The following is a 57,671-nucleotide window of genomic DNA, read 5'->3' on the forward strand; positions in this document are numbered from 1 at the left end:
ACACACAAAATCAAATACAATTGTTCTTGTAAAAAACAGACAATTGTGTGCAAGTGGCACTGGACAAACAAGTAGAGTTGATGCCTTAAACCAGGCGATACACAAAGCGCAATCATTTAAATTTGATTTAAAAGGTTCTGTTATGGCAAGTGATGCTTTTTTCCCTTTTCCAGATTGTGTAGAAATTGCTGATAACGCAGGTATTACTGCTGTAATTCAACCAGGAGGTTCTATAAAAGACCAATTAAGTATTGATTATTGTAATGAAAACAATATAGCTATGGTAATGACAGGCACACGTCATTTTAAGCATTAAAAACTTCATTTTAGAACCCAAAATTGAGATAAAAATCATCTTAATTTTGGGTTCTTTTTTTTTACCACAGCCCTTAACTCATTTCTAGTTTTAAAAAAGTGTAAGAAAAAACAAAAAAAATTGAGCAATAAACATCTATAATCATTTAAATAGCGTATATTTTACTACTTTTACAGATAGTCTTATAAAAGAAGACAAGAATAACCCAAATAATTAAGAATAGCACATGGGATTTTTTGATTTCCTAACGGAAGAAATAGCCATAGATTTAGGAACCGCAAATACACTGATAATCCACAATGACAAAGTTGTTGTTGACAATCCATCTATAGTAGCAAGAGACCGCATTAGCGGAAAAATCATAGCAGTTGGTAAAGAAGCCAACATGATGCAAGGAAAAACGCACGAAAACATTAAAACAATTCGTCCATTAAAAGATGGTGTAATTGCAGATTTTGATGCATCCGAGCAAATGATAAGCATGTTTATTAAAAACATTCCTGCTTTAAAGAAGAAATTCTTTAATCCTGCTTTGCGTATGGTTGTTTGTATTCCTTCTGGAATTACGGAAGTAGAAATGCGAGCTGTAAAAGAATCTTGTGAACGTGTTAACGGAAAAGAAGTTTATTTAATACACGAGCCAATGGCAGCTGCGATTGGTATTGGTGTAGATATTATGCAACCAAAAGGAAATATGATTGTTGATATAGGTGGTGGAACTACCGAAATCGCAGTAATTGCTCTTGGTGGCATTGTTTGTGATAAATCTGTAAAAGTTGCAGGTGATGTTTTTACAAACGATATTATCTATTACATGAGAACACAGCATAACTTATATGTTGGTGATAGAACAGCTGAAAAAATTAAAATACAAATTGGCGCAGCCACTGAAGATTTAGAATTACCTCCAGAAGACATGAGTGTTCAAGGTCGTGATTTATTAACAGGAAAGCCAAAACAAGTTCAGATTTCATTCCGTGAAATTGCTAAAGCATTAGATAAATCTATTTTACGAATTGAAGATTCTGTAATGGAAACTTTATCTCAAACACCTCCAGAATTAGCTGCAGATATTTATAACACTGGTATTTATTTAGCAGGTGGTGGATCTATGCTTAGAGGCTTAGACAAACGTCTTTCTCAAAAAACAGATTTACCTGTTTATATTGCAGAAGACCCTTTAAGAGCTGTTGTAAGAGGTACAGGTATTGTGCTTAAAAACTTACCAAAATACAAAAGCGTATTGATTAAATAAGCCCTAAATAATGCAACAAATTTTCAATTTTGTTATAAGAAACAAAACCTTTCTGTTGTTTTTATTGCTTTTTAGTATTGCCTTAGCTTTAACGATTCAATCGCATTCTTATCATAGGAGTAAATTCATAAATTCAGCCAATTTTTTAACTGGTGGTGTTTATGGTACTATGAATTCTGTGGATCAATATTTTAATTTAAAGGTAGAAAATGAAATTCTCGCAAAGGAGAACAAACTACTAAGAGAACAAATTTTTAATAAACTATCACAAACTGACTCTTCTTACATTGATAGTACATATTCAAAAGGACAATATAGAGTAACCATTGCTGACGTTTATAAAAATAGTTATTCAGCATCAAATAATATTCTTACTTTAAACAAAGGACAAAAGCACAATATAAAAGAAGACTTTGGTGTAATGACATCAAATGGAATTGTTGGTATCATCGATAATACATCTAATAATTACTCTACAGTAATATCTATTTTAAACACAAAAAATAGTATTAATGCTAAATTAAAATCATCCAATCACATTGGCTCTCTAACTTGGAATGCGCAATCACCAAATATTGTGCAATTAGAAGATGTTTCACAGTATGCACCTGTAAAAATTGGTGACACCATTGAAACTGGTGGTGAATCTTCAATTTTCCCAAAAGGAATTGGTATTGGTACAATTTCTGATTTTGAAAGTGATATTAGTGGTGACACATACACCATTCAGGTTAAATTGTTTAATGACATGACCAACCTTGGTACGGTTTATATTATAGAAAATTTAAACCGAACTGAAGTACTTAACCTAGAAAACAGTAGTAATGAATAACGTTATAGGCTTAAATACAATTCGGTTTATCATATTGCTTTTATTACAAGTGATGATTTGTAATCATATAGACCTTTTTGGTTATATCAATCCTTACATATATATCATATTCATTTTTCTTTTCCCTATAAAGGACGAGCGACTAGTTTTACTATTAACAAGTTTCCTATTAGGTATGCTAGTTGATTTATTCTCAGATTCTGGAGGCGTACATGCAGCTGCAGCTGTATCATTAGCTTATGCAAGACCTGTACTATTAAAAAGTTCTTTTGGAATGTTATACGAACATCACAGTATAAAATTTAGCACAACAGATTTAGGAAGTCTCATTGGCTATATAACCATCGGTACTTTCATTCATCACTTCATATTATTTTCACTCGAAATATTTAACATTTCCAACATACTTTTAATCCTCAAGAAGACGTTATTTTCTAGTATTTTTACAATAATACTTAGTGTATTAATTATAATTCTATTTAGCCGAAATAAAAAATGAGAAAACTATTACTTCTAACAACTGTTATTCTTGTTGGTCTTGTTTTTATTGCGCGTCTATTTTATCTTCAAGTTTACAACAGTGATGCCTACGATATTTTTGAAGATACTGCAATAAGAAAAGAGTATAACTATCCTAAAAGAGGTTACGTTTATGACAGAAACGGAAAACTTTTAGTTGCTAATCAGCCTTCTTATGATGTCATGGTTATTCCCAGAGAAGTTTCACCTTTAGACTCCATAGAGCTTGAAGAGTTTTGTAGTTTATTAAAAATAACTAAAGAAGATTACGAAAATAAATTAAGTAAAGCCAAAAATTACTCTTACAGATTACCATCACCTTTTGTGCCGCAACTTTCAAAAAAAGATTATGCTGTACTTCAAGAAAAAATGCGAAAATTTGAAGGCTTTTATATTCAGAAACGTTCACTTAGATCTTACCAAACTAATATTGGCGCAAATGTACTTGGTGACCTTGGAGAGGTGAACCGAAGAATAATTAAACGTCAACCCTATTACAAATTGGGTGATTTAATTGGTAAACAAGGTATAGAATTATCTTATGAAGATGTTTTACGCGGTGTAAAAGGTATTAAGTTTATACAGAAAGACAGACATAATAAAAATATTGGACCATATAAAGATGGAATTTTTGACACTTTACCTAAACCAGGAAAAGACATTACAATTACTATCGACTCCGAATTACAAGCTTATGGTGAATTATTAATGAAACATAAGCGTGGCGGAATTGTTGCCATTGACCCTCAAACTGGAGAAATATTAGCGATGGTAACTGGACCTAGTTATAATCCTAATTTGTTAGTTGGTAGAGAACGTAACAAAAATTTCAGCAGACTATTTAGAGACACTATTAACATGCCTACTTTTGACCGAGGTTTACAAGCTCAATATCCTCCTGGTTCACCTTTTAAAGTTATAAATGCATTGATTGGTTTACAAGAAGAAGTTGTTGATGTCGATGATAAATTCACATGTCGAATGGGCTATTATTATGGCAGCAGAAGACTTACAGGTTGTCACCATCATAGAAGTCCTGTTGATATGAATGCAGGAATCGCCCAATCATGTAATGCTTATTTTGTAAATGTATATCGTCGTATCGTAGATAAATATGATGATGCAGGAAAAGGCATGAACATATGGGCAGATCATGCTAAAAGTTTTGGATTAGGTAATTACCTCAATAATGATTTATCAGTAGGTAGAAAAGGACGAATTCCTGATGGAAATTATTATGATGGACAATATGGAGATAATCGTTGGGGATCTACTTACATTGTATCTAATGCTATTGGACAAGGTGAAGTTGAGGCGACACCTATACAGTTAGCAAATATGGCTGCAGCTATTGGTAATCGTGGTTATTATTACACACCTCACATTATAAAAAATATAGAAGGTGATTCAATTCCAAAAAAATTCAAAACACCTAATTATACCACAATAGACAAACGTCATTTTGAACCTGTAGTACAAGGTATGTTTGATGTATTTAACAAAGGAACTGCGCAATCTTTAAGAGTGCCTGGTATAGAAATTTGTGGAAAAACGGGAACCGCAGAAAACTTCGTAAAAATAGATAGCATAAAAACACAACTTACAGATCATTCTATATTCGTAGCTTTTGCTCCAAAAGATAACCCAAAAATTGCCATCGCTGTTTTTGTAGAAAATGGATATTGGGGAAGTCGTTTTGCAGGAAGAATGGCAAGTTTAATGATTGAAAAATATATTAAAGGTCATATTACAAGAACAGATTTAGAAGATTGGATTTTAACGCATAGTCTCGAAAACGAATACAAAAAACCTTATTCTGGAGAACCTTTTAAAATTAATGGGGAAACAACACTTCAGGTCATTGATAAAAATGCAGTTGAAGTTATTAATGGAAATCAAAATTTTAAAGATTAATGCTGAGAGAAAATCATAGAGGTTTTAAATTCGATTGGATAACTATAGTATTATTTCTACTTCTTGTTGTTTTTGGGTACCTTAATATTTTGTCAGCTTCGCATGTTGGTGAGATTACAAGTTATTTTGATGCTTCTCAATTATATGGTAAACATTTAATTTTTGTTGGATTAACCTTTGTACTTATCGTTCTCATTCTTTCTGTTGAAGCTAAGTTCTATGAACGGTTTGCAAGTGTCATTTACATTATTGCAATGATAGCATTAGTTGGTCTGTTTATTTTTGGTAAAGATGTAAATGGCGCACGCTCTTGGTATGGTATTGGTAGCATGACTTTACAACCAAGTGAATTTGCAAAATTCGCAACAGCTTTAGCAGTAGCTAAATTTATTAGTGATCTTGAAACTAATATGAAAACAGTAAAAGATCAACTGAAGGTAACAGCTATTATTGTAATACCTGCTTTGCTTATTTTACTACAGAATGATGCTGGTAGCACCATTGTTTATCTCGCCTTTTTCTTTGTGTTTTATCGTGAAGGTTTACAACAAGTTTATCTAATAATAGCCTTATCATTAATAGTGCTAGCAGTACTTGGTCTAAAATTTGGAGTATTAATTACGGCTATAATTGCAACACTAGTACTTATAAGTGTTTATTTTTTTAAGAGGAAAAATAAAGGTTCAATATTTCAATATATAATTGCACTAATTATTTGTATAGGCTTTTCGTATGGTGTGAAATTATTCTATGAACATGGACTAAAACCTCACCAACAAAACAGAATTAGCCTTTGGTTACGATTAGAAAAAGATCCGGTGAAATTAGAACGCATGAAAAAAGCAGAAGCCTACAATCTTATTCAGTCTGAACAAGCTATTAGCTCGGGAGGTGTCTCAGGAAAAGGCTTTTTACAAGGCACAAGAACCACTGGTAAATTTGTACCAGAACAACACACAGATTATATTTTTAGTACAGTTGGGGAAGAATGGGGATTTTTAGGAACAAGCCTCGTTGTTTTAACCTTTGTACTTTTAATAATTAGAATTCTTTATTTAGCTGAAGCTCAAAAATCGCAATTTAGCCGTGTGTATGGTTATGGTGTGGCTTCTATTCTATTTGTTCACTTTACCATTAATATTGGTATGGTTATGGGATTAATACCAACCGTTGGTATTCCACTACCCTTTTTTAGTTATGGTGGCTCCGGACTTTGGGGTTTTACCATTCTACTCTTTATTTTTGTTAAGTTAGATAGTAATAAGATTAATGAGTGGTAAATAAAAAAGACCGCTTTATCAGCAGTCTTTTTTATTTTAAATTCTAAAATGAAATCTATTACTTCAAACTAGCTAAACTCGCTTTTATCGTTTCAATCTTAGCCAAAGCATCCGCTTCTTTCTTTTTCTCAGAAGCGACTACTTGTTCTGGTGCACCTGCAACAAAACGCTCGTTCGATAATTTCTTTTGAACAGATTTTAAAAAGCCTTCCGTATATTTTAATTCTTCCGTTAGCTTTTCAATTTCAGCTTCAATATCAATACTTCCTTCCATAGGAATAAAGTATTCGTTAGATTTTACTCTGTAAGTTAAAGCACCTTCGACAGCTTCTGTTACGTATTCAAAACTCTCCAAATTTCCTAATTTAGAAATAACAGCATCAAACGTCGTATTTACGCTTTCGTTATTTACTACTGAAAATCCAATGGCATCTTTAAAGGCTATATTCTTTTGTTTTCTTATGTTTCTTACTCCTGAAATTACTTCTGAAGCAAATTCAAATTCTGAAATCAAAGTTTCATTAATTGGTTTTGCTTCTGGCCATTTAGAAACAATTAAAGCCTCTTCTGGTGTTCTATCACTTATAGTTTGCCAGATTTCTTCTGTGATAAATGGCATAAATGGATGAGCAACTTTTAAAATATCTTCAAAAATTGCCATAACAGCATTGTACGTTTTTGAATCTATAGGCTGTTGGTAAGCTGGTTTTACAACCTCTAACAACCAAGATGCAAAATCATCATTTATTAACTTATAGATTGCCATTATTGCATCAGACAATCTGTATTTACTAAAGTGATCTTCTATTTCTAAAAGTACTTTCTGAAATTTAGACTCAAACCATTCTAAAGCTATTTTACTAGATTGTGGTTGTTCAATATCTACAACTTCCCATAAATTAGTTAAATAGAACGCAGACCAAATTTTATTACCTAAGCTTTTTCCTTGTTGACAAAGGGCTTCATCAAACATTAAATCGTTTCCGGCAGCCGAGCTTAATAACAAACCAACACGTACACCATCTGCACTATAATCTTCAATTAATTTTAAAGCATCTGGAGAGTTCCCTAAAGACTTAGACATTTTTCGTCTTTGCTTATCTCTAACTAAACCTGTTAAGTAAACATTTTCAAAAGGTTTTTCGTCTCTATACTCGTAACCTGCAACAATCATTCGTGCAACCCAGAAGAATAAAATATCTGGACCTGTCACCAAATCATTAGTTGGGTAGTAATATTTGATTTCTTCGTTTTCAGGGTTTCTAATACCATCAAAAACACTCATTGGCCACAACCATGAACTAAACCAAGTATCTAGTGCATCTGTATCTTGTTTTAAGTCTTCTAATTTTAAAGCTGAATTGTTAGTCTTCTCTTGAGCTAATTTTAAAGCGGCTTCAATAGTTTCTGCAACTACAAAATCTTCTTTTCCGTCGCCATAGAAATAGGCCGGAATTTGTTGTCCCCAAAGTAACTGACGTGAGATATTCCAATCGCGAATATTCTCCATCCAGTGACGATAAGTGTTTTCAAATTTCTTCGGAAACAGTTTTACATCACCTGTTTTTAAAACGGCATCAATAGCAGGTTTTGCTAAATCTTCCATTTTTAAGAACCATTGGTCACTTAATCTTGGTTCAATAACAGCTTTAGTTCGTTCTGAAGTTCCTACTTTATTAATATGATTTTCAGTTTTAACTAAAATTCCTGCTTCTTCTAATTCTTTAGTAATTGCTTTTCTTACGACAAAACGATCTTGACCTTCGTAATGCATCCCAAAGCTATTTAAACTAGCATCTTCATTAAAAATATCTATAACTTCTAATTGATGCTTATCTCCTAAAACCTTGTCATTCTCATCGTGTGCTGGTGTAACTTTCAAACATCCTGTACCAAACTCTACATCTACATATTCATCTTCTATAATAGGAATAACACGTCCACAAATAGGAACAATCGCTTTCTTACCTTTTAAATGTGTAAATCGTTCGTCATTAGGATTAATGCAAATAGCGGTATCACCAAAAATGGTTTCTGGTCTTGTAGTTGCAATGGTTAATTTCTCATCGCTACCTTCAACTTTATATTCTAAATAATAAAGTAAACCTTGCTTTTCAACATGGATTACTTCTTCATCAGATAACGTTGTTTTAGCTTCCGGATCCCAATTCACCATACGGTATCCTCTGTAAATTAAACCTTTGCTGTATAAATCAACAAATACTTTAATTACAGATTCAGACATATCATCGTCCATGGTGAACTTCGTTCTGTCCCAATCACAAGAACAACCCAATTTTTTCAGCTGCTCTAAGATTACGCCTCCATACTCTTCTGTCCATTCCCAAGCGTGCTCTAAAAACTCTTCGCGTGTTAAGTCATTTTTATCAATCCCTTGTGCTTTCAATTTAGCAACAACCTTAGCTTCTGTAGCAATAGAAGCATGATCCGTACCGGGTACCCAACAAGCATTTTTACCCAATAAACGTGCTCTTCTTATTAACACATCTTGAATAGTATTGTTTAACATATGACCCATATGCAAAATTCCTGTAACATTTGGTGGCGGAATTACAATGGTATAAGGTTCTCTATCATCTGGTGTAGAATGAAAGTATTTATGTTCCATCCAGTAGTCGTACCACTTATTCTCTACTGATAATGCATTATATTTTAATGGGATGTCCATGTTTGGTATTGTTTTTGTAATATAACTGACAAAAGTACTTATAATTCCTATTTCGAAAAATTATTAGAGTAACAATATATATACAGAAACCATAAATTCTGTTAAATACAAGGTATTACGTCTAATAAATTTTGTTTGGAATGAAAAAGTAACTAGTTTTGAATAATCAATTTTAAAATAAAAATGATGAAAAATTTATTTGCAGTATTATTTGTAGGTCTAATGACTATAGGAGCTTTTGCACAAGAAACAAAAGCAAAAATAGAATTTAAGACTGATGTGATCGATTACGGTACTATTGAAAAAGGTGCTGATGGAAAAAGAACATTTGAGTTTACTAACACTGGTGATGCTCCTTTAGTTATTACTAATGCAAAGTCAACTTGCGGTTGTACAGTTCCTAGCTGGCCAAAAGAAGCAATCTTACCAGGAGAATCTGGTACGATCGTTGTAAAATATAACACAAGCAGATTAAACAAAATCGCAAAAACGATAACAGTTTATTCTAATGCAGAAACGCCAACTGTAGCTCTTAGAATTAAGGGTATGGTTGTAGACCCTAATAAGACAAGTGTTTTAGAAAAGAAAAGTAAAAGTTTGATTGAAGAATAATCAATACATACTTAAAAAAAATCAAAGAGTCCTCAAATTTGAGGACTCTTTTTTTTGTGATTTTATTTCATATTTACATTAGAATTTTCAGACCTTAGCATTTTAAAACCGATACCAAATGCCAAAAATATCAAACAAAGGCATCAGCATGCCAGAATCACCAATTAGAAAATTGGTGCCATATGCCGAAGCAGCTCATAAAGAAGGTAAAAATGTTTACTATCTTAATATTGGTCAGCCAGATATAAAAACACCAAAAATAGCTTTAGATGCAGTTAAAGTTAGTAATATAGATATCCTCGCTTATTCAAGATCTGAAGGTTCTGAAACTTACAGAATTAAGATTGCTGAATATTATAAACGTAACAATATCAATGTTACTCACAATGATATAATTGTAACAACAGGAGGAAGTGAAGCGTTATTATTTGCTTTTGGTAGTATAATGGATGAGGATGATGAAATTATAATTCCGGAGCCATTTTACGCTAACTATAATGGATTTTCAACAGCTTCTGGTGTTAATGTTGTACCTGTAATTTCAAAAATTGAAGATAATTTTGCATTGCCTCCAATTGAAGAATTTGAAAAATTAATCACACCAAAAACCAAAGCTATTCTAATCTGTAATCCAGGAAACCCTACAGGTTATTTATATTCTAAGGAAGAAATAAAACAATTAGCTGCCATAGTTAAAAAACACGATTTGTTTTTAATTGCTGATGAAGTATATAGAGAATTTGTATACGATGGCATTGAACATTATTCCATTTTACAAGAACCTGGCTTAGAAGAACACGCGATAGTTATTGATTCTGTTTCTAAACGCTACAGTATGTGTGGCGCTCGTATTGGTTATTTAGTTTCTAAGAACAAAGACCTTATAAAAACATCTTTAAAATTTGCTCAGGCAAGGCTGAGTCCTCCTACTTTAGCTCAAATAGCAAGTGAAGCAGCATTAGACACGCCTCAAAGCTATTTTGATGATGTAAAGGAAGAATACGTAAAACGTAGAAATATTTTAATTGAAGAATTAGAAAAAATTGAGGGTGTAAAAGTAGCCAAACCAAATGGTGCATTTTATTGTATTGCGGAGTTGCCAGTAAAAAACTCTGACGACTTTGCTAAGTGGTTATTAGAATCTTTCGATTATAACAATGACACAGTAATGGTTGCTCCTGCAGCAGGCTTCTACTCTACTCCTGGAGTTGGTTTAAATCAAATAAGAATCGCATACGTTTTAAACGAAGAAAGTTTAAGAACTTCAGTTAAAATTTTAAAAGAGGCTCTAAAAGTATACAAGGACTAATGAACATAATTAAAAATGCTTCTTTAAAACAGTTTAACACTTTTGGCATAGATGCCAAGGCACAATCGTATTGTGATGTTAGCTCTATTAAGGAACTCCATAATGTTTTAAAAGAATATCATTCAAATCCTTTATTCATTTTAGGTGGCGGAAGTAATATGTTGCTTACTAAAGATATTGAAGCTTTGGTCCTACATATTAATTTAAAAGGCATCGAAGTCGTTAGCTCTACAGAAAACACAGTGGTAATAAAAGCTATGGCTGGAGAAAACTGGCACAATTTTGTACTTTGGTGTTTAGAATATAATTATGGAGGCATAGAAAATTTATCCCTTATCCCTGGTAATATTGGTACAGCTCCTATTCAGAATATTGGTGCGTATGGTGTAGAATTAAAAGATGTGTTTTTAAGTTGCGAAGCCATAAATATTGACGATCAAACGAAGAGAACTTTCACAAAGTCAGACTGTAATTTTGGTTATAGAGAATCGATTTTTAAACAAGAATTAAAAGGGCAATATATAATTACTAGTGTAAATATTGAATTAACTAAAAACAATCATCAATTACACACAGGTTATGGTGTAATTACCAATGAATTAGAAGTAAACGGAATTAAAACGCCAACAATTCAAAATATATCTGATGCAGTTATTGCCATAAGGCAAAGCAAATTACCAGACCCAAAAGAAATTGGTAACAGTGGTAGTTTTTTTAAAAACCCAATTATTACAGCGGAAGCATTTGCTGATTTAGAACTTAATTTTCCGGAAGTACCTTCTTATAAAATATCTGAAAGTGCTGTAAAAATTCCTGCTGGCTGGCTCATTGAAAAAGCAGGTTTTAAAGGCAAACGCATAAATAATTATGGTGTGCATAATAAACAAGCCTTAGTTTTAGTTAATTATGGTAATGCAACAGGAAAAGAAATTTTTGAACTAGCACAACTGATTCAACTCACTGTTAAAAGGATTTTTAATATTGAGATTGAAATGGAAGTTAATACTATATAAAACAAAAGTCCCAATTTGAGATTGGGACTTTTGATTTTAGAATAATTTTGTTTGAAAATGCTATTAATCAACCTCCTGTGAAGTAAAAACCATTCTAAAACTATATTGAGGGCACCTATATATGGTGTATTTAATTATATTTACGTTCATAAACCCTTTTTGGACTTCTAAAACAGAAAAAAAATAAAATTTAACACTTTGAGTATAACACCAATAGAGAAAAAAATAATCAACTTACTCCAGAAAGGAGATAAGCGTGCATTAAATCTACTTTACGAAAATTACTCTAATAGCCTTTATGGTGTTATTTTAAAAATCACTATTAATGAAGAAATTGCGCAAGACGCCTTGCAAGAAACATTCATTAAGGTATGGAAAAATGCTTCAAAATACGATGCTTCAAAAGCAAAACTATTTACTTGGTTATTTCGTATTGCCAGAAACACAGCTATTGATAAACTAAGAAGTTTTAATAATCGTTACCATAAAGAAGTCCAAATTGATAATTCTGACGTATATATCTTACCAACATCTAATTTAAACCAAGATGTTATGGACATCAAAGAACATGTTGGGAGACTAGAAGAAAAATACCAAATAGTGTTAGACGCTCTATTTTTTCAAGGAATGACACAGCAAGAAGCTAGTGACGAATTAGAGATTCCGCTTGGTACAATTAAATCTAGATTAAAAATAGGACTACGCGAACTTAAAAAGGTTTACGATCCTGAAAATAGTTAATCATGGAAAAAAAATTACATACTTTTTTAAACTCTAACCTACTTAAAAAGTATTTGGTTGGAGATACTTCTTTAGAAGAAACTAAGGAGGTGGAACATTTTATTTCAAATTATCCTGAAGCAGAAGAAGCTTTTGAAAAACTTCAAGATAACTTAGAAATTATAGCGAAAGCAGGTGCGGTTGATATACCTAACTATATTTTAGATGACATTTTAGAATCTTTAGATGAAACTAATGATACCAAAGTAATTCAATTGGTACAAAGCAGAAAAACATCTTGGTTGAGTATTGCTGCTAGTGCAGCTGCCATTTTATTTGCTACAACATCATTTATGCTTTATCAGAAAAACATGCAATTAAACAACGAAAACAATGTTGTTGTTGAAGAAATTTATGATCTACGTAGTGATATCGAAACTAACAACTCTAAATTAGATGAATTATCTAGAGAGTTATTAAAACTTAATAATCCTGACGCAAAAAAATACGTCATCAACGGTAACGAGCGTGCTAAAAACTTAAAAACAGTAGCATACATAAATCCCATTGAAAAAACGTCAATGATTGATGTAATTACGTTACCTCAATTGCCAGAAGAACAACATTATGAAATCTGGGCTGAAATGCAAGACAAAATGGTTAATTTAGGAATACTAGATGAATCTGACCGTAAGCTTAAGCAAATACCATACATGGAAGATGCATTAGCATTGAGCATCAAAATAAAATCTAAAGATAGCACAACAGAAAATGATACTGCAGTTGCTGAAATTTCGTTAAAAGATGAAAATTAGAATTTTGTTTTAAAACATATAATTATAAAAAAAAGAGGCGCAATATTAATATTGCGCCTCTTTTTTATTTAGATATAAAACCTATTCTTTTTCGAATAAAGTTTTGTGAACTATACCACCAATAATAGCACCTAATATTGGAGCAACCCAAAACAACCAAACTTGGGATAAATAAGCACCATCAGCAAAAATCGCTTGACTTAAAGACCTAGCAGGATTTACGGATGTATTTGTAATTGGAATACTAATTAAGTGAATTAAAGTTAATGCTAAACCTATAGCAATTGGAGCGAAACCTTTAGGAGCTCTAAAGTTTGTGCTTCCAAGAATTACCATTAAAAAGAAAGCAGTTAAAACAACCTCAGCGACTAGAGCAGAAACCATACTATAACCACCTGGAGATAAAGAATCATATCCATTAGCTGCAAAACCACCAACGGTTTCAAAATCAGATTTCCCTGAAACGATTAAATACAACACTCCTGCTGCTGCAATAGCGCCAACAACTTGAGCTATAATATAGCCAGGTAAATCTTTAGCATCAAATTTTCCACCAGCCCAAAGACCAATAGACACAGCAGGATTAAAATGACCTCCCGAAATATGCCCAACAGCAAAAGCCATAGTTAATACTGTAAGACCAAATGCCAAAGCAACGCCTGCAAAGCCGATTCCTAATTCTGGGAACCCAGCAGCGAAAATCGCACTACCACAACCGCCAAATACAAGCCAAAATGTTCCGAAGAATTCTGCAAATAATTTTTTCATAATTGATATATTAATTAGTTAATAATAGTAATAAGACACGTAACCAAAGACTTAAGTCACAACAAAAAATCAAGTGGATAATAAATGGAAAAGCATTATCTTTGCATTGTACTTAAGAATTAAAATGAAACATTATTAACATAATAATCATTTATAGTAGAAATGATTGTTGCAGATGTTCCATTTGAAAACAAAAAAAGACATCAGTAAATGAAATTATTATTACTTACAATAGGTTTATTAGCTTTAGCAGTAGGAGGTATTGCAATAAAAATATGGGCTAAAAAAGATGGAAAATTTGCTGGTACTTGCGCAAGCCAAAACCCAATGCTTAACAAAACTGGTGAATCTTGTGGTTTTTGTGGAAAAACACCAGAGCAATATAAAGACTGTAGTGAACCTCAACATTCTTAAGCCTTAATGACACTTATCACAATACTGTTCTATGCATTTATTGCAGTAGTGGCAATACAACTTATTTTTTATATTAGTTTTTTATTTTCTTTTTCTATAAAACGAGCAGAGACACGATTAAGAAAACAAATTCCCGTTTCTATAATTATATGTGCTAAAAATGAAGCAAAAAATTTAGCTAAAAATTTACCTTCAATATTAAACCAAGACTACTCTAATTTCGAAATCGTACTTGTTAACGATAGTTCTAGTGATAATACATTAGAAATAATGCAGACTTTTGCTTCAGAAAACAAAAACATAAAACTTGTTGATGTAAAAAGTAATGAAGCATTTTGGGGAAATAAAAAATACGCATTAGCATTAGGTATAAAAGCCTCTAGCAACGATTTTTTAGTCTTTACAGACGCAGATTGCATACCTGCTTCTAACCATTGGCTAATACAAATGAGTGGTCATTTTTCTAATAAAGAATCCATTGTTTTAGGTTATGGTGGTTACGCAAAGAAGAAATATTCATTCTTAAATAAGCTCATACGATTTGAAACCGTAATGACTGCACTTCAGTATTTTTCTTATGCAGAACTAGGATTGCCATATATGGGAGTTGGCCGTAATATGGCTTACAGAAAAGAATTATTCTTTAATAATTGTGGTTTTAATAACCATATGTCAATTAAATCTGGTGACGATGATTTATTTATAAACGAAGTCGCAAACTCTTCAAACACTGCATTATGTTTTTCTAAAGAAAGCTTTACAATTTCTGAACCGAAAACGTCATATAGAGCTTGGATACTTCAAAAAAGAAGACATATTAGTACTGCCAGACTATACAAATTTAAACATCAATTTCTGTTAGGACTTTTCTATGTGAGTCAATTATTATTTTGGACGTTAAGTATTATATTACTATCAATTGGCTTTTCTTGGCAATGGATGGTTGGTCTAATTGGTATACGATTTGTTATTCAATCGCTTTGTTTTGGATTTACAGCCAAAAAATTTGAAGAAACAGACCTTGTTTTCCTTGCTCCTATTTTAGAATTATTTTTAATTACTACACAATTAAGTATCTTTATTGCTAATAAGATATCTAAGCCAAAACATTGGAAGTAAAAGAAGCCATTAACAAAGCCAAAAACAAAGAACAAATTGCATTTAAATTTCTCCTAGATAAGTTTTGGAATGATGTTTATGCCTTTCAATTGCAACGAACTCTGAACGAAAACGATGCTGAAGACATAACAATTCAAACTTTTTCAAAAGCTTTTGATAAGATTGATACTTATAACGAAGAGTATAAGTTTAAAACATGGCTTATTACCATTTCTAAAAATATTCATATTGATTTAGTAAGAAAGCAAAAAAGAACTATCAACAATACATCCAAGGATGATGATGATAATTACTTTCAAATTGTTGATGATTCTCCTACACCAGAGGATAAAATTATCACAGAACAAAATTTAGCCAAACTACTTAGAGATATTAAAAAGCTAAAACCACATTATCAAGAAGTGATTAATTTGAGATATTTTCAAGAATTAAGTTATAAGGAAATTTCAGAAGAGCTTAAAGAACCAATTAATAATGTGAAGGTTAAACTACTAAGAGCTAAAAAGCTATTGGCTGCAATTATCACAAAAGCCTAATCATGGCGCTATTAAAACATAGCATCTAACTTATTTTCAAAAGAGAAACTACTTCAATTTCTTATTTGTCTTCCATCAATTCAATCTATTATTTTTATTATTTACTTCGTATCTTTGCCTTGAGAAATTGAAAACCGCATGGAAACCAAAGTCGCATCAAATATTTTACCAGAACGCAAGCCAAAATGGTTAAGAGTAAAATTACCGACAGGCAAAAAATATACAGAACTTAGATCTCTTGTAGACAAATACAAGTTAAACACAATTTGTACGTCTGGAAGTTGCCCAAATATGGGTGAATGTTGGGGAGAAGGTACTGCAACATTTATGATTTTAGGAAATGTTTGTACACGTTCTTGTGGGTTCTGTGGTGTAAAAACGGGCAGACCAGAGAGTGTTGATTGGGACGAACCAGAAAAAGTATCACGTTCTATAAAATTGATGCAAATTAAACATGCCGTATTAACGAGTGTTGATCGCGATGACCTTAAAGATATGGGAAGCATTATGTGGGCAGAAACTGTTAAGGCTGTTCGTCGTATGAATCCTGAAACAACTTTAGAAACACTTATTCCAGATTTTCAAGGCGTTGAAAAACACATAGACAGAATCATAGATGTAGCACCAGAAGTGGTTTCGCATAACATTGAAACGGTTAGGCGTTTAACACGAGATGTAAGAATACAAGCGCAATATGATCGTAGTTTAGGTGTTTTAAAATATTTAAAATCACAAGGACAACGCAGAACTAAATCTGGTATTATGTTAGGTCTTGGTGAAAAACGCGAAGAAGTTATTCAAACCCTTCACGATTTAAAGGCGAATGATGTGGATGTTGTTACCATTGGTCAATACTTACAACCAAGTAAAAAGCATTTACCTGTGCAACAATTTATAAACCCTGATCAATTTAGAGAATATGAAGAAATTGGTTTAGAATTAGGCTTTAGACATGTTGAAAGTAGTGCATTAGTAAGATCATCTTACAAAGCTCAAAAACACATTAATTAATGATTACGGTTGCCATTAATGGATTCGGAAGAATTGGTCGTCGTGTTTTAAGACTTACTTTGCAAAACCCAAACATCCAAGTCGTTGCTATAAATGATTTAGCAGATTCTAGAACATTAAGTCATTTATTAAAATACGATAGCATACATGGTGTATTAAATGAAACGGTTTCTCATGATGACAATAATATCGTAATTAATAATGTTTCTATTCCTCTATATAGAGGGTCTCACCCAAAAAATATAGATTGGTCTCAAGTAAAACCAGATTTTGTTATAGAATCTACTGGTAAATTCAAAACGAAACAAGAACTCCAACAACATATTAATAATGGTGCAAAACGTGTTATCTTATCAGTTCCTGCTTTAGAAGATGATATAAAAACTATTGTTTTAGGAGTTAATGACAAAGCATTAGATGGCACAGAAACTATTATCTCTAATGCTTCTTGTACTACAAATAATGCAGCACCAATGATTGCTTTAATTAAAGAGCACCTTGGTATTAAGCAAGCTTATATTACCACTATTCATTCTTACACTACTGATCAAAGTTTACATGATCAACCTCATAAAGACCTTAGACGTGCTAGAGCAGCAGGACAATCTATTGTGCCTACAACAACAGGTGCAGCAAAAGCATTGACAAAAATCTTCCCAGATTTATCTAATGTTATAGGTGGTTGTGGTATTAGAGTTCCTGTGGCAAATGGTTCTTTAACTGATATTACTATTAATGTTGAAAAACCAACTACAATCGAAAAAGTAAACACTATTTTTAAAGAAGCTGCAGAGAATCAATTAAAAGGAATTTTAGAGTATACTGAGGATCCAATTGTATCTATAGATATTGTAGGTAATCCGCATTCTTGCATCTTTGATTCTCAAATGACTTCGGTTATTGGTAACATGGTAAAAATAGTAGGTTGGTATGATAATGAAACTGGTTATAGTTCCAGAATTTTAGACCTATTGTGCAATTTATCGGTGAAATAATAGCTTTTATCGAATAAATAATTATATTTGCTTGAATTTAATTGAGCTGAATGTCCCTTTTCAAATATTACATATTTGTATTTTTAGCATGTTTTTGCAGTCTTATTTTTGCGCAACAAGATAGCGTAGAGGATACAGACGTTTTGGCGTTAAGGCTTCAAAATCATTTAGTTCAAGCTAAAATAGATAGTGATCGTGGTCAATACTATAATGCTCAAGATAATCTAGATAAATCCTTAATTATTGCAGAAAAAATTGATGACAAAATAAATCAAGGTAAAATACATACCAAGATTGCAAAGGTTCAATTCTTAGTAAATAAACCTGATCAAGCAAACCTATCCCTTCATAAAGCTATACAAATTCAACGCGGTAATGACGACTATGCTAATTTAGCCATCACTTATAATATTAAAGGTGTTATTCATAGTACAATGGAAGAATACGAGTACGCCCTAGAATATTTTAATTCTTCTAAAACCTTATTTGAACAAGAAGATTTAGAACCTTACATTTCTGATGTAACACTAAATGAAGCAAAAGTTTACATCGCTCAAAAACGGTATGAAGAAGCTAAATCAGAGTTAGAGAAGACGATAGTTATAGCAAAAAAATATAGCCAAGAAGATCGTTTAAGTAGTGCATTAATACAAAGTGCAAAAGTTTCTAGTGCTTTAAACCAAGATAAAATAGCGTTATTAGAAGCAGAAGAAGGTCTAACCATTGCTCAAAAAAACAAAAACTTAGAGAATGTAAACGAAGCCTATATTACGCTTAGTGAAATACATCAAAAGAATGGAGACTATAAAAGCTCGTATGAATCTATAAAGAAGCATATTCAATTATCCGATTCTATCTTAAACGTTAAGCGTCAAAACTTACCTCCAGGAATGTCTGGACAATACATTAGTAAATATAAAGATGCTGAAAACGCACAATTAAAAGCGCAAATTGAAGAAGTAAATGCAGAAAGTGCGTTTACAAGAATCACAACTATTTTAAGTATTGCTTTAATCACCATATTATCCTTATTAACCTTATCGCTATATAAAAACAATAATATTAGGTTAAACACCAATACTATGCTTCATAAAAAGAATGATGAACTTATTGTTGCAAAGGAAAAAGCAGAATTAGCCTCAAAAACGAAAGCCAACTTTTTATCTACAGTTACCCATGAGTTGCGTACACCATTATATGCTGTAACTGGTTTAACTAATATGCTTTTAGATGAAGATCCAAAAGAGCATCAAATACCACATTTAAAATCACTTAAATTTTCTGGAGATTACCTACTAACCTTCATTAATGATATACTTCAAATCAATAAAATTGAAGCCAATAAAGTTGAAATAGACCCAGAAAATTTCAACCTAAAAAGTAAATTAGAAAATGTAATCTCTGCTCTAAGTAATTCTGCTAATGATCAGAATACCAAAATACATTTTGAATATGAACAAGGATTGCCAGAAACCTTTATTGGCGATCAACTAAAGATTTCCCAAATCTTAATTAACCTACTTGGAAATGCTATTAAATTCACAAAAGATGGCGACATCTGGGTGAGAGCGCACAAATTAGACCAACAAAATGGCAAGTACAAACTGCGCTTTGAAATTGAAGATAATGGTATTGGTATTACAAAAGAAAAACAAGATCACATGTTTGAGAGTTTCTCTCAAGGTTCTGTTCAAATTAACAGAAAATATGGTGGCACAGGTCTTGGTTTATCAATTGTAAAAGGACTTATTCAAATTTTAAAAGGAAAAATCTATCTAAAGAGTGAACTTGGTAAAGGCACAACATTCTTTTTTGAAATTCCTTTAGAATATGACAAAGAAGCCGATAAACCTAAAAAACAAGAAGTTAAAAAAGTTAATAAGATGGAGAGTTTGGATTTAAGTAACGTTAAAATTCTTATTGTAGAAGACAACAAAATCAATCAAATGATTACAAAAAAGATTCTAAATAAAATGAATCTATATTGTGATGTAGTAGATAATGGTGAAGCTGCAGTAGAGAAAGTAAAAGAAGAAGTATACGATGTTGTTTTAATGGACATACACATGCCAGGAATTAGTGGATTAGAGGCTACTAAAATCATTAGAACATTCGATAAAGAACTGACCATTTTTGCACTTACAGCAGTAACATTAGAAGACAAAATGCACGAGTTTGGCGAAGCTGGTTTTAATGATATTATTTCTAAACCATTTAAACAAGATGATTTTGAAACTAAATTACATGCAGCACTTTCTGGTGAAAAAATAGTCTCGAGTTACTTTAATTAATAAACTCAAGTACAGTTTTATTAAACGCTGATGATTTATATATTTTTATTTGAATAGGTAAATAGTATAATTTACTTTTTAACTCCTCATTATCCGATAAGCGCACAAAATCCTTTTCCGTTGTAATTATTAAATCGTTTGAAGCTATAGTTTCAATATCCGAAACCTTAAAATTATAATGATCACTATACTCTAAGTGATTAAAAATCAATCCCTTTTCATTTAAAAAATCTACTAATGGCTTAGCATTGGCAATTCCTGTAACCAACGTAAACTCTGGTAAGTCTTTCAATTCTAATTCAGCTGATTCTGATATTACTTTTGTAGCATAATCAACGTAACTAAAAAATAATTGCTGGTTCCCTGTCAATTTTATTTTAGAAGAAATCTTTTGCCTTTCAGCTTCCGAAATATCTTTATCACATTTTGTAACTACAATCACATCTGATCGTTTTGCGCCAGATCTTGGTTCACGTAAGTTTCCGGTTGGTAAAACCCAATCCTTATAATAAAGATTATTATATGCGGCTAACATAATATTAAAACCTGCTTTAACTCTTCTATGCTGAAAAGCATCATCTAATAAAACAACTTCAGGTTGTACGTTTAAACTTCTTAGTTCTGAAATTCCATTTTGCCTATCCGAATCTACAGCAACCGTAATATTTTTAAATTTTCTATGAAACTGAAATGGTTCGTCTCCAATAGTATCTGAATTAGCATTTTCGTCCGCTAAAACAAATCCGTTTGTTTTTCGTTTATAGCCTCTACTTAATGTGGCTATGGATTTTTCGTCTTTTAACAAACGAATTAAATACTCAATCATTGGTGTTTTGCCAGTTCCACCAGTACTTAGGTTTCCAACACATATTACAGGGAAATCATAAGACTTAGACGTTTTTATTCCTGTATCATACAACCAATTTCTTAACCATGTAATGAGGTAGTAAATTGGCACAACAGGAAACAATATGATACGGATGAAGTTCACGATGACTAAATTATATTATTTTTGAAACAAATATACACTTATGATTATACAAGATGTAATTAATCACTTGCACAACTTAGCACCTTTAGCATATGCTGAAGATTTTGATAACGTTGGGCTTCTTGTTGGTGACAAAAATGAGAAAGTTTCAGGAATTCTTGTCACACTAGATACGCTTGAAGCAGTTGTGGATGAAGCCATTGAGAATAACTGTAACCTTATAGTGAGCTTCCATCCTATAATATTTTCTGGTTTAAAAAAAATAACAGGAAAAACGTATGTAGAGCGTGTTGTCATTAAAGCAATTAAAAACAACATTGCTATATTCTCTATTCATACAGCTTTAGACAATGCGTTTCAAGGCGTAAATTCTATTATTTGCAATCAATTAGAATTAACTAATAAAAAAATCTTAATTCCGCAATCTGGTACCATAAAAAAATTACAAACCTATGTTCCTAAATCTAATGCTGAAGCTTTAAGATTCGCTTTATTTAAAGTTGGTGCAGGTAGTATAGGTAACTACGAATCTTGCAGTTTTAATGTAGATGGAGAAGGCACTTACCTAGGTAACGAAGACTCTAATCCTGTTATTGGAGAAAGAGGACAACTACATAAGGAAAAGGAAACCGCTATTTCAGTAACTTTTCAGAAGCATTTAGAATCAAAAGTTTTAAAATCTTTGTTTGAAGCGCATCCTTATGAGGAAGTTGCCTATGAAATTTCAACTTTAGAAAACGCCAATCAGCATATTGGTATGGGAATGATTGGTGAGCTTAAAAACAGCATGGAAACAGAAGATTGCTTAAAATATATTAAATCTAAGATGCAAACGGACTGTGTAAGGCATTCTAAATCTTTAAATAAACCGATTAAACGAATAGCTGTATTAGGTGGTTCTGGTAGTTTTGCTATTTCTGCTGCAAAGGCTGCTAATGCTGACCTTTTAATAACAGCAGACTTAAAATACCATGACTTTTTTAGTGCGGAAAACAGTATCGTATTAGCAGATATTGGTCATTATGAAAGCGAACAGTTCACAAAATCGTTTTTAGTAGACTATCTCTCAAAAAAAATCACTAATTTTGCAATCATTTTATCAAAGACAAATACAAATCCGATAAAGTATTTATAATTATGGCAAAAAAAGCTGAAGTTTCTGTTGAAGAGCGATTGAGAGCACTATATGATTTACAATTAATTGACTCTAGAGTAGATGAAATAAGAAATGTCAGAGGTGAGCTTCCTTTAGAAGTTAGAGATTTAGAAGACGAAGTTGAAGGACTTAACTTAAGAATGGAGAAGCTAAATGATAGCTTAACTATTATTGATGACGAAATTAAAGGAAAGAAAAACTTAATTGAAGAAGCAAAAACTTTAATTAAAAAATACAGTGAGCAACAAAAGAATGTTAGAAATAACAGAGAATATAACTCATTGACGAAAGAAGTTGAATTCCAAGAATTAGAAATTCAATTAGCTGAAAAGCACATTAAAGAATTTAAGGCGCAAATAGAGCAGAAAAAAGTAGTGATTTCTGAAACTAAAGACCGTCTAAAAGACCGTAATGCACATTTAAAGCACAAAAAAGGAGAGCTTAACGAAATTTTGAAGGAAACTGAAAAAGAAGAAGAGGCACTTAACAGTAAGTCTTTAGATTTTCAGAAGAAAATTGATGACCGTTTAGTTAAAGCATACCTTAGAATTAGAAACAACGTTAAAAATGGTTTAGCTGTTGTTGCTATTGAGCGTGGTGCTTCTGGAGGATCTTTCTTTACTATTCCACCACAAGTACAAGTAGAAATTGCTTCTCGTAAGAAAGTAATTACTGATGAGCATAGTGGACGTATCTTAGTTGATGCTGCATTAGCTGAAGAAGAAAAAGTAAAAATGAATAAATTATTCGCTAAACTTAGCAAGTAATACTTCAATACATATTAGATTTAAGCCTTTGCAATGCAAAGGCTTTTTTTATTTAAGAAAATTTTAGAAGAGTTGGTATTAAGGATTTGTAACTTAAGACGACAAAAAAGAAAAATTTTAAATATGAAAAAGTTACTATCAATTTTAACTATTACCTTACTATTTAGTTGCCATAATCAAGCACAAGTGAATCCAGAACAAAAGGCTGTTATTGATGCCGAACCAGTTGCTGTTCCTTTAAAAGACGGAAAAGCAAGAGCCTATTTTGCTAGTGGCTGTTTTTGGTGTGTTGAAGCTATTTTTGAAAGTGTTAAAGGTGTTGACAAATCTATTTCTGGTTATGCTGGCGGATTTACAGAAAACCCAACTTACGAAGCAAGTAATACTGGTAAAACAGGACATGCAGAGGCTGTTGAGATTATCTACGATCCAGAAATTATCAGTTTCTCAGAACTCGTTGATGTTTATTTCGGTTCGCAAAATCCAACACAAGTTAATGGACAAGGACCAGACCATGGCTCACAATACCGTTCTATTATTTTTTACCAAAACGACGAACAGAAGAAAATTATTGAAGATAAAAAAGCTGCTTTAGCTAAAGAATTAGATGCAACAATTGCAGCAGAAGTTTATCCTTTTCAAAAATTTTGGGTTGGTGAAGATTATCACCAAAATTATGAAAGACTTCATCCAAATCAAGGCTATATAAGAAATGTTTCTATACCTAGATTAAATAAATTTAAAGCAAAATTTCCTGAATTATTAAAGGAAGACGAGAAGCATTAATAAAAAGCCTGAACAGATGTTCAGGCTTTTTTATTTATTTTTTTGTTGCCTTCAACTCAAAAATCATTGGGAATTTTTGGTCTTTTATTTTATACATTTCTGAATCTGTTTTTACTAAATCTGGAAAAACATCATAAGGACTTTCATCGTATTCATTAAGACAATCTATTGTTAAGCCTGCTTCAATAAGAGAATTTACAACTTCGCTTAAACCATGGTTCCAGCCATATTCCTTACTTATCATTTTTGAATCTTGATTAGCATAAGTACCTTCGTACTCGTCATAAATCACATCATCTTGGCTGTAATGATATTTCATTTCAGACTTACCATCCGTATAATCAAACATCCAGGCAATAGGATGAAATTCTACAATATAGAAGATTCCTCCAACCTTTAAGCGCTCAGCAATCATTTTGGCCCATGGCTTTAAATCTGGCAACCATCCTATGGTTCCATAACTTGTAAACACAATATCAAAGGTTTCAATAACGTGCTCCGATGTATCTAAAACATTACAACATACAAACTCAGCGTTAAGCCCCAATTCTGTATTTAACTGCTTTGCTAATTTCACACCTTCGTCGCTCAAATCTACACCAACACACTTCGCTCCCATTCTACTCCAACTCAACGTATCTTGCCCAAAATGGCATTGTAAATGCAATAGAAATTTATCTTTCACATTTCCTAATGCTTTCAATTCATAAGGCATCAGTGACGATTTTCCTTTCTTAAAAGCATCTAAATCATACATTTCGCTTTGTGAATGTATCGCAACTTTTTTATTCCAAGTAGCTCTATTAACTTCAAAATAATTCGTGTTATCTTTCATGGTTGGTTAATTTAGCATGTAATTTAAAACATCTTTTAATATGAAGCCATTATATCTAAGTTTAATCTGTTTAATCCTTGTATTTAATTGTAAACCTGACAAAGAAAATACTATGACTAAGCAAGAGCAAAAAGAATTATCTACTGCTAAAAAAATAGCCAATGCTCATGGTTTTGAAAACTGGCAAAATGTAAAACAAATAAATTTTACGTTTAATGTAGATACAGAAAATAGCCACTCTCAAAGAATCTGGTCATGGAATCCAAAAGACCATAAAGTTATTTTTTCTACAGGTGGAGATTCTATAGTTGCTATTGATAGACTTAAAGTAGACTCAACAACTATTGATTTAGACAAAGGTTTTATTAACGATAAATACTGGTTACTAGTACCTTTTCAATTGATTTGGGATACTACTGCAACCATTTCAGAACAAACAAAAACTGAAGCACCAATTAGTAAAACCGAATTAAATTTAATAACTATTACTTATCCTAACGAAGGTGGTTATACACCTGGAGATGCTTACGATATTTATTTTAATGACAGTTATTTAATACAAGAATGGATTTTTAGAAAAGGTAATTCTAAAGAACCATCGCTAACCACAACTTTTGAAAATTACCAAGATTACAAAGGAATTAAAATTGCTACAGACCATAAAATGGCAGATGGTATATGGAATCTAAATTTTACTGATATTAGTATTATTTTGGATGAATAAAAATATAACCTATTTTTGCATTCTATAATGTAAGATTCGCGTATTAAGTATGCATAGCTTACATTTTCCGCCTTTTGGCGCCTACATATATTAAAGCACTTTTATTTTTTAATGGAAGTGCTTTATTCTTTTATAAAATTAATTTTTAATCTACTTTTTTTTGTAGTTATTTTCTAAATCTGAAACAATACTAAACATAAAGGTAGAACCTTCGCCTTCATTACTTTCTAGCGTTAAATTTCCGCCTAATAATTTAACATAAGCTTTAGCTATAGATAAGCCAATACCAGAACCATGTAACGCATTTTTATTCGTAATATCTACTTGATAAAAAGGATTGAAAATGGTATCTATTTTATCTTCTGGCACACCAATTCCTGTATCCTCTATTGAAAAATGACACCGTAAATCATCAAATGCTGCGTTTAATATAATCTTATCGCCTTTTGACGTAAACTTAATAGCATTTTCAATTAACTTCTTTAATATAATAGCAATTTTAGCTTGATCAGATTGAATTATCTTGTGCGCGTCCGATATTTTATTTACAATACTAAATTGTACTTCTTTAAGTTCTGCTTCAGGTAAAAACTGTTCATAAACTGTAGTAATAGTATCATTAATATTAAACTTACTTACATTAATTCTCATTACTCCTGTTTCAATTTCAGAAATGTTTAATATCCCAGAAATAACATCAAGTAGCTTTGATCCATTTTGTTCTATAATGCTTACAAACTCTTTAAAATCCTTATCGTTATCAGCTTCATAATCCTTTAAAAGCTCTGCTGACCCTAAAATACCATACATAGGTGTTCTTACCTCATGGCTAATATTTGCTAAAAAGGCAGATTTTAACTGATCGGATTGCTCTGCTCTTTCCTTTGCTATTAATACATTTTTATGTTTTTCTATAAGCACCTCTTGTAATTGATTTTCTTTTAATAGCGCATTATGCAAACGATCAACTAAAAATGAAACTGAAAGTACAGTCATCAAAATAAATAGAATATTATTAATAAACACAATTCCAATGACTTCAAATACTTCGTCTTTAAAAACCGTCAAGTCAACTATTTTAAAATAGAAACTTATAGCAATTAATAAATATGCAAATCCTGAATAAACAACCGTTTTAATACCTGCTTTTTTTCCGCTGTATAGTGTTACTAAAACACAAAGCATAAATAAAAGCAGACCATTGCTACTTTCCAAACCTACATATAGCAGAAGAGCAAATGACAACAAAAATAAATTAGCTGAAAAAATCATCTTCTTTAAGCTTAAACTCATTTTATTATTAAAAAACAAAAAGCAAATAAGAAAAAAAGCAATCGTATCTACATAAAAAACAAACCATTTCCCTAGTATGATGCCAATAATAGCACTCGGAATGTAAGAAATTAAGCCAATTGGAAGAATTAATATTAAAATAGAGATAAATAGTTTATCCCTAAAATAAGACAAGTCATCTTGTTTGATTCCTTTAGAGAACCCACTATATTCAATATACCATTGGTGATATGAAGACCATAGTTTCTTTAGCATATATAAAATAATTATTGACTATAAATTTAGCCTGAAAGATATGCACAAAACTATTTAATTCTATTTAATTCTCTACTACTTTCTACATTAATCGATTAACGGAAATATCATATAATTATGCTATTTTTGTTACAAACCGAAAAACCTTTCAAATTGTCCAACTATCAACCCGGTCTTGATTACGCAAAAAAACAAGACGCTATAGACGAATTATCTCAGTATAGAAAACAATTTCATATCCCAAAAGACAAAAACGGAAATGAACTAATTTACCTCTGCGGAAATTCACTTGGTTTGCAACCAAAATCAACAAAAGCTTATATCAATCAAGAATTAGAAGATTGGGCAAACCTTGGTGTAGAAGGACATACAGATGCCAAAAACCCTTGGTTACCTTATCATGAATTTTTAGCTGAAGCAACAGCAAAACTGGTTGGAGCAAAACCTATTGAAGTTGTTACGATGAATTCCTTAACAGCGAATATTCATTTTATGATGGCTTCGTTTTACAAACCAACTAAAGAACGTTATAAAATTCTCATTGAAAGTGATGCCTTCCCTTCTGATAAATATGCTGTAGAATCGCAATTACGCCATCATGGTTATGATGACAAGGAAGGTTTAATTCTTTGGAAACCAAGAGAAGGTGAAGAATTATTAAATTATGAAGATTTAGAAGGCATTCTTAAAACTCACGGTAAAGAAATTGCATTAATAATGATTGGAGGTGTAAATTATTACACTGGTCAGTTTTTCGATTTTAAACGTATAACAGACTTAGGACACAGCTATGGTTGTAAAGTCGGTTTTGATTGTGCACATGGTGCCGGAAACGTCAATTTAGACTTACATAATTCTGGAGCCGATTTTGCCGTATGGTGTACGTACAAATACATGAATTCCGGACCAGGAAGTTTGTCTGGTTGTTTTGTCCACGAGCGACATGCTTACGACAAAGACCTCAACCGATTTACAGGTTGGTGGAGCCACAATAAAGACACGCGTTTTAATATGCGACACGAATTTGATGTTTTACCAGGAGCCGAAGGTTGGCAATTAAGTAATCCACCAATTTTATCTATGGCTGCCATAAAAGCCTCATTGGATATGTTTCATGAAGTTGGCATTGATAAAGTGATTAAAAAATCGAAAAAACTAACTGGATATTTCGAGTTTTTACTGAAAGACTTAGGAGAAGATACCATAAGAATTATCACACCAGAAAATCCTGATGAACGCGGTTGTCAGTTATCTATTCAAGTTTTAAACGCTGATAAATCATTACACGATAAATTAACCGAAGCCGGAGTCATTAGCGATTGGAGAGAACCAGATGTCATTAGATGCGCACCAGTACCATTGTATAATTCATTTGAAGATGTTTATTTGATGGTTGAAAAGATGAAAGTTATTTTGAATAAAAACTAAATGTCACCTCGAGCGCAGTCGAGAGGTCAAATTAGGTCTCGACTGCGCTCGACCAGACAGAATACTATGAAGAAACAACAAAACATACTAATCATCGGAGCAGGACTTTGCGGAAGCCTATTAGCATTAAGACTAGGACAAAGAGGCTACAACGTCAATGTTTACGAAATGCGTCCAGATTTAAGAACTACAGATATTTCTGCAGGTCGTTCAATCAATTTAGCATTTTCAGACCGCGGAAATAAAGCCATGAAACTCGTTGGTATTGAAGATAAAGTGAAAGAATTATGTATTCCTATGAACGGAAGAATGATTCACGACAAAGAAGGCAACACGTTTTTATCTAATTACAGCGGAAGGGATTACGAATATATCAATTCCATTTCTAGAGGTGAATTAAATGGTTTATTGCTAGACGAAGCCGAAAAGCATGACAATGTCTCTATTCATTTCAATAAAAAATGCAACTCTGTAGATTTTGAAAACACCACAGCTACATTTCAAGATTACAATTCTAAAGAAGAATTTATTGAAGATGCAGATTGCATAATTGCCACAGATGGAGCAGGCTCAGCATTACGAAAAAGCTATTATTTAGGGAAGAAATTCCTTTTTAGTTTTTCTCAAGACTATTTAAGTCATGGTTATAAGGAATTAACCTTTTTACCAAAAGAAGATGGCAGTTACAAAACCTATAAAAACGCATTACATATTTGGCCAAGAAGTAGTTTTATGCTTATCGCTTTGCCCAATTTAGACGGTAGTTTTACAGTCACTTTATTTCTAAGTTACAGCGAAGGCGAATACAATTTTAATAATTTAACAACACCAGAATTGGTAACGGAATTCTTTCAAAAAGAATTTCCAGATGCCTTAGAAATTATGCCGAATTTGGTGGATGATTTTTTCGCAAATCCAACAGCAGCCTTAGGAACCGTAAAATGTTCCCCTTGGCATTATAAAGGCAATACTTTGTTAATGGGAGATTCTGCACATGCTATTGTTCCATTTTATGGTCAAGGGATGAACGCTTCGTTTGAAGATGTGGTTGAATTTGATAAAGTTCTCGATCAAAATCTAGATAATTGGGAAGCTACGTTTGAAGCTTACGAGAAAAACAGAAAGAAAGATACAGATGCCATTGCCGATTTAGCCATTGACAATTTCCATGAAATGAAAGGTCATGTTGCGAACCCAATATTTCAAGAAAAACGAAAAATTGAAATGGCTTTAGAAAAAGAATTCCCTAATGCCTATTCTTCAAAATATAGTTTGGTTACCTTTAATGAAAACATTGGTTACAGACAAGCGATGTTAAGAGGACGAGCACAAGACAAGGCTATTTTAAATATGTTAACAGATAAAATTATTTCAGCAGAAGATAATTTAAAAGACATTTTAGAAAAAGTAAAAGTAGAAACTGAAGCGATTTTAGAAGACGATCGGATTGCGGGATTGCAATAGCAGTTAGCAGTTAGCAGTTAGCAGTTAGCAGCTAGCAGTTAGCAGTTAGCAGTTAGCAGTTAGCAGTTAGCAACAAATTAAAATATAACTCGGGAAGAATACAAAAATCAACAAAAGTTAATATCCCATATTCCGATATTATCGGAAGCAACGATTTTCAGAAATAAAGAGCGAAGAAGCGAAACTGCGAAGCGAAGCTTCAAGTATGTAGCTTCGAAAGCGAGTGGTGCTTTAGCAATTTCATAATAAATCGTTTTGAATTTTTGGTTCGTTTTGTTTCAAGACAAAATGAACAAGTAAAAAAGAAAACATGAGTAAAACAAATGATAAGATTCCTGCTTCTGCAGGAACAGGAGTAACACCAAGAGGAGCCTATCCACACGTTAAACAAGTCGGAGATTTTATTTTCGTTTCAGGTACAAGTTCTCGTCGATCAGACAACACCATTGCAGGAGTTGATATCATTGACGAGATGGGAACAAAACGCCTAAATGCCTATACACAAACCCAAGAAGTCTTAAAAAACATCGATAAGAATCTTCAAAAACTTGGAGCGAGCTTAAAAGATGTGGTGGATGTTACCTCATTTTTGGTCAACATGAATGACTTTGCCGATTACAACAAAGCTTACGCAGAGTTCTTTGAAAAAGAAACAGGACCAACTAGAACAACAGTTGCGGTGCATCAATTACCACATCCAGATTTGGTGGTTGAGATAAAGGTTATGGCTTATAAGAAAAAAGATTAAAGAACCTAGAACCAAGAATTGTAGACTTATAAATCTTGACTCTATTATCTTGGTCCTTTTATCTGAAACCACATGAACATCAAAAACTACATAAACGGTAACTTTCACAATCCAATCAACAATAACTGGATAGACAACTACAATCCATCTAATGGGGAAGTTTACGGACAAATACCTAACTCATCAAAAGAAGATGTTGAAAATGCCTATATCGCAGCAAAATCTGCTTTTCCAACTTGGAGTAAAACGACGCTAGAAGAACGAAGTAGAATCTTAATTAAAATTTCAGAATTACTGGAAGCCAACTTACAGCATTTTGCAGAAGCAGAAAGTAAAGACAACGGGAAACCTGTCAGTTTAGCTAAAGGAGTTGATATCCCAAGAGCTGCAAGTAACTTTAGATTCTTTGGAAATGCGATTACACAATTTGCAAGTGAAAGTCATGAATCCGTAGGACAACAAGCCATAAATTACACCTTACGCCAACCCATTGGTGTTGTAGGCTGTATTTCACCTTGGAACCTTCCACTCTACTTATTTACATGGAAAATTGCACCAGCAATTGCTGCAGGAAACTGCGTCGTTGCCAAACCAAGTGAAGTGACACCAATGACCGCTTATTTATTAGGTGAAATTTGTAATGAAGCAGGTCTACCCAAAGGCGTTTTAAATATTGTTCATGGACTTGGAGGCTCAACAGGACAAGCAATTGTGGAGCATCCGGATATTAAAGCGATAAGTTTTACTGGTGGCACAACAACAGGAGCACATATTGCGAGAGTAGCTGCTCCACTATTTAAAAAACTATCCTTAGAATTAGGAGGAAAAAACCCAAACATCATTTTTGCAGATTGTGATTATGAAGACATGCTGAATACAACGGTTCGTTCATCGTTTGCTAATCAAGGGCAAATCTGTTTATGTGGCAGTCGCGTTTTTGTAGAAGCCTCTATTTATGAAAAATTCAAAACAGATTTTGTCGCTAAAGTAAAAGCGTTAAAAATTGGGCATCCATCAAACGAAGACACTAATATTGGTGCTTTAGTATCTAAGCCTCATTTAGAGAAAGTCAAAGACTATATTGAAATCGCTAAAAATGAAAATGGAACTGTGTTATTCGGTGGTAATGAAGTTACCGTTAAAGGTTATGAAAACGGTTATTATTTAGAGCCAACGGTTATTGAAGTTCCTAATGACGACTGCAGAGTGAACCAAGAAGAAATTTTTGGACCTGTCGTCACCATTATGCCATTCAATACTGAAGACGAAGTTTTAGAAATGGCCAACAAAGTTAAATACGGACTTTCAGCGACATTATGGACCAATGATTTAAAACGCACCATGAAACTAAGTCACCAATTACAAGCAGGAATTGTTTGGGTAAATACTTGGATGATGCGCGATTTAAGAACGCCTTTTGGAGGTGTAAAAGCTTCAGGTGTTGGTAGAGAAGGTGGTTTTGAAGCCTTGCGATTTTTTACGGAAGCTAAAAATGTTTGTATAAAGTATTAACGGAAGACTAACTAAACTTGAACAGAAGAGAGTTTTTATTGCTTGTTTGGACAAAATTTTTAAGACCTGTCTTATTTATTTTCGTCATGGTATTTTCCATCAAATTTTTAATTGACCTTTTTAACGAAAGTAATTTTGATAATTTTATAAATATTGGAAAATTAATTATTCTAATCCTGTTAATTTACATCTCGGTATATTTTTTAAACATATTTATTGAATTAATTAGAGAAAAAATAATTTCAATTTTACCAAGTTCGATTAAACGGATATTACTAATCTTAAGCGAAATTATTAATTACAAACTTCCATTTATAATAGGTGCAATAATTTATCATTACTGGTTTGAAGATAAACCTTTGGCGATAGCATTAACCCTTATAGTTTTAAGTAGTAAAATAACTTATTTAACAAAATCAAAAAAAGAAAATGAATCTCAACCTCAATAACAAATATGCACTCGTCTGCGGAAGCACAGCAGGAATAGGAAAAGCAACAGCACTAGCTTTAGCAGCAGAAGGTGTTCAAGTAACCCTAATTGCTAGAAACGAAGACAAGTTAAAAGCTACATTAGCCGAATTACCGCAACAAAGACCACACGATTATATTGTCGCTGATTTTTCAAATCCTACGGAATTGAAAGCCAAAGTATCAGACTATGTTTCTAAACGTCATGGGTTTCATGTTTTAGTTAATAATACAGGAGGTCCAAAAGGAGGTCCTGTTTTTTCAGCAGAGTTAGACGAATTTGAATCTGCTTTTACGCAGCATTTAAAATGTAATCATGTATTAGTTCAAACGGTTGTTCCATTCATGAAGGCTGAAGGTTATGGTCGTCTCATCAATGTGATTTCAACCTCTGTAAAACAACCTTTAGATGGTTTAGGTGTTAGTAACACCATTCGTGGTGCAGTGGCCAACTGGAGTAAAACCTTAGCCAATGAATTAGGCCAATTTGGCATTACAGTGAATAACGTTTTACCAGGAGCAACTGGTACCGAGCGATTAACTCAAATTATTAAAAATAAATCTGCGAAATCTGGAAGCACAGAAGAAGAAGCGGCTAATGCAATGAAAAATGCGGTTCCTGCAAAACGTTTCGCTAAACCAGAAGAATTAGCTGATGCTATTACCTTTTTAGCAAGTGAACGTGCTGCTTATATTAACGGAATTAATCTTCCTGTTGATGGTGGACGAACAAAATCTTTGTAACTTTATATCGATTTGTAATTCTTTATTTATTGTGGAATCTACAATGGAAACAATAACGCAATAGATTCCTGTTTGCACAGGAATGTCAAAAAATCAAAATCATGAGTAAAATATATCCTCCAATTAATTTCAAAGCATGGATAGACGAAAATCGTCATTTATTAAAACCACCAGTTGGTAACAAAGTGGTTTGGAAAGATGGTGATTATATTGTGATGGTTGTTGGTGGACCTAACAGCAGAAAAGATTATCATTATAATGAAACACCAGAATTCTTTCACCAAATTGAAGGAGACATGGTGCTTAAAATTATTGATAAAGGCACTCCTAAAGACATTCATATTAGAGAAGGTGAAATATTTCTTTTACCTCCAAAAGTTCCGCATTCACCACAACGAGGCGCAAACACTGTTGGCTTAGTAATAGAATACCCAAGAGAAAAAGGTGTGCAAGATGCTTTACTTTGGTTCTGTGAAAATTGTACCACAAAATTATATGAAGAAGATTTTACGGTAAAAAACATAGAAACAGATATGCCTAAAATTTTTGACAACTATTACAATGACGAAAATAAGCGCAGTTGCCCAAATTGTGGACAAGTGATGCAGCCACCCAAGAAAGTACAAATTGATTAACATTTTGTTATTTAGAACAAAGCTAGTAATCAAAAAAATATTCTAATTAAATAGATTGCCACGGCAAAAGCCTCGCAATGACAATACCATGGAAAAACGCAAATTAAGAATAAACGGACACTCTCACCTTCTTCCCTATCCTGAAGAAATACCTCAATTTATGAAAGATAAAGGTATTTTCTGGGTAGATAAGGATAGAAAATTCATGCTTCAAAAAGACTGGAATCGTCCTATTACAGATTCTAGTTTTTTCTTAGATGAAAAACTGGAATGGATGGAACGTAATAAACTTGACCATGCAGTAGTTTTAAATTTATCTCAGCTCTACGGAAACGGTTTAAGAGTGGAAGAAATGAAACAGGCTTTGCGTTTTCAGAATGATTTTAATGCTAAAGTGCAACATAATCATCCTAATAAATTTACATGTGGTTTTGTTGTTCATCCTGGTTTTGTAAGAAGTGCATGTTGGGAAATTGAACGCTGTGTAGAAGTTCTAGGCATGCAGCTATTGTGTTTACCAACGCATTATATGGACTCTATTGGGACTTGGCGTTGTATCTTTGATGAAGAAAACGAACCCATTTTTGAAATGGCCAATAAATATAATTTGGCAGTTGAAATCCACCCTTACGATGGTGAAAAATTCATAAAACTAGAAAACATATCTTGGCGCTTTCATCTCATATGGATGTTAGCACAATGTGGAGATGCGTATCACTTTTTAACTCTAAATGGTTACCAAGATAAATATCCTAATATGCGAACTTGTTTTGCTCATGGTGGACAATTAGCACAAATTAATTTAGGTAGACGTATACAAGGTTTTGATGGGAGACCAGATTTGTTTGAAGGCAAAAGTCACCCAAGAAAAGCCGTTGGACATAAAAACATTTTCTTTGACACTTTAGTACATGATACTGGTGGCTTAGAATTACTAATTAGAAATCAAGGTTCTAAGCAGGTTATTATGGGATTAGATGACCCTTACCCACTAGGTGAAATGGAAAGCGAAAAACAATCCTCTTATCCAGGTAAAATAATTGACTTAGCTATAGAAAGAAAAATTATAACAGAAACCGAAGGTGATGCTATTTGGGAAGATAACGTTATACAGTGGCTATGTGGCGATGATGAAGCTGCAAAGCAAAAATTAATCACAAGAATTACGTCTTAAATATTATCGATTAATTTTTTATTTCTATATTTAAAATCTAATCAACTAAATAAATTATGAAAAAAATTGGAGGCTACTTGGCAGTCGTTGGTATTGCATTAATCGTATTACCATACTTAGGATTGACTATTAGATTTTTAGGATGGATTGATGAGTTAGGTACATTACCTGCTTGGGCAATAAAAATTGGACTTGTTGTAGTTGGAGCTGTTTTATTCTTTATGGGTAAACCAGAAGTTGAAGAAACTGAACTAGAATTACCTAAGGAAGATACAGCTGAATAGTATCATTATTCAGTTCATATAAATATTTACAGATATGTTTTTCTTGCCTGAAGAATTAGACAACTACGTTGTAGCTCACTCTGAACAAGAGCCAGACTTATTACAACAATTAACACGAGAAACGTATCAAAAGGTTTTACAACCTATTATGCTCAGTGGACCATATCAAGGTCGTGTACTGAGTATGATTTCTAAGTTAATACGTCCTAAATCTATTTTAGAATTAGGAACATTTACAGGTTACTCAACATTGTGCTTAGCTGAAGGTTTGGATAAGAGTGGTGAACTTCACACTATTGATATCAATGAAGAATTGGTTGACTTTCAAAGGAAGTATTTTGACCAATCTGGATTTGGTGAACAAATCATTCAACATACAGGTAGTGCATTAGATATTATTCCAAAATTGAATCAAACTTTCGATTTAATATTCATAGATGCAGACAAACCTAACTATTCTAATTATTTTCATTTAATAATAGATAAATTAAATTCTGGCGGAATCATTCTATCAGATAATGTACTGTGGCATGGAAAAGTTGTTGAGCCATTAGACGAAAAAGATAAATCTACTAAAGCTGTTTTAGATTACAATACCCTTCTAAAAGATGATGAACGGATTGAAACTGTTCTATTACCTATAAGAGATGGATTGACGATAAGTAGAAAATTATAATCTGTACAATGAGTAAAATTGACATAAGAACTGTAGATGTCGTTAAATACATTACACCTTTAAGAGAAGGTGGTTCTCTACCTGCCATTGTTGAAGCTGATGATGGTTTTCTTTATGTTTTAAAGTTTAGAGGTGCTGGCCAAGGTAAAAAAGCATTAATTGCAGAATATATTGGTGGAGAATTAGCGCGCGCTATTGGTTTAAAAGTTCCTGAGATTGTATTTATGAACTTAGACGATTCTTTTAGTAAAACCGAACCAGATGAAGAAATTCAAGATTTACTAAAATTTAGTGTTGGTCTCAATTTAGGCTTACATTATCTAAGTAGCTCTATAACTTTTGACCCAATTGTTTCTGTTGCTGATGCTATGACGTCTTCTAAAATTGTACTCCTTGATAGTATTATTAGCAACATTGACAGAACAGCTAAAAACACTAATTTACTTAATTGGAATAAAGAATTATGGGTAATAGATAATGGAGCAAGCTTCTATTTTCATCATAATTGGGCAACTTGGAAAAATCATCTTACCAGAACATTTCCACTTATTAAAGATCATGTTCTTTTAGAACGTGCGACACTTTTAAAAGATGCATCTACCGAAATCCTCAGTTTATTAGACAAGAACATTGTTAAAGATATTATACATAAAATACCTGAAGACTGGTTGATAAATAAATCTGACACGTTAACACCAGATGAAATGAGAACAGCCTATATCGATTATTTAAACTCTAGACTTTCACAGATTGATTCATTAGTTAAAGAAGCTGAAGATGCAAGATAAAGTTACTTTTGAATATGCCATAATTAGACTTGTTCCTAAAGTAGAACGTGAAGAGTTTTTTAATATTGGTGTTATTTTATTCTCTAAACGAAAAAAATTTCTCGATGTTAAATTTCATGTCAATCCTAAAAAGCTGAATGCATTTTCTTGCGAATTAGATTTAGATGCTATTAACGCGTATTTAAAATCATGGGAATTAATTAGTAAAGGAGAAGCTTCTGCAGGAGTTATTGGTCAATTTGAATTATCTGATCGCTTTAGGTGGCTAGCAGCTTCAAGAAGTACAATCATACAAAGCTCTAAAACTCATTCTGGTTTAACTGAAAACCCTGAAAAGGAAATCAACTTAATTTTTGAGAAACATGTTTTAGACGCTTCATAAAACAATAATAAAATAGTATAAGTAAGCCTTACTAAATATAGTTTAGTAAGGCTTACTTATAGTTTAGAATGATTTACAATATTTATTGCACAGCTTGCAAAGCATCAATATTTCCGTAACCGAAACTGCTACTCTTATAAGGATAAAGGTCTGCAGATTGTTTTAATCTATTAAGTACTTGCGTTCTGCTCCAACCTGGATATCTCGACCAAACTAAAGCTGCAATACCAGCTGTAGTTGCTGTCGCTGCAGAAGAACCACCAGTATAACGACGTTGACCGTTGTAGAAATTTAATACAGGAGGTGCTTTACTCGTATTGTTATCACCTTCCATTATAATTGTAAAATCTATTTTGCTTCCACTATGACAGACTTCACAACGCTCGTAATTACTACCGTCATTAACACCTGTTACAGCTACAGTTTCACTCATTGTTGCAGGAAAAATTACACCAAAACCATTTGTGAAGCTCGTAGAAGTTCCGCCAGCAGCAAAAATTAATTTCCCTTTCCCATATGCATATTTAACGGCATCTTTAATATTACCTATAGACCACACATAACCTATTGACATAGATATAATTTTTACATCACTCCTATTTCCTAATTGGGTTAATGCTTTAGAAACACCTTTTCTTTCGTGATAATCATTTAGTAACACGTCTTCCGTTGCTCTATAAGCCACTAAGTTTGCATTATACGCAACACCAACTGGCATACCATCATTATTTCTCGGAGATGCCATTGTAGAACCCATTGCGGTTCCATGACCACATTTATCATCTGGACCATCATAATTACTAGACCACCACCAATTAGAATCTATAAATGTTCCGTATTTCTGAACAAAACGACCCGAAGAATAGCCATCATTTATACCAGCCGAAGTTAAGAGTGATTGATACTTTGAAACACCTGTATCAATTAATCCAATAGTAACACCTGATCCTGTTGACAAATTCCAAGCATCATCAATGTTATGCTCGTTAAAATGCCATGATACTTGTACATTATTTGGTGTTGTTGTTGTATAATGAGCAGGATTTATATAATCAGCACTTTTATCACAACCTGAACTAGATTTTTGAACAGCACCTGCAGTGTACAAGTTGTAACCGTTAGGTTCTAAATATCGTACAAACTCACTTTTTCTGAGGGCTATTATAGTTTCAAGTTTTGTAACCTCAGCATCAAATACAGTTAAAATCTCATCTTCTTTTAATTTAAAATCATCTTTACTTACAGCTTCTTCAGCCATAATAAGATTTATTAAACTATTCTTTTTTCGAACTAATTCAACATCAAAAACTTCACTATAACTCTGACCTTCGTTTCCGTAGCCAATAGTTAAAACATTTTGTCCATGAGACAACGCACTCCATAGAAAATGTGCATTTTCTTCATTCCAATCAAAATCACCTGTAGATTCAATACTTTCGGTAATACGTTGATTAATTTCTTCTACTGTTAACGGATTTTCGGGAAACTGAAGAGACTCAGATTCAGATTCTACAATGTTATCTTTAGAACAAGATACTACGGTAATGGCCAAGACTAGCACTACCAATCTGTACATTTTTTTCATTTAATATGATTTAGTTGGTTAATTATTTCCTAAATATATTAAATAAAACGCAATAATTTATCAGTTAATTTATGATTTCAATAAAAATAAGAACCTATTCCCGAGAATAATAGTATTACTTATTTCTTTTTAATGACCCTGTGAAGTCTTCTAAATCATCTTTTACTTTATTAAGTTCCTCCTTAACATTTTGAGTTACCTCTGTATCTATTATATTATTTTCTTTGGCACTATTAGAAATTTCGTGCTTAATGTCATTTGTTGCGTCTTTTATTTGACGCATACCTTTACCTAAACCACGTGCTATTTCTGGTAACTTATCTGCACCAAATACAAGAACAACAACCAATAGCACAAATACTATTTCTGTCCCTCCAATAAATAAAAATGTTAGTTGATGTATCACATTGCAAATATAAACTGAGTTTGTGGATTATACCACTTCAAATTGAAAATAAAAAAAGCCGATTATAAAATAATCGGCTTAAATTTAATTTATAACAAGTTTTAGTCTTTTGTTTTATTCTTAAACTTATCAAATTCACTTGTCTTAGCTTCTTTTGGCCAAGCATTATTACTAGTATCTACATCTGCTGTCTCTAAATCTGGATCTAAAGCAATAGATATAATTTCTTTTTCAGAAGCAATTGCTTTACTGACTTCTTTATCATTGTATCTCCAAATTTGAGCTGGATATGTTTGTTTCTCTGTTGTACCATCTGCATAAGTAAACTCAACAATAATTGGCATTACTAATCCTCCTGGCTTATCAAAAGTTACTTCATAGAAAAACTTAGGTGTCGCCTTCATCTCTTTTTGTTCTGCAGGTGTAAAATTATCCATAATGTATTCTTTTACAGTTAGCACCTCATCAATAGCTTCTGCTTTTTTAACAGCATCATCATAACCTTCTCCACCTTCTTCTATAAAATAAACTAAGCTATTTGGATCTCTGTTATAACGTTCAGCTAATTGCTTACCATTTTCATTAGGTGTTGCAGATACAGCAAACTTCTTAACTTCTTTAATTCCGATATCAGTATAATCTGTAGTGTAGAACCAACCTCTCCAAAACCAATCTAAATCTACTGCAGATGCATCTTCCATAGTACGGAAGAAATCCTCTGGTGTTGGGTGTTTAAACATCCAACGATTAGCATATTCTCTAAATGAATAATCAAATAGATCACGACCCATTATTGTTTCTCTTAGCATATTTAATCCAGTAGCTGGCTTACTGTAGGCGTTATTACCAAATTGGTACGTATTTAAACCTTTTGTCATAATTGGCGCAATATAATCTTGATTTCCACCCATATATCTTACAATATTTTTAGCTGGTCCACGTCGAGATGGATAGGCTTTATCACTTGGAGACAATGCTTTTGGATACCATTCTCCAAAATCTTGTTCTGCCACATATTGAACAAAAGTATTTAGGCCTTCATCCATCCATGTCCATTGGCGCTCATCACTATTTACAATCATTGGAAAAAAGTTGTGACCAACTTCGTGAATAATAACACTAATCATTCCATATTTTGTTCTATCTGAATATTTACCTTCTTTATCTGGACGACCAAAATTGTAACAAATCATAGGATACTCCATTCCCATTGGTGCATGTACAGAAATTGCTTTGTGGTAAGGATAATCAAACGTCATACGCGAATACGACTTTAATGTACTTGCAACTGCTTTAGTTGACCATTGTTCCCATAACGGATTTCCTTCTTTAGAATATAAAGAAACTGCCATTACATCTTTGTCTCCAATTTTTACAGCCATCATATCCCATAAAAATTTACGAGATGTTGCAAATCCGAAATCACGAACCATCTGAGCAGAAAGCTTCCAAGTCTTTTTATCTTTACTCTTAGACTTTTCTGTAATTTCAGCTTCATCTTGCGTTACAATCATAACAGGTGTATCGTATGATTTTTTCGCTTTCTTAAAACGCTTCATCATATCTTTTGTAAATACATCTTCACGATTTACTAAATAACCTGTACCATCTAAGATGTGATCGGCAGGCACTGTAATGTTTACATCAAAATCACCAAATGGCAATGCAAACTCATCGCGTCCCCAAAATTGAGAATTCTGCCATCCTTCAACATCATTATAAACAGCCATACGAGGATAAAACTGAGCCATTACATAGATACGATTATCATTTTCTTCAAAATACTCGTAACCAGAACGTCCACCATCCTTAACATGATCGTTAATATTGTACCACCATTTTATCTTAAAAGAAAACTGACTTCCAGATTTTAAAACGCTTGGCAATTCAACACGCATCATGGTGCTATTTATAGTATGTTCTAAATTTTTACCATTTATATCTTTAACGTGCTCTATATGAAAACCACCATCAAAAGATTCTTTTAAATATGATTTTACTGCACCTGAAGATGATGTCGCTGGTCCAATACCAGAAGAACGAATAAGTGGCGTTTTAGAATCTCTAGAACGCATATTTTGATCTAACTGTACCCAAAGGTATTTTAAATCGTCAGGTGAATTATTTGTGTAAGTAATTGTTTCGTCACCATAAAGTTTTGCATTTACATCATCGATTTCAATATCCATTTTGTAATCTGCTTGTTGCTGATAATATGCTGGTCCTGGAGCTCCAGAGCCTGTTCTAAACATATTTGGCGTTGCAAACTCATCGTAAAGTTGCTTAAACTTGTTTTGGTTAGTGTGACCAGGTTGGCGCTCTTCCTTTATCTCATCTTGAGCATACATGCTGAATGAAGAGCATAGGAAAGCGCATAAGAAATACTTAATAATTTTCATAAATAGATTAGTTGTGTTTTAAAGTGAAGCCTAAATTAAGAATTTCTAACGGCTAAAAAAGAATTTACTTAAAACTTTAACGAACAAGACGCATTACCAGGCACCAAAAGAAAACTTCTGTTTTTACCCAATAACTTCATTCTTAGAATATTTTGTTGTTCTGAGAACACATCAAACAATAACTGATTAGTTACCTCTAATGTTTTAATATTTGTAACATTTTCAATCTCTAGATAACAATAAGCAATGTCATCCTTATATTCCTTTCCAATAAACTTAAAATCAAGAGCGTTTCCATTGACGCTAACTTTTAATTTATCTTTAAGATAACGTTTCATGTAAACCTCTATTTTTTCGGACTCATTTTCAGAATCTAATGTTATGGTTTCGTTGTAACGCCTTCTTATTAAAGTTTCAAAATCATTAATAAAAATTTGACTAATAATTTGAAGTGATTGTTGCTCTTCTACATATTCAATCTGTGTAACACTTACATAATATTCGTGATTATCAGTATTAGAAACAAGCAACGGAAGGATTAAAAAGGCAATTAATATTTGTAATGATTTCATGTATATGCTACTATTTTTTTTTATGATATTCAAAAGGTATTCCAAAAACTAATCTTCTGAAACAATTTTTCTGTTTTCTTGGTAGACTAATAATTTGGCTTGCAAAAATTCGAGCATTTTTATTTCATTTTTTGCATTGCACAAGTTTAAGAATTCTTCGTCTTCTTGGCAATATAAAAAGTACTCAGTTCTTAAACTTATGGTTAATGTGTCTTTTTCAAAAAGAATAGATTCATAATCATCACGTAATCTTTTACTACACTTATCTCTATCGTCTAACTCTACAATAGCTTTTAACTTTTTTGTTCGTCCACTCACTTTATTTAGCAACTTATGTAAGTTTACACCTCCTCCTAAACCGATATAACCCATTGGTCCAGCATCTGCATCATGTAATTTACGCTCATTCTGTGTTAATGGTTTTCCCTTATAACCAGGAATTCCTAAATCATAGAAATTAATTTCTGTTTCTGCATCAGAATTTGAAATATCAGACTCTAAACTACCCGTTAAAATCTTACCGACAACAACTTCATTTAACTCACTAACATTCTCAATTAAATGGACATTAAATTGCCCTAATTCTATAATAGAAGCGGTTATTACTACTTCTTTTATTTGATACTTTACACCTGAAATTATTAGTGTATCTGAAACTTTAGCAGGAATTACAAAACTCCCATCCTCATTAGAAATGGTATATTTTGCAGCTGTTTTATTTTGAATATGAAGTCCATCTACCTCGTCATTGGCAACAAGCTGACCATTTAGTTCTTTAGTTTGTGCTTGAATACTTAAACTTAAAATAAATGTAAAAAAAAATATAGGCTTAATCTTGATCACTAATCGTTTTTAAGAATGACTTACTTAATTGAGAAATACGTTCTAGTAATTGTAATTCCTTGTTTTCTTCAAACAAAGTTTCATCAACGCCTTGCTTCTCAACGTAATCAGTAAACGCTTCAATTTGGTTCAATGGAATATCGAAATTAGTATGAATATAGTTAACACTGTATGTGTCTAACGCTTGTTTAAAAGGTGTCTTTTCAATAAGTTGCTTTTCTTTTTCAGATTTAAATTTAATGTTATCGAGACTTACACCATCAATGTTTATGATTTGTTTCATTAAAAATCCGGCTACATTAACCAAATTAAGCATATTCTCCATGTGTGGATTATACTCATTAAAAGCTAAGTTATCTACCTTAGTTTTATAATCTGATGTAAACTCAAAATCTTCAATATGATCTAACCCAAAATAAACAGCATCTAAGCTTACATTATAGGTTCTCACATTTTCTAAATCGGCATCCAAATTACCTGTAAGACCAAATGGTAACAAAACTACCTCATCTAACTTGTTAACTTCTTCTACTAAAAGAACCGTTAATTGCTTAGATTCTAAAACCTCATTTGTAATGGTTACACTAAAATCTTTAAACTGTAATGCTCCAAATTCAATGACATCATTGAGAGCTACTGCAATTTCAAAAGTTCCGTTTTCATCTGTTATAGCACCTTTGTTAGAAGACGTGTTAAAAACAGTTACACCTTCCTTATCGTTAGAGGCTACAACAATTCTACCATCTATAGTAGTCCTTTCAATATCTTGACTATAAATAGATAAGGTACATACACAACATAGTAAAAGTAAAAATGATTTCATAATATCTCAGTTAGTTCTTTAAAGTTCGGTTTTATATTTCTAATAACATAAAAAAGTCCGTCAAACTTTTGTTAAATGATTTATCTGAATTAATTATTAGTTTAATTTTTGGTTTCTATTTAGAATTCATACTTTGACAAAAAAGAATAAATTTTGAAATCAATTATCATCGCAAGTACATCAACCATCCATGGAAGTGGTTATCTAGAATATTTATTAGACGAGCTAAAAATTCACTTTAAATCTGTAAATGAAATTTTGTTCATTCCGTATGCAAGACCAGGAGGAATCTCGCATGATGACTATACAGCAATAGCATCAAAAGCCTTTAAATCTATTGGTAAAACAGTTAAAGGAGTACACCAATTTGAAAACGCAGAAGACGCTATAAAAAATGCAGAAGGTATTTTTGTTGGAGGAGGAAATACGTTTGTTTTAGTTTCTCAACTTTATAAAAAGAAAGCTTTGGCTGCTATTAAAACAGCTGTAAATAATGGAACTCCTTATTTAGGGACAAGTGCAGGAAGTAATATTTGCGGTTTAACCATGAATACAACTAACGATATGCCAATTATGTATCCTCCAAGTTTTAAAACTTTAGGCTTAGTTCCGTTTAACATAAATCCGCATTATTTAGATCCAATAGTTGGAAGTAAACATATGGGAGAAACTAGAGAAACACGTATTAAAGAATTCCATGCATTTAACACCCAACCCGTTATTGGTTTACGCGAAGGTAGTTGGGTTGCAGTAGAAGGAAAAAAACTAACTTTAAAAGGAACTTTAGATGCTCGAATTTTTGAATACGGCAGAGTACCTTATGAAATCGGAACAAACACAGATTTAGAGTTTTTAAAATAAGACTATAGCTTTTTTAGAAAATGATAACCTAAAATTTCAAATCCTTCGTTATAATAAAATTTATGTGAAGGATAATTTTGAACATAAGTATTCAGTTCTATAGAATTGCATCCTTTTTCTTTTACATAGTTATTTACCCAAGCCATAAATTGTTTCCCTAAACCATTACCTCTATGTTCTGGTTTAATAAACACATGGTCTAATTCTACAGATTTACCCATATAATGTCTGGTACAAAACCATAAACCACTAACTCCAACCAAGTCATTACCTATTGAAATCACAGCACATTCATAATTTTGATGTTTCATTTCATTAAATCTAGATTTCAATACAGCTTCACTAACCTTTGCATCATTTAACTCATAAACCATTGGGATTATTTGATTTAAATCTTCATTAGAAATTATTTTGAATTGGTAACTCATATCTTAAATTATTAGAATAAAAGTATAGTTTTTATATGATAATCAAGTCGGTTTAAGTTTGAAAACATTTCAATTATTTATACATAATCAATGACTTTAGTCTAAATTATGTGTCAAACTTTTGTAAATTGAACGCATTAATACACAAATAATGAGAAGAGGTAATTTTAAAGTCCGTATTTTAATTTTTATAGCCATAGCTGGTTTTGCATTCTTAAGAAAGTGCAGCCAAGAGGAAGTTAATCCTTTTACAGGGAAGAAACAAGCCATATCCTTATCACCACAAGAAGAAATAGCCATTGGTTTACAAAGTGCACCAGGTATGGCACAACAACATGGTGGATTACATCCAAATAACCAATATCAGGCAATGGTGGATAATGTTGGAAACAAATTAGTAAACAATAGCTTAGCAAAAAATACGCCTTATAAATACGAATTTCATTTATTAGCTGATGAAAATACCATCAATGCCTTTGCATTACCTGGTGGACAGATATTTATAACCTATGCTTTGTTTTCACAGCTTCAAAACGAAGATCAATTAGCAGGTGTTCTTGGTCATGAAATTGGTCATGTATTAGGAAAGCACTCAAACGAACGTATTACAAATGCTAACTTTTGGAAAACTCTAGCTATGGGAAGTTCTGCAATAGATATGGGTGGAGTTGCTCAACAAATTGGTAATGGGTCACTTCTTAAAAATGGAAGAGGTGATGAATTAGAAAGTGATGAACTTGGAGTTATGTTCATGTTAGACGCTGGTTACAATCCAGAAGAAATGATTGGAGTTATGGAAATTCTAAAAGCTGCGGCTGGTCCTAATCGCACACCCGAAATGCAAAGCACACATCCTGACCCAGAAAATAGAATAGAAAAAATTAGGGAAGCAATTGCTAAATATAAAAAAGCGTCCTAATGGACGCTTTTTATAACTAACTAACTCAAATAATTGCCTACTCCTAGGCAGTCTTTCTTTTAAAACGTTTTAAGAACAATGCTGCATCATCTGCTTTTGCATTTTCTGCAAGTCTCAATGCTGTATAACCCAAATCGCAAGCCTCATGTATCTTAGAACCTGCCGTAATTAACACCTTTATTAATTCTACTCGGTTATATTTTGCAGCATAATGAATAGGCATCATACCATTAGATTTGGCGTTAACATCTGCTCCATTTTTTATTAATCTTTTTACTTCTTCCGTATTACCTGTGGCAACTGCCTTACATAAGGGACTGACCTCTTCGGTTTGAACAATTACATTATCTACTTCAAAAGAGAAAATAACATTTGATGCATTTAAATTACTGATTGAAAAGCCTAATGCTAAGGCTAAAACTACTACTGATTTTTTCATGATGAAAGATTTTAAATTTAATTGATTTGTTTTTTGATTATACTAAATAGACGACATCTCTTTTCTTTTGTTACACTAAATATTTTTTATAACATTTATTTAACACTTTGAAAATAAATACGTTAGTCAAATTATAAAATATATCACATAGCATATCAACTGTTTAGCAAGGCTAAAAGTTTAGTAAATACATTAAATTTTTTCAGTATACAGAATTGTTATAGTTATGTATGTATTATCTTTGATATATAAAATATTTACAGATGAATAAGAAGGTTATTTTAATGATTTTAGATGGTTGGGGGAAATCTCCTGACCCTAAAGTTTCGGCAATAGACAATGCACAAATTCCATTTATAAATTCACTTTACACTAAGTATCCAAGCGCAAGTTTAAGAACTGATGGTTTGCATGTAGGCCTCCCAGAAGGACAAATGGGTAATAGTGAAGTTGGACATATGAATCTAGGTGCAGGTAGAATTGTATACCAAGATTTAGTAAAAATAAACCTTGCTGTTGAGAATAAAACCCTTAGAGAAGAAAAGGTATTAAAAGATGCCTTTGCTTATGCTAAAACAAATAACAAGAATATTCATTTATTAGGTTTAGTAAGTAATGGAGGTGTACATTCTCATATTAACCATCTTTTCGGTTTGCTTAATGCAACTCACGATTATGGTTTAGAAAATGTTTTTGTACATGCTTTTACAGATGGAAGAGATGTAGATCCAAAATCTGGCTATGGTTTTATTTCTGATTTAGAAGATTACATGAAGAAAACCACAGGAAAATTAGCAACCGTAACTGGTCGTTATTACGCAATGGATAGAGATAAACGTTGGGAGCGCGTAAAATTAGCTTATGACGGTATGGTACATGGCGAAGGTGAAAAAACGCAAAACGTTTTAGAATCTATTAAAGCAAATTACGATAATGGCGTTACCGACGAATTTATAAAACCTTTAATTGCTACTGATAGCAACAACCAACCTGTTACAACTATTAAAGATGATGACGTTGTTATATTCTTTAACTTTAGAACAGATCGTGGTCGTCAATTAACAGAAGTGCTTTCCCAAAGTGATTTTCATGAGCAGAACATGCATAAATTAAGCCTCTATTATGTTACATTAACTAATTATGATGATAACTATAAAGGTATAAACGTAGTTTTTAATAAAGATAACTTATCAGACACTTTAGGTGAAGTATTAGAAAAACATCATAAAAAGCAAATAAGAATTGCTGAAACTGAGAAGTATCCTCACGTTACATTTTTCTTTTCTGGTGGACAAGAAAAACCATTTGAAGGTGAAACCAGAATATTAAGAAACTCACCAAAAGTAGCCACCTACGATTTAAAACCAGAAATGAGCGCTTTTGAACTTACAGATGCATTAGTACCTGAACTTAAAAAAGGAGACGTTGATTTTGTATGTTTAAATTTTGCTAATGGAGATATGGTTGGCCATACTGGTGTGATGGCAGCTGCTATTAAAGCTTGTGAAGCTGTTGATGCATGTGTAAAAAGTGTAGTTACTACTGCATTAGAAAATGATTATACAACTATTTTAATTGCGGATCATGGTAATTGTGAAACAATGATAAATCCTGATGGATCTCCAAATACAGCACATACAACAAACCCTGTTCCTATTATTTTAATTGACAAAGACTTAAAAACAGTTAAAGACGGAATTTTAGGAGATATAGCTCCAACGATTTTAAAATTAATAGGAATACCTCAACCAGAGGCAATGACACAAAAACCCCTAGTTTAAATATCATTATGGATATATAATGTTGTAAAATTGAAATCTTTTTAAACGTTATTTCTAATTGAAAATTTTAACGTACAAAGTCTGTATGAAGCATTTTTAATACTAGATAATATAAAAGAATTCATTATAATTAAGACAACATTATATATTCAAATTGGTGTAAAACTCATATTGTTGTAACTTTGTCCCAACCTACAATTGATGAATAGCATGAATTTTCAAAATAGATTAATTATAGCCGTAGATTTTGATGGCACCATAGTAGATGATGCTTACCCCAAAATTGGAAAAACACGCATTTTTGCTTTTGAAACTTTAAAACGATTACAAGAAGATGGTCATCGCCTCATACTTTGGACCTACAGATGTGGCTCTAAACTGCAAGAAGCGGTGGATTTCTGTAAAGAAAACGGAATAGAATTTTATGCCGTAAATGCAAGCTTCCCTGAAGAAAAATATGACTACAGTAGAAGTCGAAAAATTCACGCTGATCTTTTTATAGACGACCGTAATATTGGTGGTATTTTAGGTTGGGGTGAAGTTTATCAAATCATTACCAACGAAAAACCAGACATTAAAGCACCTAAAAAGAAGTGGTGGAAATTATAGTTAGTTATTAATTTAACCTACAACATTTCAAAATACGCTTTATCTATACTTAATCTGTGATCAGGATGAGCAACTCGGGTTAAGGCCTCTACGCGTTGTTTTATTGTTTTACCATATAAATTTGCAACACCATATTCAGTAACTACATATTGCACGTGAGCTCTTGTGGTTACAACGCCTGCTCCTGGCTTTAAAATTGGTACAATTCTACTCACTCCATTTTTTGTAACAGACGGAAGTGCTATTATCGCCTTACCTCCTTCACTTAACGATGCTCCTCTTATAAAATCCATTTGTCCACCAACACCAGAATAAATGTTGCTACCTATAGAATCAGCACATACTTGTCCTGTTAAATCAACTTCAATCGCAGAATTTATAGCAACCATTTTTGGGTTTTGTTTAATATAAGCTGCATTATTTGTATAATTTGAAGCTCGCATTTCTACAAACGGATTGTCGTCTACATAATCATATAAACGCTTAGAGCCCATTACAAACGTAGAAAGTGCACGACCACGATTAATCTTTTTATAATTACCATTAATAACATTATTCAATATTAAATCTATTACACCATCAGAAAACATTTCTGTATGTAAACCCAAATCTTTATGACTTGTAAGACTTTTTAATACAGCATTTGGTATGGAGCCAATTCCCATTTGCAATGTACTTCTGTCTTCAATTAAATCAGCCACATAATTTCCAATTTTAGTCTCAACAGCATTTGGCTCAGCCATATGATGCGTTGGGATTTCTTCATCAGATTCTACAAAATAATCTATTTCAGTAATATGAATAACACCAGCACCATGAGTCCTTGGCATTTGAGGATTTACTTGAGCAATTACAGTCTTAGCATTATCTATAGCAGCTAAAATTGCTTCTACAGCGACTCCTAACGAACAATAACCATGGCGATCTGGTACAGAAACATGAATTAAAACCACATCGAGATTAATGATTCTTCGTTGAAAAAGTCTAGGTAATTCACTTAAAAAAACTGGAGTATACGTTCCGTTACCCGCTTTTAAAGTATGTCTTACATTTTTTCCAATAAAAAATGAATTCACATGAAAACTCTCTCTAAGCTCAGGATTTGCATATGGTGCTTCACCTTCGGTATGTAAATGACAAACTTCTACATTTCTCAATTCTTCATGTCTTGCGGTTAACGCTTTAATAAGACTTTGAGGTGCTGCTGCAGCTGCTTGAATGTAAACACGGTCATTAGATTTCACGACTTTTAAGGCCTCTTCTGCTGTAACGGTTTTATACATGGTTCTTCAAATTTTAGATTACAAATCTAGAATAGAAATCTCAATTAGAAACTGTGATTTATCATGTTTTCGGGAATAATTAAAATATTATAATGCCTATCTTTGCCGCTCAATACAATGAAACATGATTATAGTAAAAACAGCCGAAGAAATTGAATTAATGCGTCAAAGTGCACTCATCGTATCTAAAACATTAGGTATGTTGGCAAAAGAAACGAAAGAAGGTGTCACCACAAATCATTTAGATAAAATCGCAGAAGAATTTATTAGAGACCATGGTGCTTTACCTGGATTTAAAGGACTCTACGATTGCCCTTCCACTTTATTATGTAGTGTAAATGAAGCGGTTGTACATGGATTACCTACTGATATTCCGTTAAAGGATGGTGATATTGTTTCTATAGATTGTGGTTCTTTTATGAATGGTTTTTATGGCGATCATGCTTATACTTTTGAAATCGGAAACGTAGATGAGGAAACTAAAAAGCTAATTAAAACAACCAAAGAATCTTTGTATGTTGGTATTGAACAATTAAAAATCGGCAATCGTGTTGGTGATGTTGGTTTTGCAATTCAACAATTCTGTGAAGCTCAAGGTTATGGTGTGGTTAGAGAATTAGTTGGCCATGGTTTAGGTAAAAAAATGCATGAAGACCCAGAAATGCCTAACTACGGAAAAAGAGGTCGAGGTAAGAAATTTATTGAAGGCATGGTGGTTGCTATTGAGCCAATGATAAATATGGGAACTCACAAAGTAAAACAACTTAGTGATGGTTGGACCATTGTAACACAAGATGGCAAACCAAGTGTACATTTTGAACATGACATCGCTATTGTAGATGGTAAACCTGAAATATTATCAACTTTTGCATATGTGCACGAAGCATTAGGAATAACCTCTAATGAAGAAGATGCTTTTAGACAAAAAGCTTTAGTACTTTAATTACTATTTATGACCATAGATTATTTAGAGAAAGAACTGGCTTTATTAAGAGAAGAACTAAACAATCATAAATTATATAGCACCTTATCTTCTATTGAAGATATTAGGATTTTTATGGAACAGCATGTTTTTGCGGTTTGGGATTTTATGTCATTGTTAAAAGCCCTTCAAAATCATTTAACCACTACCACACTGCCTTGGACACCTGTTTCAAATCCATCCACATCTCGTTTTATAAATGAAATAGTACTTGGGGAGGAAAGTGACATTAATGAACTTGGGGAGCCTAAAAGTCATTTTGGAATGTATTTAGATGCCATGAAACAAATCGATGCTAGTACGTTTCAAATTGAAAAATTTATTACACAAATACAAAACGGCATACTTATAAAGGATGCTAGTAATGCCGTTAGTTTAATCTCAGAAACTTCTAAATTTATCAACTTTACTTTTGATATTATTAATACTAATGAACCTCATAAAATAGCCTCTGCTTTTACATTTGGTCGTGAAGATTTAATACCAGATATGTTTTTTCAAATTATAAATCAATCAAAAACAAGCAACAATACATATAGTAAGTTAACGTATTATCTTAAAAGACATATAGAACTAGATGGTGATGAACATGGACCATTATCACTAAAAATGATTGAGGAACTTTGTGGTGACGACTCCGCAAAATGGAATGATGTTTTAGAGGTTGCCAAAAACGCTTTGCAACAACGTATTTTACTTTGGAATGGTATAGAAGAATTAATAAATTCTAAAAAACTAATTGAAATTTAAGCTTTTGAAAAAACTATTCAAAATAATATTAAACACAATTCCAAGACCTCTATTAATTAGACTCAGCTATGTTATTAGACCAATATTGGTGCTCTATTTAAAAGGCAATAAATACACAGACCCAATTGATGGTAAAAGTTTTAAATCTTTTTTACCATATGGTTATGGCAAACAAAGACCCAATGTGCTCTCACCTTCTACGCTTTCTTTAGAAAGGCATAGATTATTGTGGTTGTATCTCAATAATGAAACTGATTTTTTTAAGGACGAAAAAAAAGTGCTTCATTTTGCTCCGGAGCAATGTTTTTTAAAACGTTTTAGAACACTTAAAAATATTTCCTACACAACTACTGATTTACTCTCTCCAATCGCAGATGTAAAAGCAGATATTTGTGACCTTCCGTTTGAAGATAACAGTTATGATGTAATTCTTTGTAACCATGTGTTAGAACATATCCCAGATGACACCAAAGCAATGCAAGAGTTATACAGAGTTATGAAACCTGGTGGTTACGGTGTTTTTCAGATTCCACAAGATTTAAATCGTGCTGAAACTTTTGAAGATAATACTATTACTGACAAAGCAGAACGTGCTAAAATTTTTGGACAATATGATCATGTACGCGTTTATGGTAGAGATTACTTTGACAAACTTCGCTCTGTAGGTTTTAAAGTTGAAGACATTGATTACACTGCTCAACTTTCAGAAGAAGATATTACAAAATACTGTTTAGCTAAAGGTGAAATTATTCCTGTGGTTTATAAATAAAAAAACAAAAATGACACAACAAATTATTATTGCAACAGGTGCCTTTTTTGGAATGTTATCTGTGATTTTTGGTGCTTTTGGCGCACATGCGTTAAAGAAAATTTTGTCTACGGATCAATTACATAGTTTTGAGGTTGGTGTTAAATACCAAATGTATCATGCCATAGTATTACTCGCATTAGGTCTTAATGCTAACGATATAACCTCAGCAACGTATTGGTGTTTCACAATCGGCATTACATTATTCTCTTTTAGTATTTATGGATTGATTCTATCTGATGCTAAAGGAAAGAAACTTCGTTTTTTAGGGCCTATTACACCAATTGGAGGATTATTATTGGTTGTAGGTTGGTTATTGGTATTGACCAATGCATTTTAAGAATAAATAAAGCACTTTCTATTCCTTGACTAACTCGAAGTTTACATTTAAACTATACTTGGAATAACAAAGTGTATTGTGAGCGCACTGGAATTCTAATAAACTATTCCGGAAAACCATTTAAACTTAAGGTCTGTAAGATTTTATCTTCATCTTCATAAATAAAATATGCTTTTAACTCAGGATGAGAGTTTAAAAACCAAGTAACCTTATCAATTCCCATAGCCTGAAAGGCAGTTGCGTACGCATCAGCCATCATACAATCTGGCGCAATAACAGAAACACTTAGAATATTTGTTTTTGTTGGATAACCCGTTTTTGTATTAATAATATGTGCATAGCGATTGCCGTTGTCATCAGTTCTAAACTTTCTGTAGGTTCCTGAAGTAGCCATACTTTCTTCTTTTAGAACAATAACTTTAGAGTATGATTGCTTACCATCAAAATTAGGGTCATCAATACCAACTGCCCAGCCCTTTTTGCTTTCTAAATTTAATCCTGATGTTCTTAAATCACCTCCTATGTCCACTAAATAATTATCAATTCCTTTAGATTCTAAAAAATTAGCAATAACATCAATTCCATAGCCTTTTGCTATAGCATTGAACTCGAGATAACTTTCTTGCTGCTTTTTAATATGTTTATCGACTATACCAACTTTGTTAAAACCGACAAATTTCATTAATCGATCTATGGTTGAGCTATCTGTTAAAAATTTATCCTTTTCTGCCCCAAAATTCCATGCGTTTACAACATTACCTATAGTTGGATCAAAAACACCTTCGGTTTTTCTGTAAATGATTTTTGAAGCTTTAAAAACATTTTCAAAATGATTATCAACTTTAGTGATTTCATTTCTATTAAGTTTAGATATATCAGAATCTGGAATGTAGGTAGAAAGCGATTTATTTACAACCGCAAACAAACTATCAAACTGTTTCTGATAATTAATATGGTCTTCAGAAAAATATTGAATATTATAACTGGTGCCGAAAACTTGACCAGAAAGTTTAGTGTTTTTAGGTTCTTGCTGACAAGAAAAAGTCAGAGCAATTAGAAATAGGTAAACGATTTTTTTCATAAGTTTAAATCTGATATCAACTGTATTAAGTCTTTCGCTTCTGATTAGAAATTAATTCAAATTCATATCTATAACTTGTACGCCATTATACTCAATTAGATATTCTTGATTTAAATACAATGGTAAATCTTCACCATCAGGATTTCCCAAACCAACACCAGCATATAATACTTTTGCTTCTTTTTCGTAAGCATGCTTTCTAAAGGTTTCCATCCAAACAATATCATAATTATTTGGGTTTTCAGGTAATATCACAGCTCTTACAACCACAAAAAAGTATTGACTATTCTTATCTAAACATACAAATTGTGGGTGACGTTTAAGCTTACTATTAATAGCTACAAATTCGAAACCACGAGACTCTAGGTCTTTACCAACGTGGTTCATTGCTAAGTTATGTAGTTCTTGAGGTGTAAGTGGTTTACTCATAATGCAAAGATACAAAGTTGCTATTTAAATCTCACAAACTTGGCACTTCCAAAAGTATAATTTGAAACAGAAATTTGGGCATCATCTTTTAATTGATACCACGGAGAAATAGTAGAGTCTTCTATGTTCTTTACCAAATGAACACTCTGTGCTGGTGTGTTACCTTGAAAAAGCAAGAATATTTTTTCACCATTTTCATTTACAGCTTCATCGCATATCATAACAATATGTCCTGGACTTCCACCTTTTATAAGCATATCTCCAATTTTTAAATCTTTAGATTCAATTGGTTTTAATTCATTGTGAAGAGATAAAGTACCAGAATACATGTAGATTAAATTTAAGTATTTATAAAAATTATCTTTAGACGAATTGGCATTTGTTGTTTTATGAAACGTTACTTTGTTTCCTTTTATTATTGGTCTATACCCTTCCGCATATTTTAACCAAGAGCAATAATGACCTGACGTAAAATTAAATCCTATTTCGTCTTTTCTATTATTGTCCCACAAATATTCACTTCGAACTCTTATTAATGCATCTGCACACTGTTGCAAACCATTTTTTGGTACAGGAATTTCTAAAACACCAACATGACCACCTTGCCAGAAATAGTTAGTATCATCATAATTTATAATTTTACTCCCAAATGCTTTCAACTTATAATTACGAAGGTATTCCTCAAAACTTCCTGATTTATATACTACCCTTTTAAAACCAATAGGAAGGTTAACTCTAGACCTAATAGTTAAACTATCCTTATCTATTAAATTTGGTATTTCAATAACAGCAGAAACAGTCTCTATAGCTTTCTTTACTGGCTTAAGTTGATAAGCCAACACTATAATAGTAAACAGTAGTAATAATAAGAGAAGTCCTTTTTTCATTTAGTAAGATAATGTTGCAACCATTAGTAATTTAAGTTCTAAACGTTACAAAATAATGATTTGTTATATAGTTCTTAAATTTACCAAAAATTCAATAGCTCAATGACTAGTAAACAACTAATCTTCAATCTTTGTTTGTGCCTGTTTATTCTATCCGTAAATTGCGAAAATAAAAGCCAATTACCAGACCCTTTACAAGCTGGATGGGACGGTAATGCTGTTTGTGAGGTTGTAGAAGAAAACCAAGAATTAAGAGTGCTTAAATGTACTTTTGAACCTAATATTGGGCATGAGGAACATTACCATAACCCACATTTTGGATATACACTCTCTGGTGGAAAGTTTAGAATAAAAGATAATTCTGGTACTAGAGAAGTTAATGTACCGACAGGTTATAGTTTTAGAAACGATGAAATCACCACACACGAGGTTTTAAATATTGGTAAAACGACTGCTGTGTTTTTGATTATGGAGTATAAATAATTTTTTCTTATCTTTTCTTGAAATAAGATTCTAAATATTATGACAACTTCGACTAGGTTTGAACGTGCCATTACAAAACTGTACAGCGCTTTTCATAATAAAACTTTAAATCCTGATGATTGCAAGGAATGCGCCGTTGGCAACATTTTAGATAACAAAGACCATTGGCAACACTTAACTGATAAACATGGTTCAATTACATTAAATTATGTTGGAAAGGTTCACCAGAATCTAGGAAGAAAATTAAATGGCTATACTCCAATAGAACTTCTTCAAATTGAAAGTGCTTTTTTAAAAGGTTGCGGGTATCACATGACTACTGATAACCGATTACATAAGCCAAAAACAATTAACAACTCTGTGCTTTTTGATGGGTTGTGTAAAGTAGTTGAAACACTGTGTATACTAGACAATATAAACAACATTATGGACTGCTCGCTCCTATTCAATTTTAAACCACAACAATTACAACTTCAAGACTCATAAATTCTTAAAATTATGTACATAAAAAAAGCCAACTCAATTGAGTTGGCTTTTTTATATATAATTGTAGATTATCCTCCAAAGTCATCAAATCTAATATGTTCATCCGGAATTCCGAAATCTTCACCCATTTTCTGAACCGCTTGGTTCATTAATGGCGGTCCACAGAAGTATAATTCAATATCTTCTGGTGAATCATGTTTAGATAAATACTGATCAATAACTACTTGGTGAATAAAACCGGTAAATCCATCTCCAGATTCATCGTTTACATCTTCTTTAAGTTTCCAGTTATCAGCTTCAGTTGGATCTGATAATGCAATAAAGAACTTAAAGTTCGGGAAATCTTTTTCTAAGGCTCTAAAATAGTGGATATAGAATAATTCTGCTTTAGAACGTCCTCCATACCAATATGTTACTTTACGACCTGTTTTTAATGTTCTAAATAATTCATACAAATGTGAACGCATTGGAGCCATACCAGCACCACCACCAACGTACAACATTTCAGAATCAGAATCATTTATAAAGAATTCGCCATAAGGTCCTGATATAGTAACTTTATCACCTATTTTCTGATTGAAAATATAAGAAGAAGCGACACCTGGATTTACATCCATCCAGCCACCTTTCTCTCTATCAAAAGGAGGAGTAGCAACACGAACGTTAAGCATAATTTTTCTTCCTTCAGCAGGATAAGAAGCCATAGAATACGCTCTTTCAACAAGCTCTTCATTCTTCATAACTAAAGGACGTAAACCAAATTTATCCCAATCTGCCTCAAATTTGTTTGGCTCTCCTGGATGATCTTCTGGATGTGCAGAAATATCCATGTCTGAATATTTAATTTCACAATTAGGAATTTCAATTTGAATATATCCACCAGCTTTATAATTCATATCTTCAGGAATTTCAACAACAAATTCCTTAATAAATGTAGCAACATTATAGTTTGAAACTAC

General features: G+C 32.4%; 61 protein-coding genes (2 of these 61 running past the window's edge). 43 read left to right on the top strand and 18 right to left on the bottom strand.

Annotated features, from left to right (window positions below):
* From purH to rodA, 6 genes are all read left to right on the top strand, one after another.
* On the top strand, positions 1-316 hold the end of the coding sequence (gene purH / locus Q0807_RS03480) for a bifunctional phosphoribosylaminoimidazolecarboxamide formyltransferase/IMP cyclohydrolase (protein WP_299106419.1). Its footprint begins 1,214 nt before the window's first position; 316 of the gene's 1,530 nt are visible here — the last part of the coding sequence; the start codon falls outside the window, past its left edge; it ends in the stop codon at positions 314-316.
* Between the two features lie 226 nt (positions 317-542).
* Positions 543-1,571 (top strand): rod shape-determining protein, encoded by a 1,029-nt coding sequence (locus Q0807_RS03485; RefSeq protein WP_092444594.1) that lies wholly within the window; start codon positions 543-545, stop codon positions 1,569-1,571.
* A gap of 10 nt (positions 1,572-1,581) precedes the next feature.
* Complete coding sequence (mreC, locus tag Q0807_RS03490) at positions 1,582-2,403, top strand: rod shape-determining protein MreC (RefSeq protein ID WP_299106426.1); 822 nt, start codon at positions 1,582-1,584, stop codon at positions 2,401-2,403.
* Entirely contained in the window at positions 2,396-2,902 is a 507-nt protein-coding gene (locus tag Q0807_RS03495) for a rod shape-determining protein MreD (protein ID WP_299106428.1), read from the top strand. Before mreC ends, Q0807_RS03495 begins: the two co-directional genes overlap by 8 nt.
* Positions 2,899-4,836 carry a penicillin-binding protein 2 gene (gene mrdA / locus Q0807_RS03500; protein ID WP_299106430.1) on the top strand — a complete coding sequence of 646 codons (1,938 nt, stop codon included), beginning with the start codon at positions 2,899-2,901 and terminating at the stop codon, positions 4,834-4,836. The genes Q0807_RS03495 and mrdA overlap by 4 nt, the downstream gene beginning before the upstream one ends.
* On the top strand, positions 4,836-6,116 hold the full coding sequence (rodA, locus tag Q0807_RS03505; protein WP_299106433.1) for a rod shape-determining protein RodA: 1,281 nt from the start codon (positions 4,836-4,838) through the stop codon (positions 6,114-6,116). The genes mrdA and rodA overlap by 1 nt, the downstream gene beginning before the upstream one ends.
* Positions 6,117-6,174: 58 nt before the next feature.
* On the opposite strand, the gene Q0807_RS03510 is transcribed toward rodA, so the two are convergent.
* A complete protein-coding gene (locus tag Q0807_RS03510; protein ID WP_299106436.1) occupies positions 6,175-8,805 on the bottom strand; it encodes a valine--tRNA ligase in 2,631 nt (876 codons plus the stop codon).
* Between the two features lie 186 nt (positions 8,806-8,991).
* Here Q0807_RS03510 and Q0807_RS03515 point away from each other — a divergent pair, with 186 nt between their 5' ends.
* From Q0807_RS03515 to Q0807_RS03535, 5 genes are all read left to right on the top strand, one after another.
* Positions 8,992-9,417 carry a DUF1573 domain-containing protein gene (locus Q0807_RS03515; protein ID WP_299106439.1) on the top strand — a complete coding sequence of 142 codons (426 nt, stop codon included), beginning with the start codon at positions 8,992-8,994 and terminating at the stop codon, positions 9,415-9,417.
* Positions 9,418-9,535: 118 nt separating this feature from the next.
* Positions 9,536-10,726 carry a pyridoxal phosphate-dependent aminotransferase gene (locus Q0807_RS03520; protein ID WP_299106440.1) on the top strand — a complete coding sequence of 397 codons (1,191 nt, stop codon included), beginning with the start codon at positions 9,536-9,538 and terminating at the stop codon, positions 10,724-10,726.
* Complete coding sequence (gene murB, locus Q0807_RS03525) at positions 10,726-11,739, top strand: UDP-N-acetylmuramate dehydrogenase (protein ID WP_299106443.1); 1,014 nt, start codon at positions 10,726-10,728, stop codon at positions 11,737-11,739. The genes Q0807_RS03520 and murB overlap by 1 nt, the downstream gene beginning before the upstream one ends.
* Before the next feature lie 198 nt (positions 11,740-11,937).
* Entirely contained in the window at positions 11,938-12,480 is a 543-nt protein-coding gene (locus Q0807_RS03530) for a sigma-70 family RNA polymerase sigma factor (RefSeq protein ID WP_299106445.1), read from the top strand.
* A gap of 2 nt (positions 12,481-12,482) precedes the next feature.
* On the top strand, positions 12,483-13,274 hold the full coding sequence (locus Q0807_RS03535) for an anti-sigma factor (RefSeq protein ID WP_299106447.1): 792 nt from the start codon (positions 12,483-12,485) through the stop codon (positions 13,272-13,274).
* 81 nt (positions 13,275-13,355) lie between these two features.
* Here the strand turns inward: Q0807_RS03535 and aqpZ are convergent, their stop codons facing one another.
* Positions 13,356-14,042: an aquaporin Z gene (gene aqpZ / locus Q0807_RS03540; RefSeq protein ID WP_299106449.1), complete on the bottom strand. Its 687-nt coding sequence runs from the start codon at positions 14,040-14,042 to the stop codon at positions 13,356-13,358.
* A 210-nt stretch (positions 14,043-14,252) separates the two neighbouring features.
* Between aqpZ and Q0807_RS03545 the strand changes: the two genes are divergently transcribed.
* From Q0807_RS03545 to Q0807_RS03570, 6 genes are all read left to right on the top strand, one after another.
* Positions 14,253-14,456 carry a membrane or secreted protein gene (locus Q0807_RS03545; RefSeq protein ID WP_299106451.1) on the top strand — a complete coding sequence of 68 codons (204 nt, stop codon included), beginning with the start codon at positions 14,253-14,255 and terminating at the stop codon, positions 14,454-14,456.
* A gap of 6 nt (positions 14,457-14,462) precedes the next feature.
* A complete protein-coding gene (locus Q0807_RS03550) occupies positions 14,463-15,575 on the top strand; it encodes a glycosyltransferase (protein WP_299106454.1) in 1,113 nt (370 codons plus the stop codon).
* Entirely contained in the window at positions 15,566-16,111 is a 546-nt protein-coding gene (locus tag Q0807_RS03555) for a sigma-70 family RNA polymerase sigma factor (protein ID WP_299106456.1), read from the top strand. Before Q0807_RS03550 ends, Q0807_RS03555 begins: the two co-directional genes overlap by 10 nt.
* A 138-nt stretch (positions 16,112-16,249) precedes the next feature.
* Positions 16,250-17,122 (top strand): lipoyl synthase, encoded by an 873-nt coding sequence (gene lipA / locus Q0807_RS03560; protein WP_299106457.1) that lies wholly within the window; start codon positions 16,250-16,252, stop codon positions 17,120-17,122.
* Entirely contained in the window at positions 17,122-18,117 is a 996-nt protein-coding gene (gap, locus tag Q0807_RS03565) for a type I glyceraldehyde-3-phosphate dehydrogenase (RefSeq protein WP_299106459.1), read from the top strand. Before lipA ends, gap begins: the two co-directional genes overlap by 1 nt.
* 50 nt (positions 18,118-18,167) lie before the next feature.
* Positions 18,168-20,408: an ATP-binding protein gene (locus tag Q0807_RS03570; protein WP_299106461.1), complete on the top strand. Its 2,241-nt coding sequence runs from the start codon at positions 18,168-18,170 to the stop codon at positions 20,406-20,408.
* On the opposite strand, the gene lpxK is transcribed toward Q0807_RS03570, so the two are convergent.
* On the bottom strand, positions 20,401-21,399 hold the full coding sequence (gene lpxK / locus Q0807_RS03575; RefSeq protein WP_299106463.1) for a tetraacyldisaccharide 4'-kinase: 999 nt from the start codon (positions 21,397-21,399) through the stop codon (positions 20,401-20,403). The two genes, Q0807_RS03570 and lpxK, sit on opposite strands and share 8 nt — an antisense overlap.
* A 40-nt stretch (positions 21,400-21,439) precedes the next feature.
* Here lpxK and Q0807_RS03580 point away from each other — a divergent pair, with 40 nt between their 5' ends.
* The 3 genes from Q0807_RS03580 (at position 21,440) to msrA (ending at position 24,108) form a co-directional block, all read left to right on the top strand.
* Positions 21,440-22,534 carry a Nif3-like dinuclear metal center hexameric protein gene (locus Q0807_RS03580; RefSeq protein ID WP_299106465.1) on the top strand — a complete coding sequence of 365 codons (1,095 nt, stop codon included), beginning with the start codon at positions 21,440-21,442 and terminating at the stop codon, positions 22,532-22,534.
* 2 nt (positions 22,535-22,536) lie between these two features.
* Positions 22,537-23,322, top strand: coding sequence for a C4-type zinc ribbon domain-containing protein (locus Q0807_RS03585; RefSeq protein WP_299106467.1), 786 nt, complete (start codon positions 22,537-22,539; stop codon positions 23,320-23,322).
* A 123-nt stretch (positions 23,323-23,445) separates the two neighbouring features.
* Positions 23,446-24,108, top strand: coding sequence for a peptide-methionine (S)-S-oxide reductase MsrA (msrA, locus tag Q0807_RS03590; RefSeq protein ID WP_299106469.1), 663 nt, complete (start codon positions 23,446-23,448; stop codon positions 24,106-24,108).
* A 34-nt stretch (positions 24,109-24,142) separates the two neighbouring features.
* Here the strand turns inward: msrA and Q0807_RS03595 are convergent, their stop codons facing one another.
* A complete protein-coding gene (locus Q0807_RS03595) occupies positions 24,143-24,943 on the bottom strand; it encodes a class I SAM-dependent methyltransferase (protein WP_299106472.1) in 801 nt (266 codons plus the stop codon).
* A 112-nt stretch (positions 24,944-25,055) separates the two neighbouring features.
* Between Q0807_RS03595 and Q0807_RS03600 the strand changes: the two genes are divergently transcribed.
* Positions 25,056-25,667, top strand: coding sequence for a hypothetical protein (locus Q0807_RS03600; protein WP_299106474.1), 612 nt, complete (start codon positions 25,056-25,058; stop codon positions 25,665-25,667).
* Positions 25,668-25,817: 150 nt separating this feature from the next.
* Here Q0807_RS03600 and Q0807_RS03605 read toward each other — a convergent pair whose 3' ends face one another.
* Complete coding sequence (locus Q0807_RS03605; RefSeq protein WP_299106476.1) at positions 25,818-27,215, bottom strand: ATP-binding protein; 1,398 nt, start codon at positions 27,213-27,215, stop codon at positions 25,818-25,820.
* A gap of 153 nt (positions 27,216-27,368) precedes the next feature.
* Between Q0807_RS03605 and kynU the strand changes: the two genes are divergently transcribed.
* The 12 genes from kynU (at position 27,369) to Q0807_RS03665 (ending at position 37,518) form a co-directional block, all read left to right on the top strand.
* Entirely contained in the window at positions 27,369-28,643 is a 1,275-nt protein-coding gene (kynU, locus tag Q0807_RS03610; protein WP_299106478.1) for a kynureninase, read from the top strand.
* A gap of 66 nt (positions 28,644-28,709) precedes the next feature.
* Positions 28,710-30,107, top strand: a complete 1,398-nt coding sequence (locus Q0807_RS03615; protein WP_299106480.1) for an NAD(P)/FAD-dependent oxidoreductase — start codon at positions 28,710-28,712, stop codon at positions 30,105-30,107.
* A 310-nt stretch (positions 30,108-30,417) separates the two neighbouring features.
* The gene (locus tag Q0807_RS03620; protein WP_299106482.1) at positions 30,418-30,855 is read left to right on the top strand and encodes a RidA family protein; all 438 of its coding nucleotides are present in this window, start codon (positions 30,418-30,420) and stop codon (positions 30,853-30,855) included.
* A gap of 72 nt (positions 30,856-30,927) precedes the next feature.
* Complete coding sequence (locus Q0807_RS03625) at positions 30,928-32,367, top strand: aldehyde dehydrogenase (protein ID WP_299106484.1); 1,440 nt, start codon at positions 30,928-30,930, stop codon at positions 32,365-32,367.
* A gap of 17 nt (positions 32,368-32,384) precedes the next feature.
* A complete protein-coding gene (locus tag Q0807_RS03630; RefSeq protein WP_299106486.1) occupies positions 32,385-32,816 on the top strand; it encodes a hypothetical protein in 432 nt (143 codons plus the stop codon).
* Entirely contained in the window at positions 32,797-33,579 is a 783-nt protein-coding gene (locus Q0807_RS03635; RefSeq protein WP_299106488.1) for an SDR family oxidoreductase, read from the top strand. The genes Q0807_RS03630 and Q0807_RS03635 overlap by 20 nt, the downstream gene beginning before the upstream one ends.
* A 101-nt stretch (positions 33,580-33,680) precedes the next feature.
* Positions 33,681-34,214 carry a 3-hydroxyanthranilate 3,4-dioxygenase gene (locus Q0807_RS03640; protein ID WP_299106491.1) on the top strand — a complete coding sequence of 178 codons (534 nt, stop codon included), beginning with the start codon at positions 33,681-33,683 and terminating at the stop codon, positions 34,212-34,214.
* Between the two features lie 88 nt (positions 34,215-34,302).
* Complete coding sequence (locus Q0807_RS03645) at positions 34,303-35,388, top strand: amidohydrolase family protein (protein WP_299106494.1); 1,086 nt, start codon at positions 34,303-34,305, stop codon at positions 35,386-35,388.
* 56 nt (positions 35,389-35,444) lie between these two features.
* Positions 35,445-35,672: a hypothetical protein gene (locus Q0807_RS03650; protein ID WP_299106496.1), complete on the top strand. Its 228-nt coding sequence runs from the start codon at positions 35,445-35,447 to the stop codon at positions 35,670-35,672.
* A 34-nt stretch (positions 35,673-35,706) separates the two neighbouring features.
* Complete coding sequence (locus Q0807_RS03655) at positions 35,707-36,348, top strand: O-methyltransferase (protein ID WP_299106498.1); 642 nt, start codon at positions 35,707-35,709, stop codon at positions 36,346-36,348.
* An 8-nt stretch (positions 36,349-36,356) separates the two neighbouring features.
* Positions 36,357-37,136 (top strand): HipA family kinase, encoded by a 780-nt coding sequence (locus Q0807_RS03660; RefSeq protein WP_299106501.1) that lies wholly within the window; start codon positions 36,357-36,359, stop codon positions 37,134-37,136.
* Entirely contained in the window at positions 37,126-37,518 is a 393-nt protein-coding gene (locus Q0807_RS03665; protein WP_299106504.1) for a DUF3037 domain-containing protein, read from the top strand. The genes Q0807_RS03660 and Q0807_RS03665 overlap by 11 nt, the downstream gene beginning before the upstream one ends.
* Positions 37,519-37,600: 82 nt before the next feature.
* Here the strand turns inward: Q0807_RS03665 and Q0807_RS03670 are convergent, their stop codons facing one another.
* The 6 genes from Q0807_RS03670 to Q0807_RS03695 form a co-directional block, all read right to left on the bottom strand.
* Positions 37,601-39,103, bottom strand: a complete 1,503-nt coding sequence (locus Q0807_RS03670; protein WP_299106507.1) for a S8 family serine peptidase — start codon at positions 39,101-39,103, stop codon at positions 37,601-37,603.
* 115 nt (positions 39,104-39,218) lie between these two features.
* Entirely contained in the window at positions 39,219-39,509 is a 291-nt protein-coding gene (locus tag Q0807_RS03675) for a twin-arginine translocase TatA/TatE family subunit (RefSeq protein ID WP_299106510.1), read from the bottom strand.
* A gap of 101 nt (positions 39,510-39,610) precedes the next feature.
* On the bottom strand, positions 39,611-41,908 hold the full coding sequence (locus Q0807_RS03680) for a M1 family metallopeptidase (RefSeq protein ID WP_299106513.1): 2,298 nt from the start codon (positions 41,906-41,908) through the stop codon (positions 39,611-39,613).
* Positions 41,909-41,976: 68 nt separating this feature from the next.
* On the bottom strand, positions 41,977-42,480 hold the full coding sequence (locus Q0807_RS03685) for a DUF6702 family protein (RefSeq protein WP_299106515.1): 504 nt from the start codon (positions 42,478-42,480) through the stop codon (positions 41,977-41,979).
* A 48-nt stretch (positions 42,481-42,528) separates the two neighbouring features.
* Positions 42,529-43,323, bottom strand: coding sequence for a hypothetical protein (locus Q0807_RS03690; RefSeq protein WP_299106517.1), 795 nt, complete (start codon positions 43,321-43,323; stop codon positions 42,529-42,531).
* Positions 43,310-44,146 carry a carboxypeptidase-like regulatory domain-containing protein gene (locus Q0807_RS03695; RefSeq protein WP_299106519.1) on the bottom strand — a complete coding sequence of 279 codons (837 nt, stop codon included), beginning with the start codon at positions 44,144-44,146 and terminating at the stop codon, positions 43,310-43,312. Before Q0807_RS03695 ends, Q0807_RS03690 begins: the two co-directional genes overlap by 14 nt.
* Before the next feature lie 153 nt (positions 44,147-44,299).
* Here Q0807_RS03695 and pepE point away from each other — a divergent pair, with 153 nt between their 5' ends.
* Positions 44,300-45,007 carry a dipeptidase PepE gene (pepE, locus tag Q0807_RS03700; RefSeq protein WP_299106521.1) on the top strand — a complete coding sequence of 236 codons (708 nt, stop codon included), beginning with the start codon at positions 44,300-44,302 and terminating at the stop codon, positions 45,005-45,007.
* A gap of 2 nt (positions 45,008-45,009) precedes the next feature.
* Here pepE and Q0807_RS03705 read toward each other — a convergent pair whose 3' ends face one another.
* Entirely contained in the window at positions 45,010-45,435 is a 426-nt protein-coding gene (locus tag Q0807_RS03705; RefSeq protein WP_299106526.1) for a GNAT family N-acetyltransferase, read from the bottom strand.
* A 151-nt stretch (positions 45,436-45,586) separates the two neighbouring features.
* On the opposite strand from Q0807_RS03705, the gene Q0807_RS03710 reads away from it, so the two are divergent.
* Positions 45,587-46,354: a M48 family metallopeptidase gene (locus tag Q0807_RS03710; RefSeq protein ID WP_299106529.1), complete on the top strand. Its 768-nt coding sequence runs from the start codon at positions 45,587-45,589 to the stop codon at positions 46,352-46,354.
* A gap of 43 nt (positions 46,355-46,397) precedes the next feature.
* On the opposite strand, the gene Q0807_RS03715 is transcribed toward Q0807_RS03710, so the two are convergent.
* Positions 46,398-46,793: an ankyrin repeat domain-containing protein gene (locus Q0807_RS03715; RefSeq protein ID WP_299106532.1), complete on the bottom strand. Its 396-nt coding sequence runs from the start codon at positions 46,791-46,793 to the stop codon at positions 46,398-46,400.
* Positions 46,794-47,056: 263 nt separating this feature from the next.
* Here Q0807_RS03715 and gpmI point away from each other — a divergent pair, with 263 nt between their 5' ends.
* Together gpmI and Q0807_RS03725 are read left to right on the top strand one after the other, a co-directional pair.
* Positions 47,057-48,574: a 2,3-bisphosphoglycerate-independent phosphoglycerate mutase gene (gene gpmI, locus Q0807_RS03720; RefSeq protein WP_299106535.1), complete on the top strand. Its 1,518-nt coding sequence runs from the start codon at positions 47,057-47,059 to the stop codon at positions 48,572-48,574.
* A 210-nt stretch (positions 48,575-48,784) separates the two neighbouring features.
* Positions 48,785-49,183, top strand: a complete 399-nt coding sequence (locus tag Q0807_RS03725) for a BT0820 family HAD-type phosphatase (RefSeq protein WP_299106537.1) — start codon at positions 48,785-48,787, stop codon at positions 49,181-49,183.
* Positions 49,184-49,200: 17 nt separating this feature from the next.
* On the opposite strand, the gene Q0807_RS03730 is transcribed toward Q0807_RS03725, so the two are convergent.
* The gene (locus tag Q0807_RS03730) at positions 49,201-50,466 is read right to left on the bottom strand and encodes an acetyl-CoA hydrolase/transferase family protein (RefSeq protein WP_299106540.1); all 1,266 of its coding nucleotides are present in this window, start codon (positions 50,464-50,466) and stop codon (positions 49,201-49,203) included.
* A gap of 124 nt (positions 50,467-50,590) precedes the next feature.
* Between Q0807_RS03730 and map the strand changes: the two genes are divergently transcribed.
* From map to Q0807_RS03750, 4 genes are read left to right on the top strand one after another with little or no spacing between them, the layout of a single operon-like run.
* The gene (gene map / locus Q0807_RS03735) at positions 50,591-51,409 is read left to right on the top strand and encodes a type I methionyl aminopeptidase (RefSeq protein WP_299106542.1); all 819 of its coding nucleotides are present in this window, start codon (positions 50,591-50,593) and stop codon (positions 51,407-51,409) included.
* A 9-nt stretch (positions 51,410-51,418) separates the two neighbouring features.
* Positions 51,419-52,198, top strand: coding sequence for a DUF3050 domain-containing protein (locus Q0807_RS03740; RefSeq protein ID WP_299106545.1), 780 nt, complete (start codon positions 51,419-51,421; stop codon positions 52,196-52,198).
* A gap of 4 nt (positions 52,199-52,202) precedes the next feature.
* On the top strand, positions 52,203-52,967 hold the full coding sequence (locus Q0807_RS03745; RefSeq protein WP_299106547.1) for a class I SAM-dependent methyltransferase: 765 nt from the start codon (positions 52,203-52,205) through the stop codon (positions 52,965-52,967).
* Between the two features lie 10 nt (positions 52,968-52,977).
* A complete protein-coding gene (locus Q0807_RS03750) occupies positions 52,978-53,346 on the top strand; it encodes a DUF423 domain-containing protein (RefSeq protein ID WP_299106549.1) in 369 nt (122 codons plus the stop codon).
* A gap of 103 nt (positions 53,347-53,449) precedes the next feature.
* Here the strand turns inward: Q0807_RS03750 and Q0807_RS03755 are convergent, their stop codons facing one another.
* Genes Q0807_RS03755 through Q0807_RS03765 form a run of 3 tightly spaced genes read right to left on the bottom strand, consistent with a single transcriptional unit; the run spans position 53,450 to position 55,743 of the window.
* Positions 53,450-54,427, bottom strand: coding sequence for an FAD:protein FMN transferase (locus Q0807_RS03755; protein ID WP_299106551.1), 978 nt, complete (start codon positions 54,425-54,427; stop codon positions 53,450-53,452).
* 51 nt (positions 54,428-54,478) lie between these two features.
* Positions 54,479-54,856: a Na(+)-translocating NADH-quinone reductase subunit F gene (locus Q0807_RS03760; protein WP_299106553.1), complete on the bottom strand. Its 378-nt coding sequence runs from the start codon at positions 54,854-54,856 to the stop codon at positions 54,479-54,481.
* Positions 54,857-54,876: 20 nt separating this feature from the next.
* Positions 54,877-55,743: a DUF4846 domain-containing protein gene (locus Q0807_RS03765; RefSeq protein WP_299106555.1), complete on the bottom strand. Its 867-nt coding sequence runs from the start codon at positions 55,741-55,743 to the stop codon at positions 54,877-54,879.
* A gap of 102 nt (positions 55,744-55,845) precedes the next feature.
* Between Q0807_RS03765 and Q0807_RS03770 the strand changes: the two genes are divergently transcribed.
* Positions 55,846-56,226, top strand: coding sequence for a cupin domain-containing protein (locus Q0807_RS03770; RefSeq protein WP_299106558.1), 381 nt, complete (start codon positions 55,846-55,848; stop codon positions 56,224-56,226).
* Positions 56,227-56,265: 39 nt separating this feature from the next.
* Positions 56,266-56,712, top strand: coding sequence for a Na(+)-translocating NADH-quinone reductase subunit F (locus Q0807_RS03775; RefSeq protein ID WP_299106560.1), 447 nt, complete (start codon positions 56,266-56,268; stop codon positions 56,710-56,712).
* Positions 56,713-56,780: 68 nt separating this feature from the next.
* Here the strand turns inward: Q0807_RS03775 and nqrF are convergent, their stop codons facing one another.
* A protein-coding gene (gene nqrF, locus Q0807_RS03780) for an NADH:ubiquinone reductase (Na(+)-transporting) subunit F (RefSeq protein WP_299106980.1) crosses the window boundary here: on the bottom strand, positions 56,781-57,671 show its 3' portion. The gene runs 423 nt beyond the window's last position; 891 of the gene's 1,314 nt are visible here — the last part of the coding sequence; its start codon lies beyond the right edge, outside the window; the stop codon is at positions 56,781-56,783.

The sequence above is a fragment of the uncultured Winogradskyella sp. genome (assembly GCF_947495255.1).
Lineage (GTDB): Bacteria > Bacteroidota > Bacteroidia > Flavobacteriales > Flavobacteriaceae > Winogradskyella.

Bases quoted from the DNA above. Each gene is read 5' to 3' on its own strand.
- Q0807_RS03485 (WP_092444594.1), top strand. From the start codon at position 543: ATGGGATTTTTTGATTTCCTAACGGAAGAAATAGCCATAGATTTAGGA.
- mreC (WP_299106426.1), top strand. From the start codon at position 1,582: ATGCAACAAATTTTCAATTTTGTTATAAGAAACAAAACCTTTCTGTTG.
- Q0807_RS03495 (WP_299106428.1), top strand. From the start codon at position 2,396: ATGAATAACGTTATAGGCTTAAATACAATTCGGTTTATCATATTGCTT.
- mrdA (WP_299106430.1), top strand. From the start codon at position 2,899: ATGAGAAAACTATTACTTCTAACAACTGTTATTCTTGTTGGTCTTGTT.
- rodA (WP_299106433.1), top strand. From the start codon at position 4,836: ATGCTGAGAGAAAATCATAGAGGTTTTAAATTCGATTGGATAACTATA.
- Q0807_RS03510 (WP_299106436.1), bottom strand. From the start codon at position 8,805: ATGGACATCCCATTAAAATATAATGCATTATCAGTAGAGAATAAGTGG.
- Q0807_RS03515 (WP_299106439.1), top strand. From the start codon at position 8,992: ATGAAAAATTTATTTGCAGTATTATTTGTAGGTCTAATGACTATAGGA.
- Q0807_RS03520 (WP_299106440.1), top strand. From the start codon at position 9,536: ATGCCAAAAATATCAAACAAAGGCATCAGCATGCCAGAATCACCAATT.
- murB (WP_299106443.1), top strand. From the start codon at position 10,726: ATGAACATAATTAAAAATGCTTCTTTAAAACAGTTTAACACTTTTGGC.
- Q0807_RS03535 (WP_299106447.1), top strand. From the start codon at position 12,483: ATGGAAAAAAAATTACATACTTTTTTAAACTCTAACCTACTTAAAAAG.
- aqpZ (WP_299106449.1), bottom strand. From the start codon at position 14,042: ATGAAAAAATTATTTGCAGAATTCTTCGGAACATTTTGGCTTGTATTT.
- Q0807_RS03545 (WP_299106451.1), top strand. From the start codon at position 14,253: ATGAAATTATTATTACTTACAATAGGTTTATTAGCTTTAGCAGTAGGA.
- Q0807_RS03550 (WP_299106454.1), top strand. From the start codon at position 14,463: ATGACACTTATCACAATACTGTTCTATGCATTTATTGCAGTAGTGGCA.
- lipA (WP_299106457.1), top strand. From the start codon at position 16,250: ATGGAAACCAAAGTCGCATCAAATATTTTACCAGAACGCAAGCCAAAA.
- gap (WP_299106459.1), top strand. From the start codon at position 17,122: ATGATTACGGTTGCCATTAATGGATTCGGAAGAATTGGTCGTCGTGTT.
- Q0807_RS03570 (WP_299106461.1), top strand. From the start codon at position 18,168: ATGTCCCTTTTCAAATATTACATATTTGTATTTTTAGCATGTTTTTGC.
- Q0807_RS03580 (WP_299106465.1), top strand. From the start codon at position 21,440: ATGATTATACAAGATGTAATTAATCACTTGCACAACTTAGCACCTTTA.
- Q0807_RS03585 (WP_299106467.1), top strand. From the start codon at position 22,537: ATGGCAAAAAAAGCTGAAGTTTCTGTTGAAGAGCGATTGAGAGCACTA.
- msrA (WP_299106469.1), top strand. From the start codon at position 23,446: ATGAAAAAGTTACTATCAATTTTAACTATTACCTTACTATTTAGTTGC.
- Q0807_RS03595 (WP_299106472.1), bottom strand. From the start codon at position 24,943: ATGAAAGATAACACGAATTATTTTGAAGTTAATAGAGCTACTTGGAAT.
- Q0807_RS03600 (WP_299106474.1), top strand. From the start codon at position 25,056: ATGACTAAGCAAGAGCAAAAAGAATTATCTACTGCTAAAAAAATAGCC.
- Q0807_RS03605 (WP_299106476.1), bottom strand. From the start codon at position 27,215: ATGCTAAAGAAACTATGGTCTTCATATCACCAATGGTATATTGAATAT.
- Q0807_RS03615 (WP_299106480.1), top strand. From the start codon at position 28,710: ATGAAGAAACAACAAAACATACTAATCATCGGAGCAGGACTTTGCGGA.
- Q0807_RS03620 (WP_299106482.1), top strand. From the start codon at position 30,418: ATGAGTAAAACAAATGATAAGATTCCTGCTTCTGCAGGAACAGGAGTA.
- Q0807_RS03625 (WP_299106484.1), top strand. From the start codon at position 30,928: ATGAACATCAAAAACTACATAAACGGTAACTTTCACAATCCAATCAAC.
- Q0807_RS03635 (WP_299106488.1), top strand. From the start codon at position 32,797: ATGAATCTCAACCTCAATAACAAATATGCACTCGTCTGCGGAAGCACA.
- Q0807_RS03640 (WP_299106491.1), top strand. From the start codon at position 33,681: ATGAGTAAAATATATCCTCCAATTAATTTCAAAGCATGGATAGACGAA.
- Q0807_RS03645 (WP_299106494.1), top strand. From the start codon at position 34,303: ATGGAAAAACGCAAATTAAGAATAAACGGACACTCTCACCTTCTTCCC.
- Q0807_RS03650 (WP_299106496.1), top strand. From the start codon at position 35,445: ATGAAAAAAATTGGAGGCTACTTGGCAGTCGTTGGTATTGCATTAATC.
- Q0807_RS03655 (WP_299106498.1), top strand. From the start codon at position 35,707: ATGTTTTTCTTGCCTGAAGAATTAGACAACTACGTTGTAGCTCACTCT.
- Q0807_RS03660 (WP_299106501.1), top strand. From the start codon at position 36,357: ATGAGTAAAATTGACATAAGAACTGTAGATGTCGTTAAATACATTACA.
- Q0807_RS03665 (WP_299106504.1), top strand. From the start codon at position 37,126: ATGCAAGATAAAGTTACTTTTGAATATGCCATAATTAGACTTGTTCCT.
- Q0807_RS03670 (WP_299106507.1), bottom strand. From the start codon at position 39,103: ATGAAAAAAATGTACAGATTGGTAGTGCTAGTCTTGGCCATTACCGTA.
- Q0807_RS03680 (WP_299106513.1), bottom strand. From the start codon at position 41,908: ATGAAAATTATTAAGTATTTCTTATGCGCTTTCCTATGCTCTTCATTC.
- Q0807_RS03685 (WP_299106515.1), bottom strand. From the start codon at position 42,480: ATGAAATCATTACAAATATTAATTGCCTTTTTAATCCTTCCGTTGCTT.
- Q0807_RS03695 (WP_299106519.1), bottom strand. From the start codon at position 44,146: ATGAAATCATTTTTACTTTTACTATGTTGTGTATGTACCTTATCTATT.
- Q0807_RS03705 (WP_299106526.1), bottom strand. From the start codon at position 45,435: ATGAGTTACCAATTCAAAATAATTTCTAATGAAGATTTAAATCAAATA.
- Q0807_RS03710 (WP_299106529.1), top strand. From the start codon at position 45,587: ATGAGAAGAGGTAATTTTAAAGTCCGTATTTTAATTTTTATAGCCATA.
- Q0807_RS03715 (WP_299106532.1), bottom strand. From the start codon at position 46,793: ATGAAAAAATCAGTAGTAGTTTTAGCCTTAGCATTAGGCTTTTCAATC.
- gpmI (WP_299106535.1), top strand. From the start codon at position 47,057: ATGAATAAGAAGGTTATTTTAATGATTTTAGATGGTTGGGGGAAATCT.
- Q0807_RS03725 (WP_299106537.1), top strand. From the start codon at position 48,785: ATGAATTTTCAAAATAGATTAATTATAGCCGTAGATTTTGATGGCACC.
- Q0807_RS03730 (WP_299106540.1), bottom strand. From the start codon at position 50,466: ATGTATAAAACCGTTACAGCAGAAGAGGCCTTAAAAGTCGTGAAATCT.
- map (WP_299106542.1), top strand. From the start codon at position 50,591: ATGATTATAGTAAAAACAGCCGAAGAAATTGAATTAATGCGTCAAAGT.
- Q0807_RS03740 (WP_299106545.1), top strand. From the start codon at position 51,419: ATGACCATAGATTATTTAGAGAAAGAACTGGCTTTATTAAGAGAAGAA.
- Q0807_RS03750 (WP_299106549.1), top strand. From the start codon at position 52,978: ATGACACAACAAATTATTATTGCAACAGGTGCCTTTTTTGGAATGTTA.
- Q0807_RS03755 (WP_299106551.1), bottom strand. From the start codon at position 54,427: ATGAAAAAAATCGTTTACCTATTTCTAATTGCTCTGACTTTTTCTTGT.
- Q0807_RS03760 (WP_299106553.1), bottom strand. From the start codon at position 54,856: ATGAGTAAACCACTTACACCTCAAGAACTACATAACTTAGCAATGAAC.
- Q0807_RS03765 (WP_299106555.1), bottom strand. From the start codon at position 55,743: ATGAAAAAAGGACTTCTCTTATTATTACTACTGTTTACTATTATAGTG.
- Q0807_RS03770 (WP_299106558.1), top strand. From the start codon at position 55,846: ATGACTAGTAAACAACTAATCTTCAATCTTTGTTTGTGCCTGTTTATT.
- Q0807_RS03775 (WP_299106560.1), top strand. From the start codon at position 56,266: ATGACAACTTCGACTAGGTTTGAACGTGCCATTACAAAACTGTACAGC.